Genomic DNA, 51,725 nt, shown 5'->3' on the forward strand with positions numbered 1-51,725 from the left:
AGATGCCTAGATATCTCTACCATTTTATCCTCTCTTTTAGAATGAAATAGCCCTGGCATCCAAACTACCAAAACGCCCTTCCAGAAGAGAAGTTATCAAATAAAGTTCTGCTTCTAACTTACCTTCTAACTTGCCTTCCTCTTTTCCTTCTTGCTTCCATTCTTCTATTTGTTGTAAATAAGCTGGTGATAAGTTCATAATTACTTCCTCTTGTTCCTTACTTAAATTATCTCTCAATTCTAAATTCTTGCGCCAGTCCGCTAAAATGAGTAACAAATTCTCTCGAAAAGGGTTATTTCCTGGTAACTCAGTTAACTCCTCAACTGCTCTTTTTTGTGTTCCTCCTTTCCCCAAAACTCTCAACCATAACGTATCCTCATTTTCTGGTAACTGATGAATCACAACTATTGCTGTTTTCAATATATTCGGCAGAAAATAAACACCTTGAACCCAATCTTCTGCAATTTCAACTGCTCCTAATCCGGTAATCATCCGAGATGAAAAGGTTGGTGTTAAAATCCATAAAATCGGTAAATCTGATTCAGCAATATTTCTGTTTTCGCGTTTCGCTTTCCTAACTACATCGCCATGAACAGCATATAATTTAAGTAAACAACTGCGAACTTCGATTTCTGATGGTGGGTTGCGAAAAGGCTCAAATAAACATTGAGTTTTTGCCATCTTCCCTAATAAACCTAAAGGTAGATTCTCTTGAGGTGGAATAGGAGATGGTTCAAACCAAACATCAATTTCTTGAACTTCACTTTTAACCTTTTCGCTTTTTTTAATTGTTCCTAGAGGTGTTAATAATTCCTCTAGATATTCTTTAGCGAATTGATCATGAGATTGTCGAGTCATTTAAGCAAAAATAATATTTTTATATTAATTGAGATTTTAGATCCCCGACTTCTCTAAGAAGTCGGGGATCTTGTGTTTCAGTGTTTAAGCTTGCGCTACAGGTTCTTTGGCCAAAAACTTCTCCAATTCAGTCAAAGCATCAGCATCAACCTTAGTCTGCATTGGACAGAACTTAGGTCCACACATCGAACAAAACTCAGCGGTTTTATAGATATCTGCGGGTAAAGTTTCGTCGTGATATTCCTTCGCTCTTTCTGGGTCTAAAGATAACTCAAATTGACGATTCCAGTCGAAATTATAGCGAGCTTCAGAAAGTTGATCATCTCTATCTCTAGCACCAGGGCGATGTCTAGCAATATCCGCCGCATGAGCAGCGATTTTATACGCAATTAAGCCATTACGCACATCTTCAGCATTAGGTAAACCCAAATGTTCTTTAGGTGTCACATAACACAACATCGCTGTTCCATACCAACCCGCCATAGCTGCGCCAATGGCTGAGGTAATATGGTCGTAACCAGGAGCAATATCTGTAACCAAAGGACCGAGAACATAGAAAGGTGCTTCCGAACACTCTTCCATTTGTTTGCGGACATTGAACTCAATTTGATCCATAGGAACGTGACCAGGACCTTCCACCATGACTTGGACATCATGTTCCCAGGCTTTGCGGGTAAGATTTCCCAGGGTTTTCAGTTCTGCTAACTGGGCTTCATCGGAGGCATCATGGGTACATCCTGGGCGCAGGGAGTCGCCTAAACTGAAAGAAACATCATATCTTTTGAAAATCTCAATGATGTCGTTGAAATGGGTATACAAGGGGTTTTGTTTGTGGTGATGCAACATCCACCGCGCCAAAATTCCGCCACCACGAGAAACAATTCCTGTAATCCGGTTTCTGACTAAAGGTAAATGTTCAATCAAAATTCCCGCGTGGATGGTTTGATAGTCTACCCCTTGCTGGGCGTGCTTTTCGATGATGTGGAGAAAGTCGTCAGCGGTGAGATTTTCGATAGTGCCGTGAACGCTTTCTAAAGCTTGGTAAACTGGAACTGTACCAATGGGAACAGGTGAGGCGTTGATAATTGCGGTGCGAATTTCATCTAAATTACCGCCACCTGTGGATAAATCCATAACGGTATCAGCACCGTATTTTACCGCTAGGTTGAGTTTATCAACTTCTTCTTGCAGGTTGGAAGAGTTGGGAGAAGCGCCGATATTAGCATTTACTTTACATTTAGAAGCGATACCGATCGCCATCGGTTCTAAATTAGTGTGATTAATATTCGCAGGGATAATCATTCGTCCCCGTGCTACTTCGGCGCGGATCAGTTCAGCAGGGAGGTTTTCCCGCTTGGCGACGTATTGCATTTCTTCCGTGATTACACCCTGACGAGCGTAGTGCATTTGCGATACGTTTTTTTGTCCACGTCGCTTGGCTACCCATTCTGTACGCATATTACATTCCTTAAATAAACAGCTTCTCTTTGCTGGTATTACCCCAGGCTAGGTGTCAAAAATGCCGCAAAATTAATACTTTCAGGCTTTATCGTATCAGGGATACTCATAAAATACTTAAAAGGTCTGATTTTGCTAACTTGAGTGTTTGATATCAAGCTTTTAGTTTGCTAAAGCCATAAATACTCAATACTCACTGAATACTCAGCGTTAGTACACCGCTACTATATAATAGCTAATTACTTCCCCTAACCTTGATGTACTATTTATTGTACGCTAGTCAGATATTCAGTCAAGGTCAAGCTACCGGACTTCCTAACCTTGACTAGCTACCAAAAGGCATATCAAAGTTAGGAAAAACGATTTTGCTATAACTTGTTTCTTGCTTGCTGCCTATATTAATACTCTTATACCAAGACCCGTGAAATGCAGGACTTTCTGGTAATGAATCCTGGTATTGAGTCACCTATCGCCAAAACCAGATAGGATCAAAATAATCGGAATTGATATTTTCAAGCATCCACTGGAGAGAAGTGCTTATGAATCTGGTTGTACTCCAGAACTGGCTAGATAATGCCTCTTTTGCTGTCTTATTCTGTACGATGTTAGTTTATTGGGTGGGGGCGGCTTTTCCGACTTTATCGGTGACAGCGGCTTTAGGAACTGCCGGTATGGCGATCGCTAATTTGTGTATGGCGACTCTATTAGGGGCAAGATGGATCGAAGCGGGTTATTTCCCCCTGAGTAATCTCTACGAATCTTTATTTTTCTTGACTTGGGGAATTACTGCTGTCCATTTAATTGCCGAAAATAGCAGTCGTAGCCGTTTGGTAGGAGTTGTCACTGCACCTGTAGCGATGGGAATTGCAGCTTTTGCGACTTTGACTTTACCCTCAAATATGCAAGTCTCAGAGCCTTTAGTTCCTGCTTTAAAGTCAAATTGGTTAATGATGCACGTCAGTGTGATGATGTTGAGTTATTCAGCTTTGATGGTAGGTGCATTGTTAGCGATCGCATTTTTAATTGTGACTCGTGGACAAAATATCCAATTACAAGGTAGTTCCGTTGGTAATGGCGGTTATCGGAGTAATGGTTATAAATTACTGAAAGCTGGTGAGTTAGTTACATCCACACCCGCTGCGGAAACTAATGGCTTTTCTCGCGTTGAAAGTAATAACAATGGAAATGGGACTGCGGTTTTAGATTTAGTCACAACTACCCCCATTCAAACTGCGGAAATCCTCTCACCTCAACGTCTTAATCTAGCTGAAACCCTGGATAATATCAGTTATCGCATCATTGGGTTAGGATTTCCTCTCCTGACAATTGGGATTATCGCCGGTGGGGTTTGGGCTAATGAAGCCTGGGGTTCTTATTGGAGTTGGGACCCCAAGGAAACTTGGGCGTTAATTACTTGGTTAGTTTTTGCAGCTTACCTACATTCTAGAATAACTCGCGGTTGGCAAGGTCGAAAACCTGCAATTTTAGCCGCTGCTGGGTTTGTTGTAGTTTGGATTTGTTATTTGGGTGTAAATCTTCTCGGTAAGGGTTTACATTCTTACGGTTGGTTTTTGTAAGTACATTTTTATTTCTCCCTTTTCTTTTGAGAGGGGGAATTTTTTATTTCACAATCCTATGAATTATAAATTATCGGCGTTGCTGATTAAGGGTATGAATTTTAGTCTCACGCAAAGGCGCAAAGACGCAAAGGTAAGAAGCAACGCCAAATTATCAATTATTTTAATTTTATGCTCAACTCTGTTAACTGGGTGTTTTGGCTACCCGCGCTTACTCAGTTACCCATTTGATTCCGGGGGAAGGAGTTTAAATAGCTTCTCGTCTGAATTAAATCCGCAAATTTCTGGGAGATATATAGTATTTACGAGCGATCGCCGAGGCAGTCAAGATATATATATGTTTGATACAGTGACTCGTAATTTAGTAGACTTACCCGGTTTAAATTCCTTTGATACAATTGCTTCCCATCCTGCGGCTTCTGACAATGGTAAATTTATTGTCTTTGCTGCCAGTCGTCAAGGACGAACACAAATTATTTTTTATGATCGAGATGTGCGTCAATCACGAAATTTAACAAGTGATCTCCCAGGAGAAGTCCGCAATCCCACAATTAGTAGTGATGGTAATAGAATCGCCTTTGAGTACAGTAACAATGGACAATGGGATATTTTAGTGTATGACCGATTTGGACGAAAATTAAATATCCCCCAAGATCCAACTTAATCGAGGAGGTAGGGGCGCAGGGTCTGCGCCCATAACTTATTAACTCACAATCAATTAATCAATTTTCTGTATAGAATTGATGAGCGATCGCACTTCCTGGGTCCCCTCAGAAGGTTCAAAAGCAAGAGGAAATTTACCCCTAACTAGCATTCTCAACCCCAAAGGTGCAAGACTGAGTAAACCTTGCAAATCGCGGAAATAATTACCAACCACTTGCAAACCAAATTGACGTTCATCAATCCAACCACCTTGTTTAACCAAATCCACCAAAACTTTGCGGTGACGAATTGCCCGACTGTCATCAGCTTGCTTATGCTCCAGAATTTCCTGTTTAATTTTCGTAATTTGCTCTAATGGGGCAACTTCCATCGGACAAACCGCATCACAATAAAGACAACGAGTACAACCCCAAACCCCTTGAGTTCCCGTACTATAGGTATCTAATCTTTGTTCTGTATTATGATCACGGGAATCTGCCACCATGCGATATGCCTTAGCCAAAGCATGGGGACCAACAAAATCAGGATTGACTTCTATGGCATTACATTCAGAATAACAAGCCCCACACATAATACAATTACCCGTTTGATCAAGAAGCGATCGCTCTTGAGGCGTTTGCAAGAACTCCCTTTCAGGAACTTGTCTCCCAGCGGTACTCACATAAGGGGCAACTTTCTCCAAATTATTCCAAAAACCATTCATATCCACAACCAAATCTTTAATTACAGGCATATTCCCCAACGGTGCAACTGTAATTTCTGGAGTAGTTTGCGGCTGATTTGCAGATGATGATATTTTCTCCAGTCTAGCCAATTCACTCCCCACATTCTCCTTACAAGCCAAAGCAGAACGCCCATTAATCCGCACAGCACAACTACCACAAATTGTATTGCGGCAATTTTTGCGAAATGCTAAAGTTCCATCTTGTTCCCACTTAATCTGATTCAGACAATCCAGGATAGTATTCCCTGGTTCTACCTCCAAAACATAAGACTTGCAAACAGGGTGAGAATTTTCTTCTTGTCGAGTAATCTTAAAAATAACTTCCATTATGATCAATCCAAATCTTGGGTTTAAATCTTCTCTCTTACCTTATCTACCTCAAAAATCATGAAACTAGGGAAGGATGAAGTATGAAGCGTAAAGTATAAAAATAGATTTTCTCTTACGCTTGAGTTGACAGCAGCCTTCACCCTTGATCCTTTACACTTAATACTTCTTTCGTCAAGCCCCAGTTATCAAAATTCTACATCCTTAAATATATATAAGTGTTAAAGCCAGTGAACATCTCAGAAGAGTGGCTATCAAATATCCCATAGATATGGTAAATTTATTATTCCCCTAGACAGACGTAGATCATCTGATTCCTGCGGAGCGCTTCGCTATCACAGCTTTGAATCTGATAATGATTAACAGCAGGGATTTTTCGCCCCGATTTTTGTTTATAGTCCCAGATAGCTCCTGTAGTGAAGCCATAGAAACTCTACAATTTAACTGCCTCACTCACCGAAAGCACGTCTAAATTAGATTAACTTTTATAAAAGTTCTGGCATCATCCTTACGACAGTATCAAGTTTGAGGAAAATCTCTCCTGGATTTTAGCTGCTCAACGTCAGAGATATAGATCAAAATTTAGTTGTCAAATGAATTTTAAATTTAAAATAAATTTAAAAAATATTTTGCTATTATTATTTCATGCTAGTATTTAATAGAAAATTACGAACCAACAAAATCAGAATAGCCGCATAAGCACGGCTAACACTTCTTTGGTTTCTTCGTAATGTAGAGACTAGAAAATTTATGTCTCTACTGGCAAAATAAAAGGGTGTATGTCCGTCAGACCACATACAAATCATAATGCTGTCTTTAGTCCCATAACTCAAAGGCAAGAGAGAGCAGCACTGAATGTGAAAAACCTGTAATTTATTGGCTCTACGCGGCAGTTCCTCTATTTTGGGAAACCCCAAAGCCGGGCTGCTTGATCTTTTTTGGAGTAGAACTAACCTGACTTGTAAAGGTGGCTTGAAGTTACACCGTTACAACAGTGACCAAAGAGAAAATAATTTAATTTCCGATGGCCAATGATGGTTAAAAACGCCGTAAAATTACTGAAATAAATGTCTGTGGCAACTATGACTTATAAACCTATTATAGACAACTATAATAGAGTCTTCTGTTGCTGCCATATCAGCAGGAATTCACCCATCACCCTCATGTTTTGTTGATTTCTGAAGTCCAGTTGCGCTGATTGCTCAATACTAGACACACAAAAAAACTCGGAAATGGCTAAGTCCATGCTACGCTATCAATTTGAAGAGATTAAGGAAAATTAGAGCATAATGACTGAAACTGCAACTGCCCCATTAACTGGAAAAACATTGCTGGCGAAAGTTAAAGAACTTTCTACTTTGCCACGTCGGGAAAGAGCAAAGCAATGTGGTTATTACACCGTTACTAAAAATAGCCAAGTTCGGGTTAATTTAACAGACTTTTATGATGCTTTATTGTCAGCTAGAGGCATTCCCCTCAGCCCAGAAGCACCAAAAGATGGACGTGGCCGCGAACCGACATACCGGGTCAGTGTTCATCAAAATGGTCAAATTGTGATTGGTGCAACCTACACCAAAGCAATGAACCTAGAACCAGGTGACGAATTTGAAATTAGACTCGGTTACAAACATATTCACTTGATTCAACTTGGTGAAAGTGATAAAAAATTGATCCAGTCTGATGATGATGCTGATGAATCAGACGCAGAAGAATAAATTTTTTCACCTATCAGGGATAAGTTTAAGGTAAATTCTGATAAATTTATCCCTAAAACTGCCGCTAATTAGTAGTTGTAGTTAAATAATTGCAGTGGGATCAGACATAAAAAACGTTTTGACCTCTTCCATGAGTCACAAATTCTAGTAGAGTCTTGATTATTCATCAAGAAATCTGTTGTTGCAGGAAGTTAGTCATGTTTTTTATGTCTATTCCACTGTCATTTTTAGAGTCATCAGTCCATACTTTGCTGGAGTTTCTTAAAGATACACCAGTGTTTTTGGTCGTGGCTTTTTTTATTGTTTGGATAGGTTGCTGGTTGCCATTGGTAGCAATTTTAGCCATTACCTTGAAGTGGCAAATACACAAATCTTTACAACCAGAGCAGAAAATTCCTTTATTAGTATCTCTTTATTTATTAGTGCCGCTAATTCTCTGGGGATTTCAAGAGTTGAATTTGGGTTCTTTCCCTGATTATGGATTAGTGGGGAAAGTTTCTATTTTCGGTTCTTTACTACTGGGTTTTAGCTTGGGTGTTTTCAGTCTAGCTATCGTATTTTTTGGGCAAATTTGCGCCGGTTGGTGCTATTTAGAAAAATCTCAGATCAAGTTAATTCCATCTAGTTTATTGACAATTTCCCTCGTGGCTTTGTTTGTGGGGGGAATAGAAGAACTTGTATTTCGGGGCTTTTTATTGACTAAGTTAGAACAAAATTATTCAATTTGGTTAGCAGCAATTATTTCTAGCTTGGTTTTTGCTGTGTTGCATTTGGTATGGGAACAAAAAGAAACTCTTCCTCAACTGCCGGGATTATGGCTAATGGGTATGGTTTTAGTATTAGCCAGATTGGCTGATGGTAATAGTTTAGGGATTGCTTGGGGACTTCATGCTGGTTGGGTATGGGCGATCGCTACCATAGATACAGCAGGATTAATTACCTATACAGATAAAGTTTCTGTATGGGTAACAGGTATCAATAAAAAACCCCTGGCGGGGTTAACAGGAATTATGTGTGTTTTGGCGACAGGATGTGTGCTTTTATGGGTATCTGGAATTGTTAATTAGTATTTTTTCGCGCAAAGTCGCAAAGGAGTAAAGGCGCAAAGAATGGAAAAATTACCTGGTTGTGGTTAAGAATTGACGTAAGCTGACTAAACTCAGAGTTTGTCCTAAGTTTAGGGGTAACATGGATATGCCTTCTAAGCGAGATTGTACCCAACCTTCTCCCCAGTACCATTCGTGAAAGCCATCAATGCCTCCACTGAGTAGTAAGCGCAAACAATTTGGTTTAACTACCTCTACTCGATGATGAATGGAAACAGGACCTGTGTGAGTAGTAAATTCAAATCCTGGTGGTAATTCTGTAGGCATTTCCGGGGGGAAATTTTGCCCCAATAGCCATTTTTTTAGTTGTGCAGGATGCAAAATACTGTCATGAATGGCATCGGCTGATGCTGTAACTTCGATACGGATTTGGCTTTGTTGAAATGTACCTAGCATAGTAATTGGTAATTGGTGATTGGTAATTGGTCAATTGTCAGTTGTCAGTTGTCAGTTGTCAGTTGTTCGTAGAAAAAATTTTCTCCCCTGCCCCCCTGCTCCCCTGCCTCTTACCTCCTGACTCGAAACAACCTAAAATAGAAAAGTCATCTTGTAAAGAATTGTAAGGTTTTTCATGGCAGATCAATTAATTCGTGCGACTGCGGCGGATGGTGGGATTAAAGCAGTGGGTGTGATTACCACTCGGTTAACGGAAGAAGCTCGACAACGGCATAAACTATCCTATGTGGCAACAGCCGCGCTGGGGAGAACTATGGCTGCCGGTTTGCTGATGGCTGCCAGTATGAAACGGTCAGGTTCTAGGGTGAATGTTCGCGTTAAGGGCGATGGTCCTTTAGGTGGTGTATTGGCAGATGCGGGTTTAGATGGCACAGTTAGGGGCTATGTAGGTAATCCATCTGTGGAGTTGCCACCTAATCATAAAGGTAAACTAGATGTTGGCGGGGCAGTAGGTACTGGCTTTCTGTATGTAGTCCGCGATCTTGGTCATGGTTATCCTTACTCTAGTACGGTAGAACTTGTTTCTGGGGAAATAGGTGATGATGTTACTCACTACTTGGCAAGTTCTGAACAAACTCCTTCAGCTTTAGTTTTGGGTGTATTTGTGGGAGAACAGGGTGTAACAGCGGCGGGAGGAATATTGATCCAGGTGTTACCCAAAGCTGCTAGGGATGAGGATCTAGTGGCGACATTAGAATCACGGGTTGAGGCTTTATCTGGGTTTACACCATTACTGCAAACAGGTAAAACATTGACAGAAATTTTTAACGATTTGTTAGGAGATATGGGATTGAACATATTTCCCGAAAGTCAGATGTTACGCTTTCATTGTGGTTGCTCTTTTGATCGGGTGCTAGGGGCGCTAAAAATCTTAGGAGAAGCGGAACTAGAAGACATGATTATGAAAGATGATGGTGCAGAAGCAACTTGTGACTTTTGCGGTAATATCTATCAAGCAAGTAGTGATGATTTAACCCGGTTAATTGGAGATTTACAAAGAGAATCTTTAATTTCTGGTTAATGTCACTAGTTACACTCAAACCCAAAAAACAGTAATGTTATGGATGGGGTGGTGAATGCTAGGGATGGGTTTTTCTAGATGGGAAAGTGAGGATAGCAAACATAAAATTATCTATATTGATCTATCTACTTTCATATCGCTATTCAATTAGTGTGGTGTGAGCAATGACAGAGCGGGATATTCCAGATAATTGGTCTTCAGACCAAACAGGAGAACCAATTGGGGTTCAGCCTAACTACATACAAAATAATCAAACTGCTGATACCGCTGCTATTGGTTCTCATTCTCAGTCCATGAAGCAAAGAAAAAAACAAGATGGCGATGGTTTGGCTATAAATGATAATTCAGAACCTACTTTTAATCTCAATGTTTTAATTGAGAAGATGCCGCGCTGGACTAAAAATTGGGTAGTTTGGGCAGTAGTATTAACTTTAATTCCTGGAAGCATGGGTTTTCTAGCTTTATCCATGTTATTTAAGTTACCTACTGCTCCAAATTGCCCGCAAATTTTCTGGCCTTTGGCTAGTGCATCAGTGCGGTTACACTGCGCTCAGTTGGCGGCTTCTAAGCAAACTATTAATGATTTGCTCCAAGCAATTACTTTGGTTAAACAGTTACCAGAAAATCATCCTTTGCGGGGCGAAATTAATCGTCTTTTGGAGGAATGGTCACGGGATGTTCTCAGGTTGGCGGATGAGAGTTTCCAGGCGGGGAATTTGGAGGAGGCGATCGCTACAGCCCGACAAATTCCTACTGATGTCCAGGTTAGTGAACTAGTGGAAGAGCAAATTCAAAAGTGGCAGACGATTTGGTCTAAGGCGGAAGGAATTTACCAAGAAGCCGAAAAAGAACTGCGCCAACGAAATTGGCAATCAGCTTTTATGCTCACAGCTAGATTGCTACGGGTCAATAATAAATATTGGGCAAGCACTAAATATGATCAATTAAATAACATTATTGTTACGGCGCGGGAAGATGGGGATAAACTTTACAAAGCAGAAAATTTAGCAAAAAACCGTAATGTCGAGAGTTTGCTCAAAGCTATTAGACTAGCTGAGGCGATTAAACCAGATAGTTATCTGTATCAAAAAGCTCAAGAATTAATAACTGGGTTTGCTCGCAAAATGCTCAAATTGGCACAAGGGAGAATGAAGGATCGAGATGCTGATACAGCATTGGAAATTGCCCGACAAATTCCCCCTATTCCTGAATTGCAAGCTGAAGTTGATGATTTTATGGTTTTGGGTGAAGCCCAACGAAGTGCTTTTATTGGGACTGCGGCTGGGTTAGAAACCGCTATTTCTCAAGCTCAACAAATAGATGCTTCCAGGGATATTTATAATGAGGCACAACAATTAATTGCTCGTTGGCAATTAGAAATTCAAGATGTTTCTCGGTTAGAAAAAGCTCGGAATCTGGCCAGTCAAGGAACTGTTAATGATTTAACAGCAGCGATTTCGGAAGTACAATTAATTCCTGGCAATAATCCCCGCGCTACTGAAGCCCGTCAAGAAATTGGGCGTTGGCGTGGCCAGGTGGAGACGATTGAAGATAGACCATATTTGGATCGAGCGGAGCAAATAGCTATCAACGAGGATGTTAGTTCATTACAAACAGCGATCGCTGAACTTAATCAAATTCGTTCTGGACGAGCATTATATCCCGAAGCCAGAAAAAAGATTCGGCTATGGACAGCCCAAATTGAGCGCATTCAAGATCAACCGTACTTAGATCAAGCCAAAGCATTAGCCGACACTGGTAATTTGACAACGGCTATTAGTGAAGCTCAAAAAATCGCCTCTTCAGGACGTGCTTTATCTAGTGAAGCTCAATCATCTATAGATACTTGGCAAGACCAAATTCGTGCTAAAGACAGTTGGCAAAAAGCCAAGCAAGTTGCAGTTACCGGCACACCAGAAGCTTTGGTTCAAGCTATTCAATTGGCAAATCGGGTATCTAGTCGTAACACTTTACGTTTAGATGTGAATATTGCCATTGACCAATGGAGTCAAGAATTGTTGCAAATGGCACGTTCTCAAAGTGAGGTTGATGTTGCCAAAGCCATTGATACAGCTAAATTAATTCCTCGTGGTAGTGGTGCTTATACTGATGCTCAAGAACAAATTAGAACTTGGCGACAATTTATGATTCCCAAATCAGCGCCCAGTCCGTCTGTAGAATCTATACCGGAGGAAACACCAGCAGTTGAAGAAATTCAGCCTTTAGCAAGCCCTAATTAGGGTTGGCAGGGGGCAAGGCGCAGGGGAAAAGGATTTAAGCCCTATTTGCTTTTGTAATATACTCAAAACGGTTGGGACATAGACTTTTTTCAGAGGGAACAGGGAACGGGCAACAGGGAACAGGAAAAACATGAGTTTTTCCTGTTCCCTGTTCCCTCTGAACTATTACCTATTACCTATTACCCCTTCCCCAGTTCCTGAGCGCGTTCTTTCGAGGCTTTAACGGCTTCGATAACGGCGGAACGAAAACCGGCTTTTTCTAAGGCTCTGACACCGGCAATGGTTGTACCACCGGGACTGGTAACTTGATCTTTAAGTTCGGCGGGGTGGATTTTGGTTTCTTGTACCAGTTTTGCTGTTCCTAAGACTGTTTGTACAGCTAGTTGTTTAGCGATCGCTCTTGGTAAACCCACAGCCACACCCCCATCAGCTAAAGCTTCAATCATCAATGCCACATAAGCAGGGCCACTACCAGATAATCCTGTCACCGCATCCATCAGACTTTCCGGTACTTCCACAACTTCCCCCACAGCGGTAAAAATCTGCTGTGCTGTTTGTTGGTGATGGGGATGAGTGTATGCACCTAGAGAAATTGCCGTTATCCCTGCACCCACTGTGGCGGGAGTATTGGGCATAGCGCGAATTATGGGAACTTGAGAAAAAGCTGCTTCTAATTGTTTTAATGTCACCCCCGCCAGGATAGAAATAATCAAGGGTGAATGTTCTGTAGGGAGGATATCTGCTAATTCTTGGGCTACAGCCGTAAATATCTGGGGTTTGATTGCCAACATCACCGCTGTTTTTGCTGCCCCTAACACTAGGCTATTGTCCGTTGTTACCACCACCCCATATTTCTGTTCTAAATAGCTGCGGCGTTCAGCTTGGGGTTCACTAACAATGATTTCTGAGCCTTGATAAATACCACTTGCAATAAGGCGGGATAATAGAGCTTCTCCCATTACCCCACCGCCAATTAAGCCAAATTTTATATTCATTTTCATTAGTCACTAGTTAGTGGTCAATTAATTATCAGAACTAATGACTAATTTACCCCTATTGTGCCATCCGAGTGGGTTCATTTCCCCAAGTAGGAGTGGCTGCTGGTGTAGCTGCGGGACGAGCGGGACGGGCTTGGCTAATAGGTACTTCATGTATCAACCCGCCTTGAGTGCTAACTTGCACGCAACTGGGGGTAAACAGGAAGATACTTTCACCAATTCGTTCTTGATGTCCGTCTAAAGCATAAGTACCACCGGCAACAAAATCAACTGCTCGTTGAGCTTGATCGGGGTCCATAATCGTCAAGTTTAATACTACTGATTTGCGTTCGCGCAATGCTTGAATCGCTTGAGGCATTTCTTCAAATGTGCGAGGTTCGAGAACTAGAACTTCAGAGATTCCATTAATTGCGCCTGGCATACCAATAACATTACTCATAGGTTTGGATACTGTTGCAGCTACTTCTTCTGTACTGGTAGGTGGATTTTCCCGCCAACGCCGATTTGCAGGAGTGGTTTCCTGTGGTGCTGGTTGAGGATTTTCTTGTTGATAGATATTCTGATAATTATTGGCTGTTTCTGCTTCTTCTTCGTAGTATTCGTATTCTACCTGCTCATTCAAACCAACAAAGTCCCTGAGTTTGGAAAATATATTACTCATGTTGTACGCTCCCGGATTAAAATTCCCCTAATTTTCCTGGCTATAAGTTACATTAAAGTTCCTTCTAGGCAGTAGTCGTAACTATAGTAGATGTTTGACGTAGCAATTGTACTACTGATTTTACTCTTTAGTACAAATTCCCAATTATCAACAGATATTGATGTTAACGCCTGCACATTAACGAATCTGTAACAATGAGTTAAAATTGTAGCCTAACGATTATTAAAAATAAAGGGGGTATGACCACCTTTGCAATTAAGAATTACTTATGAGAGTATTATATTTTTTGACAATTATCAATACTTGGGACTATAAATTCGCAAACGATTGTTAATCATGCTGTCTAGAAGTATGGCTACAGCTATATCTACGCTCGTTGGCCAAACAAAATTGTACCTAATCGTACCATCGTTGCCCCTGCTTCCACTGCCAATTGGTAATCTCCAGACATACCCATTGATAATTGCTGCATGGTAATATTTGGACAATTTTGTGATTTGATGGTTTGTGCTAATTCATACGTACTATTAAATACGGTTAAAATTTCTCTATCCGTCAAACCTTGGGGCGGAATTGTCATCAAACCTTGAATTTGTAAATTTTGACATTGGTTAAGTGCTGTCAAGTCAGCCAATAATTCTGGAACCAGCCAACCAGTTTTATTTGCATCGGGGAGAATTTTGACTTGTAAGCATACGTGGGGATTCACTCCCAGTTCTGCCGCTAGTGTATTTAAGCGTTGTGCCAGTGGCAAGTTATCAACGGAGTGAATCCATGAAAATAGTTCTAAGGCTTTTCTGGCCTTATTCGTTTGGAGATGTCCAATCAAGTGCCAGGTAATATCCGATAAATCTTGCAATTCGGCTTGTTTACTGGCAGCTTCTTGGATGCGACTTTCGGCAAAATCACGAACTCCTGCGGTGTATGCTTCCCGCATTAATTCAGTAGATACTCTTTTTGTAACAGCAATCAACCTCACTGTAGATGGGAGTGAGGCGCGAATATGAGCGAAGCGATCGCTAATTGAACTACTCATTGGAATGTGCGCTGAAATACACCTTGAAGTTGTTCGTACTCCTGAGAATTACCACTGCGGCGCAAAGTCCGCAAGCGATTTTCCAGCATCATTCTAGCTTCAGTCCGGCCAATTGGCTGAAATTTCAGGACTTTTAGTTCAGTTGTTACCAGAAAAAATAAGCGTTGGGCATAGAGTGTGGTAAACAGATCCTGGTTCTCATCCACCATACAGATCCTATAGAGTAAACCCCAAGTTGGATGATTTATGTAAGTTTCTGAGTTTTCTGGATTCATTTCCTAGTCAAAGTGGGGAGTATATGTAGCCGGGAACAGGCATCAAAAGTCATACAGGCAAGTCAGTTTGATGATAACTGGATGTTTTCATGCAACTGACAACCGCTATAGCTTGTTCTGCAATTTACTAACATTCAGAGGATAGTATATCCCTTCCGCCAAATTTTTCGTTGACAGTGCGAAACTAACAATCATCCTGACAGTTTCTGATGCAAAACAACACCCTTTTAAGTCTGTGATGTTGCACAGGCTTCTTTCCATCCTGCCACAATTCTCTCTCAACGGCGCAAAGATGGACATTTATCCAGCCGGCATACGGTAAAATTCAAGAGGTAGGGGCGCAGGGCCTGCGCCCAAGAGGATGTATGGACCATACCCGATTACCGATTTTTCAGAGAAGGAAAATTTTTCCCACCTAATTCAATTTGTCCAGTCATACACCCAGCTTTTAACCTATTTACTAAATACTCCCAATCATTAGCAATAAAATTTGTCCCATGATCTGGTTCTACTAAACTAATTAAATTGACATCATTGATTATTTGATCACCTAAATCAGCAATTCCTAGAAAATTGAAAACCCCTGATTCATAAGTTCCACAAGGTACAGAAGGATTATTCATCCCCACACAATATTCATTTTCTTGAAACCAATCAAAATCAGGATAGCCATGAAAGTGAACTATCGGCGCACCATTGGCAATTAATTCTGGTGTATATAAAGCCGCAGCTAAACTAATAGCCAACATGACATAAATATCATAAGATGGTTTAATATCTGTCTTTTTTGAATTACTTCCTAATGGTAATTGCAGATGTAATTTATCTTGTAAACCAATCCGCAGAATATCATCATCAATATTTAAATCTGTCTTATTTGCCCCAGAACGAGAACTCACTAACCAAATATCAGGTATTTGCTTAAATCTATTTTCTGAGTTGATATTTAGTTTGAGATAACGTCTACCTTGTTCATTTTGGCGAAGTTCATAACTATTAAATCCCGCCACAGGTAATAAATTCTCCCATTCATCAATCGTGATTTCTGGTTTACCGACATAATGGGGAGGTTCAGCATAAGCAACAAAACCATAAGATACTCCTGTTCTGCCATTAACAATGACATTGACAATATCTCTATGGGATTTTCTTTTAATAACTTCATCTAACTTAAACCCAGCCGGAAATAAACCTGTAGATGCTAAATCTTGCCCTAATTTTACCAGCTTTTCGGCATAGTTTGATAAATGAGGATTATATTCTCCTAATTCAAAGCGACTAATTAATAACGGAGTAATTGGTACAAATACTTTAGGAATCAGTGATTTTAAAGCAAAATTTTCCATATCACTGGGAGCAAATTTAGAATCAGAAAGATTCATATTTAGAATTGAAAAATTTTCATCGGATACACCAATAACAATTTCTGAAAAAGTTTTTACTAACGTATTTATGCCAATGCGAATTTTTTCTGAATAGGGTGTAAGTGGATTAACAAATTCTTCATCTATATCCGTGAGAATTATTACTTGTGTATTTGTCGGATCTTCAACATATTTGGCAGCATGATCTTCAGCCCAACTACTTAATTTAGCAATTTGCACAACCGACATTTGTTGTTTTTCTTGCAGCCATGAATAAGATAATTTATACCAAGCTTCAGCGACAAATATTCCTAATTTTCTTAACCATGAATTTGGTCTTTCTACATCTACTACAGCATCAATATCTGCTCTGACACTCTGCATTTTTAAAGATTTATGCCAGTTGATAACGGGAATTTTAATGGTATGTTTCAATTCCGTTGTTGCTTCTTTCCAGGGAATTACCTTCACCCCATGCTTTTGCAGATAAAATATTAATTGTTGGCGAAATCTGACAATAACTTGATTATGATAATAATCGGGTAAAGGTCTAAAAGTAACTTTTAAATTTTCAGCCATGAACTGAGGATTAATAATTGGAGGTTGATATCCTGTGGGTGATTCTCCAGAAAAGCCACCAATTAATTTACCAATAGTTTGTAAACTAATACCTTGTATTAAAGGTTCATGGGCATAATTACTAGTAACATTCATTTCCTGAATTAATGCTAAAATATCTTCTTTGTATGTGGCTATTTCTACTTGTATTTCTGGAGTAATTACACCCTTGGGAGAACGAATATTCAGTTTGCTATTTTCTGACCAAAATAATACACCTTGTTGAGTGAGTTTTGCTAAAATTTCCGCTGCATTCATAACAAAATCTCCCGTGTTTAAAAATAGGAATTTAGAAAAGAGGACACCTAGCTTAATTAGGCTATCCTAATCTAGCGAAGTGTCCCAATAATCAAGGAGGAAAAACTGGTTTGTCAGTAATTAAACAGATTTTGTAGAGGTTATATCTGGATAATTTCTGACTGGGAATTTTCTAATTCTTCAGATAATCTGAAAGACAGTTCTTCAATGGTGGGATAATACCAAAGATGGATAAGTGATAATTTAAATCCCAAAAACTTTTCGGCTTTACTAGCGATAATTATGGTTTGTGCTGAGTCTAAACCGTAACTGTCTAAAGGTTCACGAATATTGATTTCTTCTGGGTTAACTCCCAGTAAAGAGGAAATTTCGGAAACTAACCAAGCTTGAATTTTAGTGGCGTTATCTTGGTTATCAGGTAGAGAATTAGAGATATTGTTATTCATTTATGTACCTCCTGGTATTAAGTAATGAGATGAGACTTTCATGATATAATCAATACAATTATCAACAAGTTTTTCCATAGTTTGCCGATTAAGTGCAGGTTGAGAAAACACAAAATTTAGAGTCATTTTTTCCCGAAAAGTAGCAGCATGAACAATAAACATTCCTGTATATAAAGCATGAGAACCAACAAAACTGATTTCTTCTAGTTCTAATTCCCCATAAGTATCAGAAATATTAACTTTGCCAACATTAGAAACTGATACTGTAGGAGATACTTGATTAGGAAATAGTAAAGAAAAATTTATCAGATGTTTAGCTAGATATATCATTTGAAAAATTTCTCCTTGGTGAATTTTTTTATTGAGATTATGTTTGACTTTCCGCGCTAATTCCCAAAAAGATATATTATTGGTAATTCTATAAAATTTCATCAAAGACGCTGCTAAAACTGTCATATTTTCTTCACTAATTTCTGGTTTTAACCGTCTTCTTAAATCAAGATATGATAAACAACTAACTCGAATAGTATCTTCATGGCTTTTAGTCAGTTGTTTGAAGACTGTTAACATTAGTGCCGCACATAAAGCACTTTGTACTGTAGTATTTTCTTGTCTGCATTGCTGAATAAACTGTTGTGTTGTTTCTTCGCTAAGTTGTCTATGAATGATTTCGCAACGACGCACAGAAATGGGAACATATTTTTCTACCCCTAATGCTTTTGGTTGATTCCAGTATTTTTGAAATGCGATATTTAATAATAAATAAATTCTCCCTATCTTTCCTTTAAAACTATTTGTCCATGCAGGTAATAGTTTTTCAATGGGTGGAAGTGCTGCTAAAGTAGTAACTGCTGGAACAGATTTACCTTCGGTAATTTTTTGACAGTAGGTTAAAATTTCTGAGTGAAGTTGGATGCTTGATAAACCGTCGGTAATAGCATGATGTGTAGTTGTAATCAGATAATTAATATTTTGCTGATTTAATATCTTTACAAGTACGACTCGCAGCAAGTATTTACTACTATCAATTACCTGATTCATCTCTGCATTAACGACCGCTTCCCATTCCTGACTTTCTCTAATACTAACAACTTGCAAAGGAAGTTTTCCTGTATCTTTGGACTGATAATAGTAAGATTTTCTAGAGTTAATAATATGAGAATTAAGCACAGGATGACGATATTGAATAATATCTAAAGACCGTCTGAGAACTGTTTCTTGAAGATTTCCTCGAATCCGGCTAATAGTAACTACATTCCATGTTTTAGCACGTTGATTCAGGATCTCCATTGTTTCTTCTAGCTGTCCTAATTTTCTATTTATAGCCATATTTATAAACCTGATTGGAAAATTGTAAGTTGGGTTAAGGAAAGTTCGCGCAGCATGAAGTTAGTCATAACCCAACAAAATTCTTAATAATGTTGGGTTTTGTTCTTTAACTCAACCTACTTTGTGGATGATATTGACTGTATTCTTCTGGCATTTGTAAGCCTTGAATTTTCAAGTTTTGAATACGATATAAATACGCTGCACCTGTCATAATTTGATTTGCCACATCAACTACTCGGCGATTATTAATATCTGCTAAATAAGAACCACGCACCCAATTATTAAAACTTCCCATTGCTGGTCCACACCAAATTTGATAATCAATTTCTCGACCTTTTTCTCCAGTATTAGACCAGCGGGAAGATAGTCCTAAATACCAGCGAAATATTAACGCCATTTTTAATTTAGGATTATTAGCTGCTTTGCTTAATTTTTCTGGGTTACGTTGAGATAAATAAGTAGATGTTTCTTGCCAAATTTCGGAAATTGTTTTTCGCAAAATTTGTTTTTCTAACTTTTCTATTTCATCTGGGGGAATTTCTGCAAATGAATTATAATTTTTGTATAATTCTCCTAGTTTTTGAGCGCGAAGTGGGAAAAGAGTTCCGCGTTTAAGAACTTGTAGTTTGACTCCCATTTCAAACATATCAGCCGCAGGTGCCATCATTACATCAGTCATTTCTGCTTCAGCTAAGAGCTTTTTTGTATGTTCAGAAGTCCCAGCTTCAACGCAAGATTGATTAATAGAACCGGTGACAATATAAGCCGCACCCATCATTAAGGCTGCTAGTGCTGATTGTGGTGTAGAAATTCCGCCTGCTACACCAATTCTTACAGGGTTTTCATAATCATATTTGCGTTGAATTTCATCTCTTAATTCTAAGATAGAAGGTAATAAACAAACCAGTGGACGATTATCTGTATGTCCTCCTGAATCTGCCTCTACGGTAATATCATCAGCCATAGGAATTTTTGCGGCAAGATTAGCTTGCAATTCGGTAATTAATCCTTGTTCAACTAATTGAGTCAAAATTTTTGTGGGTGCAGGTTGGAGGAATTTAGTAGCAACTTCCCGACGAGAAACTTTAGCAATAATTTTGTTTTTGATTTCGATTTGATTTGCTGAATTTAAACTTAGTCCAGCCGCTCGATAATAAACAATATTATCACTTAAATCCAAGAATGCAGAGGCTTCAATTATTCTGACTTGATGCTGTAAATACAAATCAATTAAACGCCGTTCGATAGCAGGTTCACTAGGACTATGAAGTAAGTTAAAAGCATAGGATTTGTTATGCAAAGCTTGTTTAATTTTGTGAATTGCTGTTTCTATCCGGGTAAGAGATAAACCTCCTGCACCAAAAGAGCTTAAAATGTTGGCTTTTCCCAAGGTAATTACCATTTCTTCAGATGCAATACCTTGAGCCATTGCTCCAGTCATATAGGCATATTTGACACTGTAGAACTCTAGAAAAGCTGGATCACCTAATTGATGAAATCCGATTGCAGGAACAGTTAAAAGCATTTCTAGTTTTTGAGTTTTACCGTTAGCACTATATGACAGACTGCCTTCATTGCTAATACCAATTTGTCCTTCTTTATTCAGAATATAACAAGGAGAATTTAAATTCATCAGTGTGTTTTTAATATTTTCTTTATCAAAATACACAGTATTTAAATCGCCTTGCCATCCTTGATAATTGTTATTCATTGAAGGAGAAAATTTGAGTTGTTGATGTTGTTTTAACATGATTTTTGAAGTAAATATTCTATTGAATTGTTTTTGATGAAAATGAAGCTGCATAGAATAAGATTTCAACAATATTTGACTGCAAATAAACGCAGATGAATTAATTGATTTCATGATTCTGTGCAGTTTCAAATATTCTTGTGATAATAATTTCTACTTTTCTTTTCTGGCTTGTATCGCCATTTGTTTGTACAAGTCTAATTGCTGCTGAAGAAAGAGACTAAGTTGTTGCAGTGATCTTTGCCGGGACTGTAATAAAAAGCTGTGTGCTTTAGCCATACGGGCATTATTGTTATTTAAACTTTGATAATTAGGGATAGATTTCATTTTGTATTCATAATTAAACAAAGAAGTATCTTCTGCAAATTTGAGATTAGGCAAAGAATATAAAGGTGATAAATCTAATTCAACTCGATGACTAAAGAGTTTAGCTAAGGCTTTGATAATGGAGGTATGATCATCTACACCTCTTCTATTTAGAGATACAGCTAGATGTTCTTTTTCTTTGAGAATTTCGCCAATCCAACGACTACAATTACTACCAACACCAACTTCAATAAAGATTCTGATATTATCATTGTAGGCACGATTAACTAAGCGAGGAAAATCAAGTGGTTGACAAAGAGCTTTAGCAATATTTTTACCTATTAAATGACTATCAATTTTCATTGGCGCATATTCTGACGCAGAATAGAAAATTGTTTTTGAAGTTATTTGGCTAGGTAAGGTATTGACTTTTACTAATTCATCATATTCAGAGTGCATTGGTTCACAATGAATTACATGATTAATTGATGTGGAAAAAGCGTCACATTTTAATGTTTTAATAACTCTTTCACAAGCTTGAGTTTCACCAGCAATAATGATTTCTTCAGGTGTATTAATTAAAACAATATAAACACGACTTTCATTTTTGAGGACTTCTTGTACTAGGGAAGAGGAACATATCAAAATATAGTTACTCCAAAATTCTTCGCTTTTACCTTCATGAATTAAAGGTAATCCCCAATGCTGACGAACTGCATTTTTAGGACCAGATAGCCGAGTTTTAAATAAAGGAGATGAGTTCAAATAATCACTCGTACTTTTAAAGCTAGTCCAAATACCTTGGGCTAACATCATACTAGTTTCACCAAGACTATAGCCAAAACTGTATGGTGATTGAATTTGGAAATAGTTTTTCAGAATCGCTGTCATTAATCCGGCGATACCAACTTCTGATTCCAACATAGAGACGGGATCATCTATTAATATTTGTTCTATGCTTTCTAGTTGTCTTCTTAATAATTTATTGATACTACGAGGATAGAGAATCTTTTCAATGTTGGCGACTCGATTATAAACACTTTTGATGACAACATCATTATGTAGTTGAGGAAAAAGACGAAAGATATTTCTTCCTAGTCCGATATAAGAAGTAAAAGAACCAGGATAAACAAAGGCAACATGACCTTTTTTTCCTTGGGGATTAACGGTAAAATAACTACCAAGAGGAGTTTGCCATTCTTTACCAGTGGCAAAAGCAATTTTTACTCCCTGAATTGCCCTTTCAACTTCTCTTTTTAATTCTTCTAGATGTCGTGAGAGAATTGCTAAAGCGTAAGTTGATTGTTTATATTGCTGATATTTATGAAAATAATCACTAGCAAGTTGAGATATGGAATAACCATCTGTGAGACTTTGTTGAAGTGCGGTAATTTGTGTTAATAAAGAAGAACGATCATCAGCCGCAATAGGAAATAAATAATAAGGCATTTCTGCTAAATATTGACTACTGCGTTCTATTTGGTTGATTTCTTCTGACAAAATTAAATGTCCATAAATATTATCTTCTTCCATCATATTTACCGCAGCTATTCTTTTAGTTGCACCAGGTTCTAAAAACCAAGGTTTTGATTCTACTGCTACATAAAAGGGACTTCCACGCCAAATTTCTGGCTGTTTAGGATTAGACCATTGGGGAACACCGGGAATATAACGATGATATAGACAAAGTGCGGTTTTGATGAGGCTAAATATGCCAGCGGAGGCTTGTGTGTTACCAATATTAACTTTAACGCTACCTAATGCACAACTAAGATTTCCTGCTTCTGTCTGATAGGCTGATATTAAACCTTGAATTTCTGCTATATCTGCGTTGGCAATCCCACTAGCAACAACTTCCAAATAACCAATATCTGCGGCTTTAACATCTGCTATTTGAAACGCCTTCTGACAAGCTTGGGTAATGGTTTCTGGGTGATTGGGAGAATGTTTCACCACACTCCAACCATCAAGAACTGCATAGATGCAATGATTGTGTTGCTTGGCTGTTTCATGCAGTTGTAATACTACTGCGGCCGCACCTGCTGTTTTTATGACATTTTGAGCTTTTTCGTCATAACTGAAAGTATATCCACTCGTATTAATTTCTATCGGGTAATTCTTGTCTATACCGACAATTAAAACAGCTTCAACTTGCTGGGTAGTTAATAATTTTTGACTGACATCCAAAGCTGATAAAAGCGAATTTTCTTCGGCAAAAAATGCTAATTCAGCAGAGATATAGTTAGCTAATTTGGCGGAATTTTCTGAGGGAGAAATGATAATTAAAGCTATTTTTGTTTCTGGTTGAATTTTAGCATCTTCTAGAGCCGAATTGATTAATTCTTGACTTAATAGAGTTTGCTGATAATCTTCAGATGTAACTGAATTTTGCTTGCTTTCATAAATCAGACGTTCAAATTTATTTAATGTTGGTGAATTACTAACGCAACAATCCATACCGACAATTGCTAACTTTTGATTTTGTACAATTGATTTCATTATTATTCTCCGTTTTTTAAGATTGAAACTAATTATGTTTCGCGCAAAGACGCAAATAAGCAAAGGCACAAAGTTTTAGAGTTTTAATTTTATACTTCAGCAATGCCTTAAATTCTCTCTGCGCCTCTGCGTGAAAAAATCTAATCTTTGGCTATTTGTCGAGGTAGAATTGTTCCTTTAGCACCAATCATGCGATTATAAATTTGTCCTTGACGATTATAGGTAATCACATCTGTAACTACTGATGATTCTGTTTTTGATTGAACTTCACAAGTAACATAAAATGTTTCACCAAAAGGGACTTTTATAAACTGTTCAAAATGCTTTATTTCTGATGGTAAACATCCAACTTGATGAAAGTGTTGTGTCCAAATCCAGAGAGAATGAATCTGGACATCTGCTATGTAAGGATTGAATGTTTGCACCGGAAATTGTCCCTGCTGCTGTGTTGTTGGTTCTGGTAAATAGCATTCAATAGTTATTTGACTAGGACTAGTATTTAAAACTGATTTTACGCCTTGAAATGTGAGTCCATGAAATAGGCTAGAAGCAGTTACCTGATATAATTTCTGATTGGTTTTGAGAAAGTTTTCATCCTGATTAAAGTTCAGGGGTACATAATTTGGAGGTGTGGGAATTTCTCTTTTGAGAATTAGATTTGTGCTGAAATGATAGCGGATTTTTCCGTCTGGTGTCTTACTGCTAATTTTAGCAGCAAATTCTATTTCCTGATTTTCATGTTTCGCAAGTTCTTGAAGTTCTAAAATATATTCACTTGTGAAGTTTTCATCAAAAACTATGCCTTTTAAAACTTTGAAATTGGGAGAACTGAAGGCTGTAAATCCAGGATAGAGTTGTTCACAAGCATTAGTCATCCATAATAACCCACAGGTGGCAGGAAGTACGGGACGACCAGCGATAACATGATCCTGTAAAAATGGATTTTCTGTTAATGTTAATTGGCGTTTAATGCGATAGTTTTTTAACTCATTTGATAAAGTTGCAGGAACATAAGTTAAAGGACTACCAATCACTAATTGAACCGTATTTTGATTAGCAGTTGTTAGTTCATCAACTAATATTTGTGTTCCCGTTTCTATGGGAATAACTTCGATTCCTCTGGTTGCAAAAGCTTTCTTTAATTCTGATGACACCATGCCACTTTCCCAAGGTCCCCAGTTAATAGCCATAACATGACAGTTGGGGTAATTATGCTTAATTAGATGGGCTGATTTGTTGAGGATTTCATTAGCTATGGCATAATCTGATTGTCCCGCATTTCCGTAAAATCCAACTACGGAAGAAAACAAAACTAAATATTGAAGTTGACTTGCTGGTACACACCGCAGGAGATTTTCTAAACCTTTAACTTTAGCTGCATAAACATTTTCAAAATCTTGAATTGATTTTTTTTCAATGCGCTTATCAGCTAAGTTTCCTGCACCATGAATTATACCTGTTATCGCTCCAAAACGTTCAATTACATCTGCAATTTTTGATTCTAGTAATACTGTATCAGTAATATCTACACTCAGATATTCTGCTTCTCCTCCAGCTTCTACAATAGCTTTAAGAGTATTTTGAATTTCTCGCTGTGAGGAAATTACTTGATACTTTTTCTGTACCATGATTGGTGTTGGTTTTTCTCCTTGGGCTTGAAAATTTTCTAAAATTCGCTGTTTTAATTCTGCTTCATTTTGACAATTTTCTGCCCAAACTGGTTCAACTTCTGTGCTGGAACGCCCTAAAAGAATAAATTTGCATTGATATTGTTGGGCGATTTTTATGACACATTGGGCTGTGATTCCTTTTGCACCACCGCTAACTAAAAATACTTGATCTTTAGTAATTTTTCTGGGAGTATTGGTAGTTGGTAATGGGCTAAAATCTGCAATTAAACTAACTCTACCTTTGTTGCTATATCCTACTTCTTGAATTAACAAGTTTGCATCATGAATTTCTGCGAGGATATGTTTTACAGATGTTTCTGGATCTAAGTCTGGATTTAAGTCAAGGGAACGACAAAATACATTTTCCCATTCTTGATTAATACTCTTAGTAAGTCCGAAGAACCCTCCGGAAATTGCACTAAAACTATGGCTTTCTCCTAATCCAAATTTACCATCTAAACGCGCAACGCTAATAAAACAACTACGTCCAAATTTTGCGGCTGTGTTGAGTGGTTCTTTCAAGTATTTAGCGATTAAGAAGACATGACGCAGAATAGATTTATCTATGTCTGATGATGTTGCTGGGTGAAGGTGAATAAATGCAGCTACAGTCCCATAATTATCAGAAATTTGTTGTAACTGTTGTTGTAAGTTTTCTTCATTCCAATCAGTTAAAACTACTCTATTGATACCTGCATCAACATTTGATTCGACACCAGGGAAATTTAAAACTACAGTTTTCCAACCTTTCGCTATCAAACTGTCTGCTAATTTTTCTGTAGTGGGAGAACCATCATCAGTTATTAATGCGATGTGATTTTCAGGAAGAGAAAATTCTAAACTATCTGGTGTGGGAAGTTGGTGTAATTTAGCAATACTGCGGCGAATATTGGGTACAGATGTAATTTTGATATCTTCTACTATTTCCTCAGTCAATAAATTAGGAATTTCCTGGGCTTGTTGCTGCATATAAGTGGCAATTTCGCCTAAAGTTCTCAGTTCTCCAATTTCTTCGGGGTTGGGTTTAGGTAAGTCAGGATATAGTTCTAATAAACCTCCTAAAATTTCTACTCGTTTGATAGAATCAATTCCTAAATCTGCTTCCATATCCATTGACAGTTCTAGCATTTTGACAGGATAACCTGTTTTTTCGCTGACGACTGTTAGCAAAATATCGCTTAAATCTTGGGTAATTTCTACTTCTTTTTGCTGTTTTTCAATTACGGGTGTGGCTGTAATTAATTCTGGTTGGGAAACTTCTACTAATACCTCTTTGCTAATAATTGCTGTTGATATTTCCACGTGTTGATTTAAGATATCTGGAACTAAGGTTTGCATATATTCAGCAATTTGTTCCAAGGTTCTTAATTGTCCTAATTCTTCGGGGTTTGGTTTAGGTAAATTGGGGTATATTTCTAATAAACCTCCTAAAATTTCTACCCGTTTGATAGAATCAATTCCCAAATCTGCTTCCATATCCATTGACAGTTCTAACATTTCTACTGGGTAGCCTGTTTTATCACTGACAACGTTTAGTAGAGTTTGACTAAGGGTAGCTTTATCTATATTTGGGATGGTTTTTTCGTCACGCAGAGGCGCAGAGGCGCAGAGAGGAAGAGGTTGAGATAAGTCTGTTTTTTTATCATTTTCTAAGTCTTGTTGAATTGGGGGAGAAAAAGTAGGTTGGGGATGATTTATAAAGTTGATGACTTTATTTTCTGAGGTCAATAAATGCAAATGTTTTTGCAGAATTTGAAAGTGATTTTCGGTATATTCATGTTGATATTTGAGATATTGTTCATGAATGCGGAGGGTATCACTTTGATGATCATGAAACCGCATCATGTTCTGTTCAGAATTGGCAATTGCTAGTTGTTGAGTTGGGGATTGATGTTCTGTAGGTTGACTATTTCCCAATAATAAATACTGTTGCTGCATTAATTGAGAAAAGGCTTTTGTGTATTCTGTTTGATTGTGTAAAGATTGTTCATGAACGTGGATAATATCTCTTTGTTGCTGACTAAATTCTGTGATAATCTTTTCTAAGCTGTGAATAACTTTTTCGTGATTATCAGGTTGAATTTCGACTTGTTCTAATTGATCATCGAGTGAAGTTGGGTGGTCGTTTTTATCCTGTGGTTGATGATTCTCATTAAATGAAGTTGGGTGATTTTTGTTAATTGCTGGTTGGGGAGATACTACTCCTACATGATGACCATTTTCTAAGGCTTTTGCGAATGCTTTTTGAGTTCTTTCGGTAATATTTGTACTATTTAAGCGTACATTTAAAACTTTTTTAGTGGGAACTTCGGGAATTTTAGTTGCGACTTGATAGGGATCTAAATTTTGCAAATATAATCCAGCTACCTGCAATTGAACTATAGCTTGTCGAAGAGTTTTGTCACTATTTTTGGTATGACTTGGATTTACGGCTATAGCTAGGTGTGGCTTATCACTTAAAATTTCTTTCACCAAATTTGTAAGGACATTTTTGGGACCAAATTCTACAAAATAATAACCGCCAGCAGCATAGATATTTTCAATTTCCTGCTGAAATAATACCTGATTTAACAGTTGTTCTTTGAGAATTTTTTGAATGGCGTGGGGTTCTTGAGGATAACGGCTACCTGTAACATTGGTATAAACAGGAATTTGGGCTTCGTTGAAATTTACTTTTTCAACTGCTTGGGCAAAAGGTTTTTGAGCATGAGATACTAATGGTGTATGAAATGCTGCGGAAACTCCTAATAAAAAAGTGGTAAAACCTTGATTTTTGAGAATATCTTGAACTTGAATAATTTCCTGTTTCTTGCCAGCTAATACTATTTGGTGCTGAGAATTTTTATTAGCAATTGCTACCTGGGGAAACTTTTTAATTACTTCCGTTATTTGATGAATATCTCCTTTAACAGCTAACATTCCTCCGGGATCAAAATTGGGATTTGCAGGTGCAGCCATAGCTTGTCCTCTAGCTTTTGCTAAGAACAAATAATCCTCTTCATTTAACACTCCTGCAACCCACAAGGCTGTTAGTTCACCAAAGCTATGACCGGCTACAAAATCGGGTTTAAATCCAGCTTGTTGCAAGATTTTATATAAGCCTGCACTAAATACACCAATTGCCGGTTGTGCATATTCAGTTTTTTGCAATGTTGCTAATTGAATTTGCTTTTTTGTTTCATCAAACACTGGCTGAGGAAATACTACGCTTGATAGGGGCTGTAATCCGTCTTCACACAATAGGCTATCCATGTGCGTGTAGGTTTGGCGCAAGCAGGGAAAATTCATGACTAATTCCCGCCCCATTTCTAAGTATTGTGAACCTTGTCCAGAAAACAAAGCCACTACTTTACCTGTTGCGTCTATCCCCTTTTGGCGGTAGTAAACCCCTTGCGGATGTTCCCAGGATTCGGCTTCGGGCTTGTTTTTCAGCCCTTCGATGACAATTTCCAGCAATTCCCCAGCTTGGGCTAAATCATCGGTGACAAAGCCCACTCTGGCATAATTAACGGGAATTTTAGCGGTTTGAGCATCAGTAATTAATTGTTGATAGTGTTTTTCTTTACTCTCATTCTGTAATTGTTGTTGGATTTGTTGACAACGAGATAACAACTCTGAAGGCGTGGGGGCAAATAGTAGTAAGGATTTTGGAGTATGGTGTAAACGGTAAGGGTGATGATGTTCATGTTCGTATTCTTCTAGCACAACGTGATAATTTGTACCACCAAATCCAAAGGCACTGACTCCTGCCCTTCTGGGTTGGGTAGGATGACTTACCCAAGGTCTAGTTTCCGTATTTAAATAAAATGGTGAGTTCTCAATATTCAGTTTTGGATGGGGGGTACTGATATTAATTGTCGGTGGTAGGACTTTGTGATGCAGTGCTAAAGCCGTTTTGATGAGACTAGCAGCACCAGCAGCCGCTTTAGTATGTCCAATTTGAGATTTAACAGTTCCTAAAGCGATATGCTGTTTTTTTGGGTTATTTTCGCCAAAAACGGTGGTAATAGATGTAAATTCTGTAGGATCTCCTACCATCGTTCCCGTACCATGTGCTTCAATTAAACCTATACTAGCAGGAGAAATTCCTGCATCTATATATGCTCGATTTAAAGCATTTATTTGACCTTCCGCACGAGGTGCATAGATACTTTTATACTTACCATCGCTGGAACTGCCAACGCCCTTGATGACTGCATAGATGCGATCGCCATCTCGTTGGGCATCTTCTAGGCGTTTAAGTACCAACATTCCCACGCCTTCACCTAATAGCATTCCATCTGCATCAGCATCAAAGGGTCTCACCTTTTCTCCTGGAGAAACAGCAGGAGTTTTACTGAAGCACATATAGGCGAAAATTGAGTTATCAGTATCTACACCACCTGTTATCATCATGTCGGCGCGATGTTCTACTAATTCGCTAATAGCCATCCTTAATGCACCCAAGGAACTCGCACAAGCTGCATCAACTACGCAGTTCATTCCCCCCAAATCCAGACGGTTAGCGATACGTCCAGAAATCACATTTGCTAACATTCCGGGGAAGGCATTTTCTTCCCATTGCACATATCCACTTTTGAGTTTTTCAATAATTTTTTGGCTATCTTCGTCTGATAACCCACTATTTTTGAGAACTTTTTTCCAAAGTGGATCTTGCAATCTTGCACCTAAAGGAACAGCCAATTGTCTACCAATTGCTACTCCTAATACTACTCCTGTTCGTTCATGATTAAATTGTCGAGATGCACCATAACCAGCATCTTCTAATGCCTCTTTTGCTACTACCAAACCGAGTAATTGAGAAATATCTGTCACCTCCAAAATATTGGGAGGTAAGCCAAATTCCATAGGATTAAAATCAATATCTGGTAGAAAACCACCTCGCTTACAATAGGTTTTATCTGGTGCTTTTGGATCAGGATCATAATAATCATCTATATTCCAACGAGATGCAGGAACATCAGTAATACAATCCACTTTCTGAATAATATTTTCCCAGTATTCTTGTAAACTCTTCGCCTGGGGAAAAATAGAAGCCATACCAACAATTGCTACATCAGTTGTTCGCAATTTAGCATTAATTTCATTTTTCATATTTGTAGTATCAGGCATATTTTTTTTCACCGTTATCATCTTGAGTACAGACTTTTCACAGTTACTAATTTCATCTTTTAACTGTGTGAAAGCAGCTTCAAATTGGGAGGTAGCCATGATCATATTTTGCTCTTTTGAGCAGGCAATATGGAGTTAAAAGTCCAAGAGTAAGTGACCGCAAATAAACACGGATAAATGCGTAGATTTTATGATTCTGTACAGCCTTGGATGAAGTTGGTATAGGTAAATATTGATTTTTCATCCTTAACAGTATTGAAATCTTTTTTTGCATTAATTATTGATAAATGCTGTGGCGGTTTAATAGGGAATACTCTGATTAATCCTGTAGTCTGTAAATTAATTTTTCGCCTAAATTAATCTTAGTTTGGTGACAACTCTATTGCAACTCATAAGCAATTCATGTGCAACTTCATAAAAGTCTTGCAAATGTAAAATTGATAGAGTTGTCTGTAAAATATGTTTGCTTATCCAATACATAAATTATTATCTAAGTTTTAGCCATTTTGACCAAAGTTGCATATAGATTGCATACCCTCGGTTTTATATTAAAAATTTTATTTTGCAGTCAACAAGAATTATACATCCTCTTAATGGCAATAAATAAGCATTCAGCCGTCAGCTATCAGCAAGAATTGAATTGATCAGCATTCTGAATATTAATTAATGACGGTTTTAGCTGACCACTGATAGCTGAATGCTTATAATTATTGTTCATTAGTTTCTAATGCTAAATAATGAATCTTTGCATCTATCCCCAGAAATATTTTTTCATCTTTGTAAAATTAATCACTATCAAATATATCTAAGGAATTAAAAAAATATTTTTTCATCAACTTAAGTCCAAAGTTTGAGATAATAAAAAATTAGTAATTCTTAATCTATTTAAGGAGTTGATGATTTGATGCTTGCAATTTTTACAAATCCAAGATATTGCGATAAATAAGGTTTTATGAAACAATTAGTTGCATATAGGTTGAAATTCCCCAAAAATAAGTTTAATCTAAATTATTAAATCAGGGAAATTTAGACTGTGAATTTAAAGCGGTCTTTGAGCGTGAAATTAGTCAATTAAAGTTTATTGCATTATTTGGCTTCTGCAATATTGGAATTACAAAACTACAAGGAATTGCTGGCATGAGACTATCTGAATTAGATCCACTCATCCCGCTGAATGAGTTACGAGAAGACCTCCTCAAATTACCAAAAGGTTACTCATTTCATGAAGATGAATTAGTAGATTTTCTATCACGGAGAAGATGGCCCGAAAGCAATCGTCGAATTGATAGAACAACATTCTGGCGGTGGCGTAATGACAATGCTATTGAGCATCAAAAAATATTCAGTCGCTTGGATCTTCTCAAACTTTGTCAAATTTGTGATCATTATCGAGTAGACGGAACGCGGAGTGAATACTTGGCAATTATGCGGAAGAAAAAAGAGAAAGAGGTCGTGTTAAATAAATAAATTTTTGATATTGGTAATTGGTAATGGTCAATAACTAATTACCCATTACCTATCAAAATTTTAGCATTGAAATATTTTGTGTAATAGGTAATTAATCAACTGAGTAAATAGTTTTTGATCAAGAGTATTTTTTGGATATTGGATCAGATATAAGGTTGTCAAGAGATGTTATCAAGTGTAGTGACTTTTCTGTTTCTTATTGAGAATCAGAAATAATGTCATATTTCCTAATTTAAAAGACAAAATTATGGTACACAAGGAAAAGCACTCATTAATAAAACCTGTGAGTTTGTGGCCGATAATGTTAGCAAGTTCTGGAGTTATAGCTACCAGTGTAATATCTATCTATAGCCTTTCATATTTTCAGCAAACTTCTAAATCAACTTCTACAATATCTCCTAATGTCCCTATTTCTGCACCTACAATTACTGCTGTTGCTGCTTTAGGACGTTTAGAACCCCAAGGAGAAGTAATTCGTCTCTCTGCACCCAATTCTCAAACAGGGATAAGAGTTAATCAACTTTTGGTGAAAAAAGGAGACAAAATTCTTCAAGGACAAGTAGTAGCAATTCTTGATAGTTATATTCCTAATCTTGCAGCTTTAGAAAAAGCAAAACGACAAGTGGAAGTCAGTCAAGCAAATCTTCAGCAAGTAGAAGCAGGGGCGAAAGGAGGTGATATTTCGGCGCAAAAAGCCACAATTTCCCGTTTAGAAGCTGAATTACGGGGATCAATTTCTACCCAAAAATCTACAATTGCTCGTTTAGAAGCTGAACTAAAAAATTCAGAAACCGAAAATAAACGATATCAGAAATTATATCAAGATGGTGCTATTTCTGCTTCTGATGCCGATACTAGAAGATTACGCAGGGATACTGTACAGGAACAACTTAATGAAGCTAATGCTAATCTCAAAAGGACTGTAGAAACTTTACAAAAACAGTTAAGTGAGTCTGAAGCTAGACTGAATAGTATTGCAGAAATTCGTCCTACAGATGTACAATTAGCTCAAGCAAATGTAAAAAGTGCGATCGCATCTGTTCAACAAGCTCAAGCAGAGCTAGATTTAAGTTCTATTCGTTCACCTATTAATGGTCAAGTCCTCAAAATTAATACTTGGCCAGGAGAAATAATTGCCAATAAAGGAATATTAGAATTGGGACAAACTCAACAAATGTATGTGGTTGCAGAAGTTTATGAAACTGATATTAAAAGAGTTCGTCTCGGTCAATCAGTAACTATTACTGGTGAGGCTTTTACAGGAAAATTAAAAGGGACTGTTACAGATATTGGTTTACAAGTTGGTAGACAAAATATCTTTAATACTAATCCTGGTGCAGATACAGATAATAAAATAGTTGATGTAAAAATCCGCATTGATAAATTAGCAGATAATCAACGAGTTTCTAGTTTAACTAATTTACAAGTTCAGGTACTTATTCAGATATAAGTCTAAACTATGATTTTTCTGATTAATTTGATTGGGATGATTAATAAGGTGTATTTAAAAAATCGAATAGTTATATAGGGAATAGGAGGTAAAACATGATTTTAAATATACCTTTAGCTTGGCTGCAATTGGTCAAGCAAAAAGTACGCTTTCTTGTGGCATTAGCAGGTATTGCTTTTATTTCTGTTTTGATGTTTATGCAAATTGGGTTTCAAGATGCTCTTTATGCTAGTGCAACTCAAGTGCATAAACATCTTCGAGGTGATTTGTTTTTAATTAGCTCTCAATATAGATCTTTGACTTCTACTCAAAGTTTTCCTCGCAGTCGTTTATATCAGATATTAGGTTTTAATGGGATTGCATCAGTTGAACCTTTATATGTCCAATTTGCTAAACTTAAAAATCCTCTCAATGGTCGCAAATATCCTATTTATGTCCTGGGATTTGATCCGGTTAAATCCATCTTTAGATTACCGGAAATAGATCAAGATTTTCAATTACTCAAAATTCCTGATCAAGTATTTTTTGACCGAGCCGCACGTCCAGAATTTGGACCAATTGCTGAATATTTTCAGAAAAATAAACCTATGAGTATGGAAATATTTAGTTATTTAGGAACTGTTGGTTACAAGGTAAAAGTGAGTGGGTTATTTACTCTTGGACCTTCTTTTGGTGTGGATGGTAATTTAATAGTCAGTTCTTCTACTTTTTTTAGAATTTTTCCAGAACACAGACCAAATCAAGTAGATATAGGTTCAATTCATCTGCAACCTGATGTTAGTCCTCAAAGGATTTTAGCAAATTTATCTGCTAGTTTGCCAAATGATGTCACGGTAATGACACGGAAAGAATTTATTGATTTTGAAAAAAGCTATTGGACATTAAGAACACCAATTGGATTTGTGTTTAATTTGATGGTAACGATGGGTTTTGTTGTTGGTGTAATTGTTGTTTATCAAATTCTTTATAGTAATATATCAACCCATTTTGTCCAATTTGCTACACTCAAGGCAATGGGATTTAGAAATAAATATCTTTTGAATGTTGTCTTTCAGCAAGCTGTAATTTTAGCTGTCTTGGGCTATATTCCCGGTTTTGCTATTTCTCTAGGACTATATGATATTGCCAAAGATGCAACTAAATTACCAATTGTTATGGATATAAATAAGGGTCTATTAGTATTTATTTCTGTAATTGTTATGTGCTTAACTTCGGGTTTCTTTTCTACTAATAAATTACGTAAGGTAGATCCAGCCGAAATTTTTAATTAACTACCTATGCAATATTTACCTGCTGCTAATATTTTGGAAATCACCAAGCTTAATCATTACTTTGGTCATGGTAAGTTACGGATTCAAACTTTGTTTGATATTAATTTGACGATCAAATCTGGAGAAATTGTGATTATGACTGGACCGTCTGGTTCAGGAAAAACTACTTTATTAACATTAATTGGTGGTTTGCGTTCTGTCCAAGAGGGAAGTTTAAAATTTAATGAACAGGAATTATTAAATGCTAGTAATGAAGAATTAGTCCAAATCCGTAGGCAAATTGGTTATATTTTTCAAGCTCATAATTTACTAGATTTCTTAACTGCTATGCAAAATGTACAAATGTCTTTAGAATTGCAATCTAATATTTCGCAATGGGAATCTTATATTCAGTCCGAAGCCATGCTTAATGCTGTGAAATTAGGAGATAGAGTTAATTATTATCCCTCTGATCTTTCTGGGGGACAGAAGCAACGAGTGGCGATCGCTCGCGCTTTAGTGAGTCATCCTAAGTTAGTATTGGCTGATGAACCTACGGCTGCTTTAGATAGTAAATCAGGACGAGATGTGGTGAATTTAATGCAGCAATTAGCAAAAGAACAAGATTGCTCAATTTTAATTGTTACCCATGATAACCGCATTTTAGATATTGCTGATAGAATTATCAACATGGAGGACGGTTATTTAATTCAACATGAAGTTTAGGGTTATCTCTCAGAGTTTTATTTAACCAAATTTACTAAAAAATAAAATCACTAACCAAGGTATTGTCAAATCAGGAATTAACCCAGCATAATTTCTCAGAAAAGGTATTGCCGTTGAGAAAATGAACCTCAAAGAACGTAAAGATACAGGACGATTACCATTTTCATCTACCAATCCATATCTCTTGGCAACTTCAGCGACAATTTGGATTTTACCTGTATATTTGATAATATTAGGATCAGATGCTAAACTAGCGATCGCTCTCCCAGTGAATAACGGTGTTTCCCAATTATAACCATCACCAAATGATGAAGATGTCCCATGTTCTGAACTCTGTTCTTGAGCAAAACTGGTAATCTGTTCTGTACCAACAATCCCCGGATAAATAGCCAAAGAAGTCACATGATATTTTTTTAATTCTTTTGCCATATCTGCGGCTAATCTATCACAAGCACTTTTCCCCACACCATAAGGAACACTAAAAATATAAGACATTCCGCCCCAAGAAGAAATAGTAAAAATAATTCCCTCCTTCCGCTTTGTCATCATCCTTGCAGCATAAATACTAGCCACATAATGACTTCGTAAACCTACATTATTAGCCGCATCCCAAAAACTCGGTTCTAACTCCCAAAAAGTTTTACCAAAACCTTCTCTGATAGCTTGTACTCCCGCATAAACATTATTAACTAAAATATCCAACTTACCATTTTGTTCTCTTTCAATCTGGGCAAAAAGTTGGCGAATTTGCTCATCATCACTATGATCAACTTGCACAGAAATACAAACCCCACCAGCTTCTATAACGGCGGTTTCAGTTTCTTGTAAACTCCCACCCAGACTGTCATTATTAGGTTCTAGAGTGCGTCCTGTAATATAAACTGTAGCACCAGCTTCACCTAATCCAATGGCAATTCCTTTCCCAATGCCTCTAGTAGCACCTGTGACTAATGCTATTTTTCCTTGCAGATGTTTAATCATTTTTTTATGAGTAAATTTGTATTTTTAGAATATAATTATTATATTAATATTCTGAATTTTGTCAATCATCATGAATCTACCAATCAACGACATCAAACAAATCATCAAGAATACGATTATTGCAGAAACGCAAATCATCGAAATCAAAATCCCAACAAGCGAAAAAACAGCTTTAGCAATGGAGATTAATCTTGATAATAAGCTAGAAGCATGGGAAATAATGAGAAATCTTTTTCCGCAAACTCAACTTTATCCTGTGATAGTTGCCTGTTGGTTAGGAAAAACCGATAATTGGAACAATGACATTATTGATGCTGATTTATGTTGTCGGTTTGGATATCAACAAGAACCAGTAGAAAATCAAAATCAAAATAATAGTATTCCAGAATTAATTACCAAAATTGATAAAATCAACATTCAGGATTTTTTACATCAAAAGACAGAAATAACTTCAGAAGAGTTTAACAAAAAACTGGCATTTTTAGAAGCACAAAATCACCAACAGAATTTAATTGATTTGAGGTATTTACAATGGTATGAACCTATTAATCAACCTTTAGCACTACTATTATTACCTGTTGAAAATAGTTGGGAAATACTAGCTTATTTGCATTGGTATGGTGCAGAATCTTTAGGTAGTGATAAAGTCATGGCTATGTTAAAATATTGGCATGAGAAATATCACATAGAATTGGTTTGTCACTACGGAACTATGTTACAATTGACAGTAAAGAATAAACCAAAAACTTGTCAAGAAGCCTTACAATTAGCAATCGAACAAGAAATCATTGCTCCTTGTACGACTATGTTACCTGGTGTTTCTCTTGAAGATCATGCTTGTGCATTATTAAAGAGTGATACTTGGTTTCTGCATGAACGCCCTTAAATTTATTTAAACATATTTATTTTTATTGAAATATAAATAAGATGTGTTTATTAATCAATACTTCGCAACGCTAACGCTTTTTACAATTTAGCAAAGGTATTGTTGTTGAAGAAAAATTTACCGAATCGTAGATGTGATGGGGTTCTTAAACCTGGTTATTCATACACCACTCGCACAAAATTCATTCTAACTCCTTCTTTCTTCTTTCTTCTTTCTTCCTCCTGACTCCTGACTCCTATTAATTTTTAAACATATCCTGAAAAGACAAGATATTGTTACAATATTTAACAACGTTGATTTAACTGGTGGCTTCTTCATGATGGTTAAGACACTTCCCCCTAGTTCTCGAACAAGTCAGGAGGACAGTCGCGGAGGCGAATTGTCCGTGATTGAGGTAGTAGCAGAACAAAGTACACAGACGGTAGTAATCAAATCGGCGCAAGCTGCGGAACAACCCAGGTACAGGGTGAGGACAGAATCTGAACCGGAGTCGGTGCTATATGATCCTGTGGAAATAGCAGCACAGTATAGTGGACGATTCCTGCAAGTTATCCGGCGCATTCTGACGGTTTTAAAACCAATTCTTGCCTTTGTTTTTGGGTTATGGTGGGATAAGCAATGGGGAACTTTGGCTAAAAATGAACGCCGTCGCGCTGTTCAACTCAGAGAATTATTAACCAAGTTAGGTCCGGCTTACATTAAAATTGGTCAAGCTTTATCCACCAGACCAGATTTAGTTCCACCCATTTATTTAGAAGAATTAACTAGACTTCAAGACCAATTACCAGCTTTTCCTAATGAAATAGCTTACCAATTTATTAAGGAAGAATTGGGAGCAACACCAGCAGAAATTTATGCAGAAGTGTCGTCACAACCGATTGCGGCAGCTTCCTTGGGACAGGTATATAAAGGCAGATTGAAAACTGGGGAAGAAGTAGCGATTAAAGTCCAACGTCCAGATTTACGGGAACGAATTACGATAGATTTGTATATTTTACGGAAACTGGCTGCTTGGGTACAGCGGAATGTCAAGCGGGTACGTAGTGATTTAGTCGGAATTTTGGATGAGTTAGGCGATCGCATTTTTGAAGAAATGGACTATATTCATGAAGGCGAAAATGCAGAACGCTTTTTTGAATTATATGGTCACATGAAGGATATTTATGTACCAAAAATTTACTGGGAATACACCAACCGTCGCGTTTTAACGATGGAGTGGATTAACGGCATCAAATTAACTCAACCCGAAAAAATTGCCGCATTAGGAATCAATGCCCGGTATTTAATTGAAGTTGGAGTCCAGTGTTCTTTGCGTCAATTATTAGAACATGGATTTTTCCACGCTGACCCCCATCCAGGTAACTTATTAGCGACAATGGATGGTAAACTAGCTTATCTCGATTTTGGCATGATGAGCGAAGTGAAACCAGCCCAACGTTATGGTTTAATTGAGGCAATTGTCCACGTCGTTAATCGGGAATTTGATAGTTTAGCAAAAGACTATGTAAAATTAGAATTTCTCACTCCCGAAACAGACCTAACTCCCATTATTCCTGCTTTTGCCAAGGTATTTGCTAACGCTCAAGGTGCAAGTGTCGCGGATTTGAATATTAAAAGTATCACCGATGATTTATCAGCTTTAATGTATGAATATCCCTTCCGTGTTCCCCCTTATTATGCCTTAATTATTCGTTCCCTTGTAACTTTGGAAGGAATTGCAATTTATATAGATCCCGATTTCAAAGTTCTCAGTGAAGCCTATCCTTATGTTGCTAAAAGGCTGTTAACAGATCCCGCAAATGAGTTAAGAACATCATTACAAGAATTACTGTTTAAAGATGGTAAATTCCGCTGGAATCGTTTAGAAAACCTGTTAAAAAATGCCCGCAGTAACCAAGAATATGATCTTAATTTAGTCGTTAATCAAGGAGTAGAATTTCTCTCTTCTGAACGAGGTGCATTTATTCGTGATAGATTAGTTGATGAATTTTTCAACAGTGTAGATGCTGTCAGTAAAAATGCCTTACACAACTTCACTTATGTACTTCGAGAAAAGGTAGGAATTACCGCAGTTAATCAAATTCCTTCAGCTTCAGTTGAACAACAACAAACCTTGGAATATATTAAACGCATTGCCGGAATTTTGCGAGACACTAAAGGATTTGATGCTACAAAATTTGCTCCTCAATTAGCCCAAATTATTGTTAATCCAGGAGTCCAACTTTTAAGTCAACAAATTGCCACTCGTGTTACCCAGAAAGCCGTAACTCGCATCATTCGGGATTTATTAGCATCTGAATAATGTCCAAACTGTGAGTAGTCAGGAGTCAGGAGTCAGGAGTCAGGAGTCAGGAGTCAGGAGTCAGGAGAAAGAATTAAAACAAAGTAGGAATAGTCTCAAATCTGTTCCCTGTTCCCTGTTCCCTGTTCCCTGTTCCCTGTTCCCTGTTCCCTGCTCCCTTTGTCCCACTACTTAGTTTACACAATCAAATATTTGTTTCTAAACTCTGAGCGTAAATCACCTCAATATTGCTACCAAAATCCAATTTATCTAAGGATTCTGTGAAAAACACAAAACCCTTATACGCCGTCACATACTTATATATTTTCGTAAAATAACCTTCACTGGTGACAATGACAAGCGGCTCTTCACCTTTGGCAAGAATATCCAAAAAAGCATCTAATTTTACACATACACCAGTACCCTGATGAGTAAAAATACTCCCACCAATAGTAGCAGGTTGAGCAGCCGCATCACCACTGTAATAGCTCATTTAGCGCTAACTTTTACTTATGTTATTGACCAGCTAATTCTAAACTTTCGTCTCCACTACGTGCTGTGAAGTTTGTAACGTTTGGGGTAAACTCCAATCGGGACGCAATTTAGCAGCTTGACGTAAATAAACGTGGTGAATTGGCGTAGAAGTTGGTAAATTAGCGTGAATTAGAAAGCGAATACAGCGCGGTAAACTTCCTTCAACGTGCATTTGTTGGACATCTAACATAGCTACACTATCCCACAAAGGACGACTGCGGGCGATCGCTGCTGGAAAAATAGCATCCAAATCCTTGGTAACAGAAAAAGTCACACTAATCATATCGTCCGGTTGGAGTTTATTTCTCTGCTCCAATTCATCTAATAATTCTGTCACTGAATCCCGAATTGCTTCGACACTATTTTCTGCAACAGTTGTTGCACCCCGAATTGCTCGCATTTGCCATTCCACCACCAAAATCCTCCTTTTGTATTTGTTCGTTGTCAGTTGTTAGTTGTCAGTTGTCAGTTGTCAGTTGTTAGTTGTTTCCTATTCCCAATGCCCAATGCCCAATGCCCAATGCCCAATGCCCAATGCCCAATGCCCAATGCCCAATGCCCAATGCCCAATGCCCAATGCCCACTAACTTTCTATGGACGATATAACCACATGGGTAATCCACTTGTAGACATTTCAAATTCTAACCAATCAATTCCAGCACTAATACCTGATTTGGCTAGACGATTTCCCGGTAGAACACGACTCAACAATGGTTTCCGTTCTTCTAGCGTATAGCAAACAGTTTTCTCAGGATCAAGTCCTACTAATTCCGCTGTCCACCGTCTTGCATCCTCTTCTGTTCCTAAGCGGTCTACAACACCTAATTCTAAGGCTTGCTGTCCGGTAAAAATTCGGCCGTCAGCAAAACTTTTTACCTTCTCTACAGTCAATGAACGAGCTTCTGCCACCGTTTCCACAAATTGTTGATAGCTACAATCAATCAAGTCTTGCAGAATAGTTTGTTCCGGTTCTGTTAATTCCCGATCAAAAGCTAATATATCTTTGTACGGTCCTGACTTAATGACCTTAAAAGACACACCAATTTTCCCCAATAGCACCTCTAGATTATTCCCTCGCAGAATTACCCCAATACTGCCTGTAATCGTGCCGGGATTCGCCATGATATGTTCTGCTCCCATACCAATATAAACGCCTCCAGAAGCGGAAATATTCCCAAAACTAGCAACAATCTTGATTTTTTTGGCTAATCTCTTCAGGGCGCTGTAGATTTCTTGAGAATCACCCACTGTACCTCCAGGACTATCAATGCGGAGCAGTAAAGCGGGAAATTTACCTTCCTCTACGGTTTCCAATGCTTCTAGAACGTGCTTACGAGTTGCACTAGCGATCGCACCGCTAACTTCAATCCGTGCAATTTGTTTCCGAAAGTTGGGCTTAAATGGCCAAATCATGGGCAATCAAATAACTTTTTAATCTTTTGAATATCTTTAATATAGAACGCCTAGCGCGAACCTAACGGGTTCTAAACAAGTAAGCAAAGTTGATTATATAAAAAATTTGGATTTGTAGGGGTAGCGCCCCGTGCCTACCCCGGTATTTAGGGCAACCACAGGGGGTTTGCCCCTACTTTCGCCTTGTGATACTAGATCACCCAATCATTATTAAAAATCTTAAGGAAATTTTTAGATTTTATATGTAGTTTTATTTGGTATTTTTAAGGAGCAAGGGCAAAGTATTGAAAAATATTAACTCTCACCACAAATATACCCATCTCAACTCTATTGTGTTGTACCACTGCACTACACGAGAATTTGGGAAAATAACGAACTTAAAATATAGAAATCTCCAGCACAGAGCCAATAGCTTATAGTAAAAATAGAAATACTCAGCTATAGGTCGCAATGATTAAGATTAACTCTTGTGAGATTCTTTGAAGCACCAACATAGCTTAAATGCTTTGGTAACATTCAAGAATCAGTATGAAGAATTTGATAACGGTAATGAACATAGATATCAAACAGCGCCCCAACAAAGCCGCAAGTTAAACCAATAGTCAATAGACCGTTGAGGGAACTACCACTGCCGAAAGTGGCGAGAAAATGGAGAATTTGGATAGAGACATCCGAAATTATCCCTTGTAGACCAGGAACATAGCCAAAAAGTGATAAAACCAACAACAAACCACCAACCAGGAAGACAGGGACAAGAAAACTAAAAATGGTGGTTAGCACTAAAGATCGGAAAAAGTTACTAAATATAGTCATGATTAGACCAAGGTAGTGGGTAACTTGAGAGATTAAGCGAAAAATTATCTGCCAATTTCTACAATACTGGCGATCGCTCCCAAACATTCATTTCGTCAAGAATCTTAAGTTTTCATTAAATTGCACTGGTAATAGTTACCCCAAGTGCATTGGGTATTTTTGAAATTTAAAACCCCTACAACCTTGGAAACATAAGGGTTTACATCTCAGTGTGCAGTTTACCAGAAGTAAAAACACTTTAAAAACTCGCTCAATTTTATGAGACTAGCCGTAAACTAAGTTAATAATTTGCATATTGTCTAGTGTTAATTCTATCCCCCACAACCAGTGACCAATGGCCAAATCCAGTATAGGAACATGGAGTCAGCGCTTGCTGGCTGCGACCTTTTTAGGTGGACAAGTCATATTTCACCTCCTTCAAGGTAAAATTCACCGTCGTAACACCCTAGAACAATTGGCAATAGTTGGACCCGACTCCTTCTTCATTGCCCTATTAACAGCCATATTCGTGGGCGCAGTATTCACAATACAGGTAGCACGGGAATTCATCAACTTCGGGGCAGGAAACCTCGTTGGGGGCGTATTAGCAGTAGCATTAACCAGAGAACTTAGCCCCGTATTGACAGCAGTAGTTTTAGCAGGAAGAGTAGGTTCAGCCTTCGCAGCCGAAATCGGCACAATGAAAGTTACAGAACAAATAGATGCTCTGTTAATGTTAAAAACAGATCCCATTGATTATCTAGTCATTCCCCGGCTTCTGGCTTGCTTCATCATGCTGCCTGTCTTAACTTTGCTATCCTTAATCACAGGAATGTCTGGAGGATTGCTTATAGCCACCCGCATTTATAACCTTTCCGATACAGTATTTCTAGACTCAGCCAGGGACTTTCTCGACATCTGGGATATTGGTAGTGCCATGATTAAAGCCTGTTGCTTTGGTGTATTAATCGCCATTATCGGCTGTAGCTGGGGTTTAACTACCACAGGCGGTGCTAAAGGTGTAGGACAATCAACTACAACTGCTGTTGTCACTGCCCTATTAGTTATCTTTATTAGCAACTTCTTTTTATCTTGGGTAATGTTCCAAGGTCCCGGTAGTGGATTATCACCAGGACAGTGATTTAGAGGCAAGAGGCAAGAGGTAAGAGGGAAAATAGAGTAATTAAGAATTACGAATTTATAGAAAGAGGAGAAAAAGATTTTGCATAGTTCATTCACACCTAACACCATATCAACAGTAGAACTCAAGCCAAGTTACAATATTCCTATTGTTTTAGTCGTGGGCGCTATTCCCGTACTATTAATACAACCTTTGTTGGGAGGAATATTAACGCTTTTGGGTTTGTTTTTGATGTTGCAAGCTGTAACACTGCGCTTTCAATTTACCGCTACTGACTTTGATCTTTATAGAGGCGAAAAGTTAATTAAGCGTTTTCCCTATCAAGAATGGCAAAATTGGCGAATATTCTGGAATCCAGTCCCCATTTTGTTCTATTTTAAAGAAGTGAACAGTATTCACTTTCTGCCAATTTTATTTGACCCCAAAACCTTAAAATCTTGTCTAGAAGAACGTTGTCCACGCATTGATTAGATTTTGTCTCTAGTCAATTGGATATTTCAAGAAAGATATTTTTTGTATCATGGAAAATTTATATAGTTGTTTATGAACCCAGAAGAATCTCCAACTCCAGAACCCATAAATGAGTGGTTAGAACAAATAGAAGTGCAACCCCCCACAAATGAACTCCCAGAAAACCCATCTACCGATTTACAATTAGAAAATCAAGCATCTGGTGAATTGGCAAACTCAGAAACAACAGAAACAACAATACTAGCAGCGGAAAATTCACTACATATACAAGCAGAGCAAAGATTAGTCCAATTACAGCAAAAGTCATCAGAACTTAGCGCAGAAATTGCTCAATTGGAAACTACTTATGCCACCCTTCAGACGCAAATTGGTGTAACTCAAACTGCACTCTCGCAAGTTGTCCAAGATTCATTATCACAGTTAGAACAACGCAAACAAGCCTTACAAATTTCCGTTGAACAACTCGAACGTCGTCAAGAACGGATTCGTAATGAAATGCGGACAACCTTTGCTGGCACATCTCAAGATATAGCAATTCGGGTACAAGGTTTTAAAGACTATCTCACAGGTAGTTTACAGGATTTGGCATCAGCAGCCGAACAAATGCAGCTTGTACAACCTTCACGAGAACGGGAAAAGCCAGCGCCGAAAGAAGCTAAACCTGTGAAAGAACAATTGGAAATGCCGCAACTTGGTCAACAGCAGTTTCAGGATACCACCAAAAAAATCCGCCGCTTACTTGACCAATACCGCAACCAACCAGATTATTATGGCCCACCCTGGCAGTTACGCCGCACCTTTGAACCAATTCATGCCGAAAAAATCTCAAATTGGTTATTTACCTTAGGTGGACGGGGTGCTTTACGGACAATGGGTAGCCGTTTACAGAATATTTTAATTGCTTCATCGGCAATTTCGATATTACATCAATTATATGGCGATCGCGTGCGAACCCTAATTTTAGCAAACACTCCAGAACGTTTAGGCGAATGGCGACGCGGTTTACAAGATTGTTTAGGTATCGGTCGTCCCGATTTTGGACCCGACAGAGGAGTGGTATTATTTGAAGCACCGACAGCTTTAGCCCAAAAAGCCGAGAGATTAGTTAAAGCTAACCAAATGCCTTTAATTATCATTGATGATTCTGAGGAACAAATTAGTTTAGCGTTACTACAATTCCCTCTCTGGTTAGCTTTTGCCCCTGACCCAAAAACCATGAAAGATCGAGATTTTGATGATGATTTTTAATTAGTCATTGGTCATTGGTCATTAGTCATTGGTCATTGGTCATTGGTCATTGGTCATTGGTAAAACAACTAACAACTAATAACTGACAACTAACAACTAACAACTAACAACTGACAACTAACAACTAACAACTGACAAATTTATGTTTCTTTGGTTAAGTTTGTGTGGAGTAGTGGTTTTATTAGCTTACCTATTTGGTTCTTTTCCAACTGGATATCTAGCAGGTAAACTATTAAAAGGAATTGATATTCGGGAAGTTGGTTCTGGTTCAACAGGTGCAACTAATGTTTTGAGAACCTTGGGTAAAGTTCCAGGGGCATTTGTGTTATTAATTGATGCTTTAAAAGGAGCATTAGCCATAAATTTAGGTTATGCCTTATTTAACATTGCTTATAGTCAAAACTTAATTCCACCAAATGTAAATTCCGAAATTTGGCAACCTTATTTAGTCACCTTAGCTGGTTTAGCCGCCCTTTTAGGACATAGTAAATCAATCTTTCTTGGCTTCACTGGTGGTAAATCTGTGGCTAGTGGTGTGGGAATTTTACTAGCTATAAATTGGCAGGTGGGATTATCAACATTAGGAGTATTTGCAGTAGTCATTGCCATTTCTAGAATTGTATCTTTAAGTTCTATTTGTGGGGCTGTGGCAGTTTCTATTTTAATGGTAATTTTCCAGCAACCTTTAGCCTACATTCTTCTAGGTTTGACTGGCGGTTTATATGTAATTATCCGTCACCGCAGTAATATTGAGCGATTAATTGCGGGTACAGAACCAAAAATTGGTCAAAAGATAGAAACACAAACAGAACAAATTACTTAGGAACGCAAATTTAATAACCTGCAATTCTGATTTAACCTAGAATGGTGCGTTGACTCCTGAATGGGCGCAGGCCCTGCGCCCCTACCTCCTTCTTCTTTCTCCTGACTCCTGACTCCTGACTCCTATTTAACGATTTTTCTGGACTGAATTACCTGCAAACTTCCACCTGCATATAAACTAGGTTTAGCCACATCAAAACCAAAATCTCGTAACAAACCAGGTAAATCTGTTTTCAACAATTCCCAAGCCGTCTGGGTTTCAAACAGCCAGAAAAATACAGCCAACCCCGGCCAAAATATCGGATTTGTAGGAGGGTGAAAATCCACCAAAGTGAAAACTCCTCCCGGTTTTAATACCCGATAAACCTCTTTAAGAATTTTGCGGAGTTGTTCTGACTGCATTTCGTGTAAGGCTGCGCTAGTATGTACCACGTCGAACGAATTATCTGCAAAAGGCATATCCTCAGCAAATGCTTTGATATAAGTAGCATTTGGTACATTTTCCTGGCATCGTTTGATAGATAATGGGGAAGCATCCAAGCCGGTGACGTTTTCCGAAAAATTTACCAAAAATCTGGTTACTTGACCACTACCACAACATAAATCTAAAATCTGAGTATCTGATTGTAGTTTTAAGTTTTGTAAAGCCAGTTGACGAAATCGGGGTTCACCACCCACAGTCACAGCCGCTAACCGAGAGATGCCATCATATAGCCATTGGTATCTATAACTTAAATCTCTAAAAATTGTTGCCATTGTATTTTTCCTGCCGATAAAGCTTTATATTTAATAAAGATATATTGTTAACATTAGTGAAAAATCTGTAAGGATTGGGGGAAAGTAACTGCTATGGGTCGTATAGGGGTATTATTACTTAATCTCGGTGGTCCCGATAAACTAGAAGATGTAGGACCTTTTTTGTATAATCTGTTTTCAGATCCCGAAATTATCCGTTTACCGTTTCGCTGGATGCAAAAACCTCTGGCTTGGTTTATTGCTACACGCAGAGAAAAAACATCTCAAGCAAATTATAAACAAATTGGCGGCGGTTCTCCCTTACGACGGATTACAGAGGAACAAGGAGAAGCTATTAAGGCGCAGTTAGGTGAATTAGGACAAGAAGCTAATATCTATGTGGGAATGCGCTATTGGCATCCTTATACAGAGGAAGCGATCGCTCAACTTACTCAAGATAACATTGATAAGTTAGTAATTCTCCCACTTTACCCCCAATTTTCTATCAGCACCAGTGGTTCTAGTTTCCGCTTGTTAGAACAACTGTGGAAAGAAAACCCCAAACTCCAAAGTCTTGAATATACAGTCATTGCCTCTTGGTACAAAGAACCAGGTTATCTCCAAGCAATGGCAGAACTCATAATTGGCGAACTTAATAAATTTTCACATCCTGATGATGTGCATATTTTCTTCAGCGCACATGGCGTACCTAAAAGCTATGTAGAGGAAGCAGGAGATCCCTACCAGCAAGAAATTGAGGAATGCACAACCTTAATTATGCAAACTCTCAATCGTCCCAATCCCCACACCCTCGCCTATCAAAGTCGTGTTGGTCCGGTAGAATGGTTACAACCATACACAGAAGATGCCCTCAACGAACTTGGCACTAAAGGTGTGAAAGATTTGGTAGTCGTCCCCATTAGTTTTGTTTCTGAACACATCGAAACACTACAAGAAATTGACATTGAATATCGAGAAATAGCTGAAGAAGCAGGAATACACAACTTCGGACGAGTTCCTGCCCCCAACACCAACCCAGTTTTTATTAAAGCTCTATCCGACCTGATAATTGATGTTCTCCAACAACCTGACCTCAAACTCTCTCAAGTTACCCAAATGAAAAAACGGGTGAAAATGTATCCCCAAGAACGTTGGGAATGGGGAATTACTACTAGCGCCGAAGTTTGGAATGGTCGGATAGCCATGCTAGGTTTTATCGGGTTGATTATTGAATTAATCACTGGTAAAGGCTTACTGCACGTTATCGGACTTTTACATTAGTTTTGGTAATGGGTAATGGGTAATGGGTAATCATTATTTCCCCTACACCCTACGCCCTGCCTCCTGCCTTTTCCTGTCACCTTTACGCCAATCATACCAGTATTTCGCGCTCACAATCGCCAGCCATAGCAGAATTAAAGCAATTAGTCCCCCCTGGCGAGGAGCATCTATGGCGAAGAATACGAGTATAATACACAAAATGTCTTGTATAAACACAGCCCATATAGGCAAACCGCGCAAGCGATAAAACCAACCTACTAAAACTAGCTGAAATACAAAAGCTAATAAACCACCAATTAAGGCAACTAGCCAGCTTGGTGTTTGTGTCGCTGAAGCAACAGACAAACCCATTAAAGCTCCAGCAAAGGGAGATAAAAATAAATGAATTTGCTGTACTATTCTCTGACCAATCAGTTTTTTAGAGGCAAACAGTTCAAATAACGACCAACTGGTTAATAATCCCAGTAAAACATGGGGAGAAATACGTGATAATACTGGCATTTGTGACCACAGTTGATCTCCTTGAAGGATGCCAATAATTAATAAAGGTACACCTATTCTCATCCCGGCGGCAGCACCAGCAGATAATATGGCAAGAATTTCAATCATGGGTATATCCCCGACTTTACTAAACTAGCAAAGGTGATTTATTTATACGGGCTTTTATTGATAACAGTTTCTGATCAGGACTATAACAGGAGTGAGGAAAGAAACCTTGGAGTAGAAAGGGTATTACCGTTAATTGATGTCCTAACCGCCTTTACGCTTGCTATTAATAAAATTAACATACCCATATTAGATGCAAATTTAATCTCTATATAAACTGTTTTAATCTATGCTCTGATATTTTGAGTATAGTAATCAGCTATATATTTATTCTTCACTTTGCGACATGGAAGAAGTCAGTGGTCAGTGGTTAGTGGTCAGTGGTCAGTGGTCAGTGGTCAGTGGTCAGGAAAAAATCACCAATTCACTAATCACCAATTACCAATCACCAATCACCAATCACCAATTCCAGTTCTAAATACCCAATCGTTGATAAACTTCTTCTAAATGCTTGAGATGATGTAGTGGATCAAAACAGGCTTCTATCTCTGCGGAGGATAAGTTTTGAGTGACGCGAGGATCTGTACTGATTAAATCACGGAAGTTGCCTTCTGGTTTGTTCCAAGCAGTGTGGGCGTTTTCTTGGACTATAGTATAGGCTGCTTCTCGATTTAGTCCTTTGTCTATTAAGGTTAATAATACCCTTTGACTAAAGACAACCCCACCATAACAGTTAAGATTTCGTGCCATGTTTTCGGGATAAACCAATAGGTTATTAACCAAGTTGGTGATTTCATGCAGCATAAAATGAGTCAAAATGCAAGCATCTGGTAAAACTACCCGTTCTACAGAACTGTGGGAAATATCCCGTTCGTGCCACAAAGCGACGTTTTCTAATACTGCCCCTGCATGACTTCTTACCAATCGTGCCATCCCTGTTAACCGTTCAGAACGGATGGGATTGCGTTTGTGAGGCATAGCACTAGAACCTTTTTGCCCTTTGGCAAAAAATTCTTCAACTTCTAAAACGTCTGTTTTTTGCAGGTTACGAATTTCTACAGCAAAGCGTTCTATGGATGCAGCCAGTAATGCTAATTGTTGCACAAAGTCTGCATGAATATCGCGGGAAATTACTTGAGTGGAGGCAGTATCGGGTTTAAGTCCGAGTTTTGCACAAGCGATCGCTTCTACTCTGGGTTCAACGTTAGCATAAGTCCCCACAGCACCGGATATTTTACCAACAGCGATGGTTTTTTTGAGAATTTGCAACCGTTCTTGGTGTCGTAACACCTCCGCTAACCAACCAGCTAACTTAAAACCAAAAGTAATAGGTTCAGCGTGAATACCATGCGATCGCCCAATCATTACCGTATTTCGATGGGCAGTAGCTTTTTTACGAATAGCATCAATGACATCTTCTAGGCGTGTTAACAACAGATCCAGACTAGCAACTAATTGTAGCGATAAAGCAGTATCTAAAACATCAGAACTCGTTAAACCTAAGTGAATATAGCGTCCTGCTTCACCTACATATTCATTAACATTTGTCAAGAAAGCAATCACATCATGACGAACTTCTGCCTCAATTTCCAGTACCCGTTTCGGGTCAAAATTCGCCTTAGCCTTAATTTCCTCTACTGCTGCTGCTGGAATATAACCCAGTTCTGCCTGTGCTTCGCAAACCGCGATCTCTACATCTAGCCAGGTTTTCAGCTTATAGGTTTCACTCCACAAATCGCCCATTTCGGGCAAGGTATAACGCTCAATCACATTCACAGCATCTAATACAACTGTCATATTTTACATTGGAAACCACCCACTCTTAATGCCAATCTCTCCCGGATAACCGTCATATTTTAATTCTCAAAATTTTTACAGTAACTCAAAGCACAGCAAAAAATTCCAACACAACTTTTTGGCTAACATCTTAACCTTTATTTAAAGCTTGGGTGATAGCATAAATTAGGCTGGGTAACTTATGCTCACAATTAAAGCTACAAACTCTCTATGTTGAAAAGAATACTACTGCCATAATTGATCAATCACTATGAAATTACGCCAAAAGTCCAATATTAGAATTTAGCAGATAAATTAATATGGTTCTACCGCATTTTGGGAAGACTAAATTATCACGCCTTATCAACTTTTTAGCAGCTAAATTGATTACACCGATAAAGTTAAGCGTGCAATAAGCAACATCTATCTGAGCCTGAGCGATCATGTCAAAGACCCCAAGCAATATTAATTTTAGGTTAAGGATGAAAAAATGCTGGCTATACATGGTGTTGATAATATGGATCAGCTAAACCTCAAGCTAGAGTCAACGTTACAAGAATTACCAGTTTGGACAATACAAATAGAAATAGATCGTCCTGGTAATGAATTAGCAAAAATTTTTGCAGAAGATCCTTTGCTGCCAGGAATTATCTTGACTAAAGACAAAAAATATGCAGGCATGATTTCTCGGCGGCTGTTTTTTGAACAAATGAGTCATACCTATGGTTTAGGGCTATTTGCCGGTCGCCCTGTCGAATATCTTCATAATTTCTTACAACCGGAAACATTTATCTGCCTAGAAAATACCCCCATTGTCGAAGCAACTCAAATAGCTTTAGGGCGATCGCACAAACAGGTTTATGAGCCAATTGTCATTACAGATCAATCTTATCAATATGGATTATTAGATTTTCAGCAATTACTTTTAGCCCACACCCAAATTCATGTTTTAACCTTAGCTCGACTTCAAAAAGAAAAAGAAAAAGCCAGAATAGCTAAAGCAGACTTCCGCGATCTTCAGCATAACTACAGCCGATTATTACAAAACGACAAAATGATCGCCTTGGGACAATTAGTAGCTGGTATTGCCCATGAAATCAATAATCCCATGAATTTTATTTATGGCAACCTCAATTATGCCATCGAATATGTTAGAGATATCCTCGACATAATGGAAAATTATAAACAAGAACCATCCTATCCTGGCGCAATAGCCGCAGCTCAAGAAAAGGGAATCGAAATAGAATTTATTCTCGAAGATTTACCAAAATTATTATCATCCATGAAAGTTGGTGCTACAAGAGTAAATGAAATTGTCCTATCTTTACGTAATTTTTCCCGATTAGATCAAGCAGAAATTAAACCTGTTGATATTCATGAAGGGATAGAAAACACATTAATAAGTAGTTTTTCACTCTCCCCCCACTTTCGAGAGTTTATAGGGTAGGTAGAAGTAGG

The 51,725-nt window shown here is 38.0% G+C and carries 41 protein-coding genes; 19 read left to right on the forward strand and 22 right to left on the reverse strand.

All coding sequences use genetic code 11. The features are described from left to right. Positions 1 to 36 precede the first annotated feature (36 nt). On the reverse strand, positions 37 to 858 hold the full coding sequence (locus FJR05_RS15400) for a hypothetical protein (RefSeq protein ID WP_254446955.1): 822 nt from the start codon (positions 856 to 858) through the stop codon (positions 37 to 39). 84 nt (positions 859 to 942) lie between these two features. After that, positions 943 to 2,316 (reverse strand): phosphomethylpyrimidine synthase, encoded by a 1,374-nt coding sequence (gene thiC, locus FJR05_RS15405; protein ID WP_168644908.1) that lies wholly within the window; start codon positions 2,314 to 2,316, stop codon positions 943 to 945. A 539-nt stretch (positions 2,317 to 2,855) separates the two neighbouring features. Here thiC and ccsB point away from each other — a divergent pair. Then, on the forward strand, positions 2,856 to 3,893 hold the full coding sequence (ccsB, locus tag FJR05_RS15410; protein ID WP_168644909.1) for a c-type cytochrome biogenesis protein CcsB: 1,038 nt from the start codon (positions 2,856 to 2,858) through the stop codon (positions 3,891 to 3,893). Positions 3,894 to 3,987: 94 nt separating this feature from the next. After that, positions 3,988 to 4,557: a Tol biopolymer transporter periplasmic protein gene (locus FJR05_RS15415; RefSeq protein ID WP_254446957.1), complete on the forward strand. Its 570-nt coding sequence runs from the start codon at positions 3,988 to 3,990 to the stop codon at positions 4,555 to 4,557. A gap of 54 nt (positions 4,558 to 4,611) precedes the next feature. Here the strand turns inward: FJR05_RS15415 and FJR05_RS15420 are convergent, their stop codons facing one another. Beyond that, complete coding sequence (locus tag FJR05_RS15420) at positions 4,612 to 5,607, reverse strand: succinate dehydrogenase/fumarate reductase iron-sulfur subunit (RefSeq protein ID WP_168644910.1); 996 nt, start codon at positions 5,605 to 5,607, stop codon at positions 4,612 to 4,614. A gap of 1,289 nt (positions 5,608 to 6,896) precedes the next feature. Here FJR05_RS15420 and FJR05_RS15425 point away from each other — a divergent pair. After that, positions 6,897 to 7,322, forward strand: coding sequence for an AbrB family transcriptional regulator (locus tag FJR05_RS15425; protein ID WP_168644911.1), 426 nt, complete (start codon positions 6,897 to 6,899; stop codon positions 7,320 to 7,322). A gap of 197 nt (positions 7,323 to 7,519) precedes the next feature. Beyond that, complete coding sequence (locus tag FJR05_RS15430) at positions 7,520 to 8,389, forward strand: CPBP family intramembrane glutamic endopeptidase (protein ID WP_174783720.1); 870 nt, start codon at positions 7,520 to 7,522, stop codon at positions 8,387 to 8,389. Positions 8,390 to 8,440: 51 nt separating this feature from the next. On the opposite strand, the gene FJR05_RS15435 is transcribed toward FJR05_RS15430, so the two are convergent. Next, positions 8,441 to 8,824, reverse strand: coding sequence for a hypothetical protein (locus FJR05_RS15435; RefSeq protein ID WP_168644912.1), 384 nt, complete (start codon positions 8,822 to 8,824; stop codon positions 8,441 to 8,443). A 175-nt stretch (positions 8,825 to 8,999) separates the two neighbouring features. Between FJR05_RS15435 and hslO the strand changes: the two genes are divergently transcribed. Beyond that, positions 9,000 to 9,905 (forward strand): Hsp33 family molecular chaperone HslO, encoded by a 906-nt coding sequence (hslO, locus tag FJR05_RS15440; RefSeq protein WP_168644913.1) that lies wholly within the window; start codon positions 9,000 to 9,002, stop codon positions 9,903 to 9,905. 164 nt (positions 9,906 to 10,069) lie between these two features. Then, on the forward strand, positions 10,070 to 12,145 hold the full coding sequence (locus FJR05_RS15445; protein ID WP_168644914.1) for a chromosome segregation ATPase: 2,076 nt from the start codon (positions 10,070 to 10,072) through the stop codon (positions 12,143 to 12,145). 179 nt (positions 12,146 to 12,324) lie between these two features. On the opposite strand, the gene proC is transcribed toward FJR05_RS15445, so the two are convergent. The 10 genes from proC to FJR05_RS15495 all read right to left on the reverse strand — a co-directional run bounded on the left by proC (position 12,325) and on the right by FJR05_RS15495 (position 30,566). Next, positions 12,325 to 13,140 (reverse strand): pyrroline-5-carboxylate reductase, encoded by an 816-nt coding sequence (gene proC / locus FJR05_RS15450; RefSeq protein ID WP_168644939.1) that lies wholly within the window; start codon positions 13,138 to 13,140, stop codon positions 12,325 to 12,327. A 58-nt stretch (positions 13,141 to 13,198) separates the two neighbouring features. Further along, positions 13,199 to 13,804, reverse strand: coding sequence for a cell division protein SepF (locus FJR05_RS15455; protein ID WP_168644915.1), 606 nt, complete (start codon positions 13,802 to 13,804; stop codon positions 13,199 to 13,201). Between the two features lie 367 nt (positions 13,805 to 14,171). After that, positions 14,172 to 14,840, reverse strand: coding sequence for a YggS family pyridoxal phosphate-dependent enzyme (locus tag FJR05_RS15460; protein ID WP_168644916.1), 669 nt, complete (start codon positions 14,838 to 14,840; stop codon positions 14,172 to 14,174). Next, the gene (gene pipX, locus FJR05_RS15465) at positions 14,837 to 15,115 is read right to left on the reverse strand and encodes a transcriptional coactivator PipX (protein WP_027402694.1); all 279 of its coding nucleotides are present in this window, start codon (positions 15,113 to 15,115) and stop codon (positions 14,837 to 14,839) included. Before pipX ends, FJR05_RS15460 begins: the two co-directional genes overlap by 4 nt. Before the next feature lie 380 nt (positions 15,116 to 15,495). Beyond that, the gene (locus tag FJR05_RS15470) at positions 15,496 to 17,355 is read right to left on the reverse strand and encodes a hypothetical protein (protein ID WP_168644917.1); all 1,860 of its coding nucleotides are present in this window, start codon (positions 17,353 to 17,355) and stop codon (positions 15,496 to 15,498) included. 140 nt (positions 17,356 to 17,495) lie between these two features. Beyond that, positions 17,496 to 17,801, reverse strand: coding sequence for an acyl carrier protein (locus FJR05_RS15475; protein ID WP_168644918.1), 306 nt, complete (start codon positions 17,799 to 17,801; stop codon positions 17,496 to 17,498). Next, positions 17,802 to 19,130 carry a condensation domain-containing protein gene (locus tag FJR05_RS15480; protein WP_168644919.1) on the reverse strand — a complete coding sequence of 443 codons (1,329 nt, stop codon included), beginning with the start codon at positions 19,128 to 19,130 and terminating at the stop codon, positions 17,802 to 17,804. It abuts the gene before it with no gap. A 106-nt stretch (positions 19,131 to 19,236) separates the two neighbouring features. After that, positions 19,237 to 20,880 (reverse strand): PfaD family polyunsaturated fatty acid/polyketide biosynthesis protein, encoded by a 1,644-nt coding sequence (locus tag FJR05_RS15485; protein ID WP_168644920.1) that lies wholly within the window; start codon positions 20,878 to 20,880, stop codon positions 19,237 to 19,239. 153 nt (positions 20,881 to 21,033) lie between these two features. Further along, positions 21,034 to 23,685, reverse strand: a complete 2,652-nt coding sequence (locus FJR05_RS15490) for a PfaB family protein (protein ID WP_168644921.1) — start codon at positions 23,683 to 23,685, stop codon at positions 21,034 to 21,036. Positions 23,686 to 23,825: 140 nt separating this feature from the next. Further along, positions 23,826 to 30,566, reverse strand: coding sequence for a type I polyketide synthase (locus tag FJR05_RS15495; RefSeq protein WP_168644922.1), 6,741 nt, complete (start codon positions 30,564 to 30,566; stop codon positions 23,826 to 23,828). Positions 30,567 to 31,604: 1,038 nt separating this feature from the next. Between FJR05_RS15495 and FJR05_RS15500 the strand changes: the two genes are divergently transcribed. The 4 genes from FJR05_RS15500 (at position 31,605) to FJR05_RS15515 (ending at position 35,360) form a co-directional block, all read left to right on the forward strand. Further along, on the forward strand, positions 31,605 to 31,934 hold the full coding sequence (locus FJR05_RS15500) for a hypothetical protein (protein ID WP_027402676.1): 330 nt from the start codon (positions 31,605 to 31,607) through the stop codon (positions 31,932 to 31,934). Between the two features lie 247 nt (positions 31,935 to 32,181). Continuing rightward, positions 32,182 to 33,384 carry an ABC exporter membrane fusion protein gene (locus FJR05_RS15505; RefSeq protein WP_168644923.1) on the forward strand — a complete coding sequence of 401 codons (1,203 nt, stop codon included), beginning with the start codon at positions 32,182 to 32,184 and terminating at the stop codon, positions 33,382 to 33,384. Positions 33,385 to 33,479: 95 nt separating this feature from the next. After that, a complete protein-coding gene (gene devC, locus FJR05_RS15510) occupies positions 33,480 to 34,655 on the forward strand; it encodes an ABC transporter permease DevC (RefSeq protein WP_168644924.1) in 1,176 nt (391 codons plus the stop codon). Positions 34,656 to 34,661: 6 nt separating this feature from the next. Next, the gene (locus tag FJR05_RS15515; RefSeq protein WP_168644925.1) at positions 34,662 to 35,360 is read left to right on the forward strand and encodes a DevA family ABC transporter ATP-binding protein; all 699 of its coding nucleotides are present in this window, start codon (positions 34,662 to 34,664) and stop codon (positions 35,358 to 35,360) included. Between the two features lie 21 nt (positions 35,361 to 35,381). Here FJR05_RS15515 and FJR05_RS15520 read toward each other — a convergent pair whose 3' ends face one another. Then, positions 35,382 to 36,338 carry an SDR family NAD(P)-dependent oxidoreductase gene (locus FJR05_RS15520; protein WP_168644940.1) on the reverse strand — a complete coding sequence of 319 codons (957 nt, stop codon included), beginning with the start codon at positions 36,336 to 36,338 and terminating at the stop codon, positions 35,382 to 35,384. Between the two features lie 73 nt (positions 36,339 to 36,411). Between FJR05_RS15520 and FJR05_RS15525 the strand changes: the two genes are divergently transcribed. The 3 genes from FJR05_RS15525 to FJR05_RS15535 all read left to right on the forward strand — a co-directional run bounded on the left by FJR05_RS15525 (position 36,412) and on the right by FJR05_RS15535 (position 39,704). Further along, positions 36,412 to 37,227, forward strand: a complete 816-nt coding sequence (locus tag FJR05_RS15525) for a DUF4253 domain-containing protein (protein WP_168644926.1) — start codon at positions 36,412 to 36,414, stop codon at positions 37,225 to 37,227. A gap of 316 nt (positions 37,228 to 37,543) precedes the next feature. Then, a complete protein-coding gene (locus tag FJR05_RS15530; protein ID WP_168644927.1) occupies positions 37,544 to 39,529 on the forward strand; it encodes an AarF/ABC1/UbiB kinase family protein in 1,986 nt (661 codons plus the stop codon). A 10-nt stretch (positions 39,530 to 39,539) separates the two neighbouring features. Continuing rightward, positions 39,540 to 39,704 (forward strand): hypothetical protein, encoded by a 165-nt coding sequence (locus FJR05_RS15535; protein WP_168644928.1) that lies wholly within the window; start codon positions 39,540 to 39,542, stop codon positions 39,702 to 39,704. Positions 39,705 to 39,713: 9 nt separating this feature from the next. Here FJR05_RS15535 and FJR05_RS15540 read toward each other — a convergent pair whose 3' ends face one another. The 4 genes from FJR05_RS15540 to FJR05_RS15555 all read right to left on the reverse strand — a co-directional run bounded on the left by FJR05_RS15540 (position 39,714) and on the right by FJR05_RS15555 (position 42,268). Next, entirely contained in the window at positions 39,714 to 40,001 is a 288-nt protein-coding gene (locus FJR05_RS15540) for a hypothetical protein (protein ID WP_168644929.1), read from the reverse strand. Positions 40,002 to 40,040: 39 nt separating this feature from the next. Further along, complete coding sequence (gene aroH / locus FJR05_RS15545) at positions 40,041 to 40,454, reverse strand: chorismate mutase (protein WP_168644941.1); 414 nt, start codon at positions 40,452 to 40,454, stop codon at positions 40,041 to 40,043. A 179-nt stretch (positions 40,455 to 40,633) separates the two neighbouring features. Then, complete coding sequence (gene sppA / locus FJR05_RS15550) at positions 40,634 to 41,455, reverse strand: signal peptide peptidase SppA (RefSeq protein WP_168644930.1); 822 nt, start codon at positions 41,453 to 41,455, stop codon at positions 40,634 to 40,636. Between the two features lie 516 nt (positions 41,456 to 41,971). Next, positions 41,972 to 42,268 carry a hypothetical protein gene (locus FJR05_RS15555; RefSeq protein ID WP_096669501.1) on the reverse strand — a complete coding sequence of 99 codons (297 nt, stop codon included), beginning with the start codon at positions 42,266 to 42,268 and terminating at the stop codon, positions 41,972 to 41,974. A gap of 334 nt (positions 42,269 to 42,602) precedes the next feature. On the opposite strand from FJR05_RS15555, the gene FJR05_RS15560 reads away from it, so the two are divergent. The 4 genes from FJR05_RS15560 to plsY all read left to right on the forward strand — a co-directional run bounded on the left by FJR05_RS15560 (position 42,603) and on the right by plsY (position 45,930). Next, positions 42,603 to 43,388 carry an MlaE family lipid ABC transporter permease subunit gene (locus tag FJR05_RS15560; RefSeq protein WP_174783722.1) on the forward strand — a complete coding sequence of 262 codons (786 nt, stop codon included), beginning with the start codon at positions 42,603 to 42,605 and terminating at the stop codon, positions 43,386 to 43,388. Between the two features lie 81 nt (positions 43,389 to 43,469). Continuing rightward, positions 43,470 to 43,859: a DUF3119 family protein gene (locus tag FJR05_RS15565; RefSeq protein ID WP_168644931.1), complete on the forward strand. Its 390-nt coding sequence runs from the start codon at positions 43,470 to 43,472 to the stop codon at positions 43,857 to 43,859. 72 nt (positions 43,860 to 43,931) lie between these two features. Further along, entirely contained in the window at positions 43,932 to 45,107 is a 1,176-nt protein-coding gene (locus FJR05_RS15570) for a DUF3086 domain-containing protein (protein ID WP_168644932.1), read from the forward strand. Between the two features lie 142 nt (positions 45,108 to 45,249). Next, entirely contained in the window at positions 45,250 to 45,930 is a 681-nt protein-coding gene (gene plsY, locus FJR05_RS15575; RefSeq protein WP_168644933.1) for a glycerol-3-phosphate 1-O-acyltransferase PlsY, read from the forward strand. 122 nt (positions 45,931 to 46,052) lie between these two features. Here the strand turns inward: plsY and FJR05_RS15580 are convergent, their stop codons facing one another. Next, positions 46,053 to 46,685 (reverse strand): class I SAM-dependent methyltransferase, encoded by a 633-nt coding sequence (locus tag FJR05_RS15580; RefSeq protein ID WP_168644934.1) that lies wholly within the window; start codon positions 46,683 to 46,685, stop codon positions 46,053 to 46,055. 93 nt (positions 46,686 to 46,778) lie between these two features. Between FJR05_RS15580 and hemH the strand changes: the two genes are divergently transcribed. Beyond that, positions 46,779 to 47,945 (forward strand): ferrochelatase, encoded by a 1,167-nt coding sequence (gene hemH, locus FJR05_RS15585; protein ID WP_168644935.1) that lies wholly within the window; start codon positions 46,779 to 46,781, stop codon positions 47,943 to 47,945. A gap of 42 nt (positions 47,946 to 47,987) precedes the next feature. On the opposite strand, the gene FJR05_RS15590 is transcribed toward hemH, so the two are convergent. Continuing rightward, a complete protein-coding gene (locus tag FJR05_RS15590) occupies positions 47,988 to 48,554 on the reverse strand; it encodes a DUF4126 domain-containing protein (protein ID WP_168644936.1) in 567 nt (188 codons plus the stop codon). A 411-nt stretch (positions 48,555 to 48,965) separates the two neighbouring features. Then, positions 48,966 to 50,261 (reverse strand): adenylosuccinate lyase, encoded by a 1,296-nt coding sequence (gene purB / locus FJR05_RS15595; RefSeq protein ID WP_168644943.1) that lies wholly within the window; start codon positions 50,259 to 50,261, stop codon positions 48,966 to 48,968. A gap of 496 nt (positions 50,262 to 50,757) precedes the next feature. On the opposite strand from purB, the gene FJR05_RS15600 reads away from it, so the two are divergent. Beyond that, a complete protein-coding gene (locus FJR05_RS15600) occupies positions 50,758 to 51,714 on the forward strand; it encodes a sensor histidine kinase (RefSeq protein WP_254446956.1) in 957 nt (318 codons plus the stop codon). Positions 51,715 to 51,725: the final 11 nt, after the last annotated feature.

This window comes from Dolichospermum sp. UHCC 0259 (genome assembly GCF_009711935.1).
In the GTDB taxonomy this organism is placed as follows: domain Bacteria; phylum Cyanobacteriota; class Cyanobacteriia; order Cyanobacteriales; family Nostocaceae; genus Dolichospermum.

Coding starts and splice junctions, on each gene's coding strand:
- FJR05_RS15590 (WP_168644936.1), bottom strand. CDS start 48,554: ATGATTGAAATTCTTGCCATATTATCTGCTGGTGCTGCCGCCGGGATG.
- hemH (WP_168644935.1), top strand. CDS start 46,779: ATGGGTCGTATAGGGGTATTATTACTTAATCTCGGTGGTCCCGATAAA.
- FJR05_RS15515 (WP_168644925.1), top strand. CDS start 34,662: ATGCAATATTTACCTGCTGCTAATATTTTGGAAATCACCAAGCTTAAT.
- FJR05_RS15445 (WP_168644914.1), top strand. CDS start 10,070: ATGACAGAGCGGGATATTCCAGATAATTGGTCTTCAGACCAAACAGGA.
- FJR05_RS15420 (WP_168644910.1), bottom strand. CDS start 5,607: ATGGAAGTTATTTTTAAGATTACTCGACAAGAAGAAAATTCTCACCCT.
- FJR05_RS15560 (WP_174783722.1), top strand. CDS start 42,603: ATGGCCAAATCCAGTATAGGAACATGGAGTCAGCGCTTGCTGGCTGCG.
- FJR05_RS15530 (WP_168644927.1), top strand. CDS start 37,544: ATGATGGTTAAGACACTTCCCCCTAGTTCTCGAACAAGTCAGGAGGAC.
- FJR05_RS15435 (WP_168644912.1), bottom strand. CDS start 8,824: ATGCTAGGTACATTTCAACAAAGCCAAATCCGTATCGAAGTTACAGCA.
- ccsB (WP_168644909.1), top strand. CDS start 2,856: ATGAATCTGGTTGTACTCCAGAACTGGCTAGATAATGCCTCTTTTGCT.
- FJR05_RS15570 (WP_168644932.1), top strand. CDS start 43,932: ATGAACCCAGAAGAATCTCCAACTCCAGAACCCATAAATGAGTGGTTA.
- hslO (WP_168644913.1), top strand. CDS start 9,000: ATGGCAGATCAATTAATTCGTGCGACTGCGGCGGATGGTGGGATTAAA.
- thiC (WP_168644908.1), bottom strand. CDS start 2,316: ATGCGTACAGAATGGGTAGCCAAGCGACGTGGACAAAAAAACGTATCG.
- proC (WP_168644939.1), bottom strand. CDS start 13,140: ATGAATATAAAATTTGGCTTAATTGGCGGTGGGGTAATGGGAGAAGCT.
- FJR05_RS15555 (WP_096669501.1), bottom strand. CDS start 42,268: ATGACTATATTTAGTAACTTTTTCCGATCTTTAGTGCTAACCACCATT.
- FJR05_RS15525 (WP_168644926.1), top strand. CDS start 36,412: ATGAATCTACCAATCAACGACATCAAACAAATCATCAAGAATACGATT.
- FJR05_RS15415 (WP_254446957.1), top strand. CDS start 3,988: ATGAATTTTAGTCTCACGCAAAGGCGCAAAGACGCAAAGGTAAGAAGC.
- FJR05_RS15500 (WP_027402676.1), top strand. CDS start 31,605: ATGAGACTATCTGAATTAGATCCACTCATCCCGCTGAATGAGTTACGA.
- FJR05_RS15505 (WP_168644923.1), top strand. CDS start 32,182: ATGGTACACAAGGAAAAGCACTCATTAATAAAACCTGTGAGTTTGTGG.
- devC (WP_168644924.1), top strand. CDS start 33,480: ATGATTTTAAATATACCTTTAGCTTGGCTGCAATTGGTCAAGCAAAAA.
- FJR05_RS15430 (WP_174783720.1), top strand. CDS start 7,520: ATGTTTTTTATGTCTATTCCACTGTCATTTTTAGAGTCATCAGTCCAT.
- FJR05_RS15470 (WP_168644917.1), bottom strand. CDS start 17,355: ATGAATGCAGCGGAAATTTTAGCAAAACTCACTCAACAAGGTGTATTA.
- plsY (WP_168644933.1), top strand. CDS start 45,250: ATGTTTCTTTGGTTAAGTTTGTGTGGAGTAGTGGTTTTATTAGCTTAC.
- FJR05_RS15580 (WP_168644934.1), bottom strand. CDS start 46,685: ATGGCAACAATTTTTAGAGATTTAAGTTATAGATACCAATGGCTATAT.
- FJR05_RS15475 (WP_168644918.1), bottom strand. CDS start 17,801: ATGAATAACAATATCTCTAATTCTCTACCTGATAACCAAGATAACGCC.
- pipX (WP_027402694.1), bottom strand. CDS start 15,115: ATGAATCCAGAAAACTCAGAAACTTACATAAATCATCCAACTTGGGGT.
- FJR05_RS15485 (WP_168644920.1), bottom strand. CDS start 20,880: ATGTTAAAACAACATCAACAACTCAAATTTTCTCCTTCAATGAATAAC.
- FJR05_RS15480 (WP_168644919.1), bottom strand. CDS start 19,130: ATGGCTATAAATAGAAAATTAGGACAGCTAGAAGAAACAATGGAGATC.
- FJR05_RS15495 (WP_168644922.1), bottom strand. CDS start 30,566: ATGGCTACCTCCCAATTTGAAGCTGCTTTCACACAGTTAAAAGATGAA.
- FJR05_RS15490 (WP_168644921.1), bottom strand. CDS start 23,685: ATGAAATCAATTGTACAAAATCAAAAGTTAGCAATTGTCGGTATGGAT.
- FJR05_RS15600 (WP_254446956.1), top strand. CDS start 50,758: ATGCTGGCTATACATGGTGTTGATAATATGGATCAGCTAAACCTCAAG.
- FJR05_RS15455 (WP_168644915.1), bottom strand. CDS start 13,804: ATGAGTAATATATTTTCCAAACTCAGGGACTTTGTTGGTTTGAATGAG.
- FJR05_RS15400 (WP_254446955.1), bottom strand. CDS start 858: ATGACTCGACAATCTCATGATCAATTCGCTAAAGAATATCTAGAGGAA.
- FJR05_RS15460 (WP_168644916.1), bottom strand. CDS start 14,840: ATGAGTAGTTCAATTAGCGATCGCTTCGCTCATATTCGCGCCTCACTC.
- FJR05_RS15540 (WP_168644929.1), bottom strand. CDS start 40,001: ATGAGCTATTACAGTGGTGATGCGGCTGCTCAACCTGCTACTATTGGT.
- FJR05_RS15425 (WP_168644911.1), top strand. CDS start 6,897: ATGACTGAAACTGCAACTGCCCCATTAACTGGAAAAACATTGCTGGCG.
- sppA (WP_168644930.1), bottom strand. CDS start 41,455: ATGATTTGGCCATTTAAGCCCAACTTTCGGAAACAAATTGCACGGATT.